The 57,671-nt window shown below is 50.6% G+C and carries 55 protein-coding genes, 1 tRNA gene and 1 pseudogene (2 of these 57 cut by a window edge); 32 read left to right on the top strand and 25 right to left on the bottom strand.

The window, feature by feature from the left end; all coding sequences use genetic code 11:
• The 3 genes in view from panB to pcnB are tightly spaced (at most 37 nt apart) and all read right to left on the bottom strand, a layout consistent with a single transcriptional unit that may run on beyond the window.
• Positions 1–781 carry the 5' portion of a 3-methyl-2-oxobutanoate hydroxymethyltransferase gene (gene panB, locus V3O24_RS18785; RefSeq protein WP_331308346.1) on the bottom strand. Its footprint begins 35 nt before the window's first position, so 781 of the gene's 816 nt are visible here — the first part of the coding sequence; its start codon is at positions 779–781; its stop codon lies beyond the left edge, outside the window.
• Positions 782–818: 37 nt separating this feature from the next.
• On the bottom strand, positions 819–1,322 hold the full coding sequence (gene folK / locus V3O24_RS18780; RefSeq protein ID WP_331308345.1) for a 2-amino-4-hydroxy-6-hydroxymethyldihydropteridine diphosphokinase: 504 nt from the start codon (positions 1,320–1,322) through the stop codon (positions 819–821).
• 14 nt (positions 1,323–1,336) lie between these two features.
• Positions 1,337–2,686, bottom strand: coding sequence for a polynucleotide adenylyltransferase PcnB (gene pcnB / locus V3O24_RS18775; RefSeq protein WP_331308370.1), 1,350 nt, complete (start codon positions 2,684–2,686; stop codon positions 1,337–1,339).
• 252 nt (positions 2,687–2,938) lie between these two features.
• Between pcnB and V3O24_RS18770 the strand changes: the two genes are divergently transcribed.
• From V3O24_RS18770 to V3O24_RS18745, 6 genes are all read left to right on the top strand, one after another.
• Positions 2,939–3,118 (top strand): hypothetical protein, encoded by a 180-nt coding sequence (locus V3O24_RS18770; RefSeq protein ID WP_104422008.1) that lies wholly within the window; start codon positions 2,939–2,941, stop codon positions 3,116–3,118.
• Positions 3,119–3,589: an RDD family protein gene (locus V3O24_RS18765; protein WP_104422009.1), complete on the top strand. Its 471-nt coding sequence runs from the start codon at positions 3,119–3,121 to the stop codon at positions 3,587–3,589.
• Positions 3,590–3,630: 41 nt separating this feature from the next.
• On the top strand, positions 3,631–4,992 hold the full coding sequence (locus V3O24_RS18760; protein ID WP_104422010.1) for an HDOD domain-containing protein: 1,362 nt from the start codon (positions 3,631–3,633) through the stop codon (positions 4,990–4,992).
• Positions 4,993–4,999: 7 nt separating this feature from the next.
• The gene (gene prlC, locus V3O24_RS18755; protein ID WP_331308344.1) at positions 5,000–7,039 is read left to right on the top strand and encodes an oligopeptidase A; all 2,040 of its coding nucleotides are present in this window, start codon (positions 5,000–5,002) and stop codon (positions 7,037–7,039) included.
• The gene (gene ubiD / locus V3O24_RS18750; RefSeq protein WP_331308343.1) at positions 7,036–8,496 is read left to right on the top strand and encodes a 4-hydroxy-3-polyprenylbenzoate decarboxylase; all 1,461 of its coding nucleotides are present in this window, start codon (positions 7,036–7,038) and stop codon (positions 8,494–8,496) included. Before prlC ends, ubiD begins: the two co-directional genes overlap by 4 nt.
• Before the next feature lie 156 nt (positions 8,497–8,652).
• Positions 8,653–9,135, top strand: a complete 483-nt coding sequence (locus V3O24_RS18745) for a YajQ family cyclic di-GMP-binding protein (RefSeq protein ID WP_104422013.1) — start codon at positions 8,653–8,655, stop codon at positions 9,133–9,135.
• Positions 9,136–9,179: 44 nt separating this feature from the next.
• Here the strand turns inward: V3O24_RS18745 and argB are convergent, their stop codons facing one another.
• The 8 genes and pseudogenes from argB to gshB form a co-directional block, all read right to left on the bottom strand.
• Positions 9,180–10,064 (bottom strand): acetylglutamate kinase, encoded by an 885-nt coding sequence (gene argB / locus V3O24_RS18740; RefSeq protein WP_258076515.1) that lies wholly within the window; start codon positions 10,062–10,064, stop codon positions 9,180–9,182.
• Positions 10,065–10,180: 116 nt separating this feature from the next.
• Positions 10,181–11,458 carry a dihydroorotase gene (locus V3O24_RS18735; protein WP_104422014.1) on the bottom strand — a complete coding sequence of 426 codons (1,278 nt, stop codon included), beginning with the start codon at positions 11,456–11,458 and terminating at the stop codon, positions 10,181–10,183.
• Positions 11,459–11,577: 119 nt separating this feature from the next.
• Positions 11,578–12,519: pseudogene (locus tag V3O24_RS18730) on the bottom strand (aspartate carbamoyltransferase catalytic subunit); the annotation flags it as partial.
• 3 nt (positions 12,520–12,522) lie between these two features.
• A complete protein-coding gene (gene pyrR / locus V3O24_RS18725; protein WP_331308342.1) occupies positions 12,523–13,029 on the bottom strand; it encodes a bifunctional pyr operon transcriptional regulator/uracil phosphoribosyltransferase PyrR in 507 nt (168 codons plus the stop codon).
• Positions 13,030–13,488 carry a Holliday junction resolvase RuvX gene (gene ruvX / locus V3O24_RS18720; RefSeq protein WP_331308341.1) on the bottom strand — a complete coding sequence of 153 codons (459 nt, stop codon included), beginning with the start codon at positions 13,486–13,488 and terminating at the stop codon, positions 13,030–13,032.
• Between the two features lie 83 nt (positions 13,489–13,571).
• On the bottom strand, positions 13,572–14,135 hold the full coding sequence (locus V3O24_RS18715) for a YqgE/AlgH family protein (RefSeq protein ID WP_104422017.1): 564 nt from the start codon (positions 14,133–14,135) through the stop codon (positions 13,572–13,574).
• A 40-nt stretch (positions 14,136–14,175) separates the two neighbouring features.
• Entirely contained in the window at positions 14,176–15,054 is an 879-nt protein-coding gene (locus V3O24_RS18710) for a TonB family protein (protein WP_331308340.1), read from the bottom strand.
• The gene (gene gshB, locus V3O24_RS18705; protein WP_331308339.1) at positions 15,029–16,048 is read right to left on the bottom strand and encodes a glutathione synthase; all 1,020 of its coding nucleotides are present in this window, start codon (positions 16,046–16,048) and stop codon (positions 15,029–15,031) included. Before gshB ends, V3O24_RS18710 begins: the two co-directional genes overlap by 26 nt.
• Positions 16,049–16,231: 183 nt before the next feature.
• Between gshB and rpmB the strand changes: the two genes are divergently transcribed.
• Both rpmB and rpmG read left to right on the top strand, forming a co-directional pair.
• Positions 16,232–16,468, top strand: coding sequence for a 50S ribosomal protein L28 (gene rpmB, locus V3O24_RS18700; RefSeq protein WP_104422019.1), 237 nt, complete (start codon positions 16,232–16,234; stop codon positions 16,466–16,468).
• A gap of 12 nt (positions 16,469–16,480) precedes the next feature.
• Entirely contained in the window at positions 16,481–16,636 is a 156-nt protein-coding gene (gene rpmG / locus V3O24_RS18695; RefSeq protein ID WP_006890747.1) for a 50S ribosomal protein L33, read from the top strand.
• A gap of 103 nt (positions 16,637–16,739) precedes the next feature.
• On the opposite strand, the gene V3O24_RS18690 is transcribed toward rpmG, so the two are convergent.
• Positions 16,740–18,122, bottom strand: coding sequence for a cyclic nucleotide-binding domain-containing protein (locus tag V3O24_RS18690; RefSeq protein WP_104422020.1), 1,383 nt, complete (start codon positions 18,120–18,122; stop codon positions 16,740–16,742).
• 136 nt (positions 18,123–18,258) lie between these two features.
• On the opposite strand from V3O24_RS18690, the gene V3O24_RS18685 reads away from it, so the two are divergent.
• From V3O24_RS18685 to V3O24_RS18665, 5 genes are all read left to right on the top strand, one after another.
• The gene (locus V3O24_RS18685; protein ID WP_104422021.1) at positions 18,259–19,623 is read left to right on the top strand and encodes a DegQ family serine endoprotease; all 1,365 of its coding nucleotides are present in this window, start codon (positions 18,259–18,261) and stop codon (positions 19,621–19,623) included.
• Positions 19,624–19,719: 96 nt separating this feature from the next.
• Entirely contained in the window at positions 19,720–20,241 is a 522-nt protein-coding gene (gene moaB, locus V3O24_RS18680; RefSeq protein WP_331308338.1) for a molybdenum cofactor biosynthesis protein B, read from the top strand.
• Positions 20,242–20,646, top strand: a complete 405-nt coding sequence (locus tag V3O24_RS18675; protein WP_331308337.1) for a DUF423 domain-containing protein — start codon at positions 20,242–20,244, stop codon at positions 20,644–20,646. It begins immediately after the preceding gene.
• Positions 20,646–23,303, top strand: coding sequence for an aminopeptidase N (gene pepN, locus V3O24_RS18670; RefSeq protein ID WP_331308336.1), 2,658 nt, complete (start codon positions 20,646–20,648; stop codon positions 23,301–23,303). The genes V3O24_RS18675 and pepN overlap by 1 nt, the downstream gene beginning before the upstream one ends.
• Complete coding sequence (locus V3O24_RS18665) at positions 23,303–24,043, top strand: pteridine reductase (protein WP_331308335.1); 741 nt, start codon at positions 23,303–23,305, stop codon at positions 24,041–24,043. Before pepN ends, V3O24_RS18665 begins: the two co-directional genes overlap by 1 nt.
• Here the strand turns inward: V3O24_RS18665 and folK (V3O24_RS18660) are convergent.
• Together folK (V3O24_RS18660) and folB are read right to left on the bottom strand one after the other, a co-directional pair.
• Entirely contained in the window at positions 24,032–24,532 is a 501-nt protein-coding gene (folK, locus tag V3O24_RS18660; RefSeq protein WP_104422026.1) for a 2-amino-4-hydroxy-6-hydroxymethyldihydropteridine diphosphokinase, read from the bottom strand. The genes V3O24_RS18665 and folK (V3O24_RS18660) overlap by 12 nt on opposite strands.
• The gene (gene folB / locus V3O24_RS18655) at positions 24,529–24,888 is read right to left on the bottom strand and encodes a dihydroneopterin aldolase (RefSeq protein ID WP_331308334.1); all 360 of its coding nucleotides are present in this window, start codon (positions 24,886–24,888) and stop codon (positions 24,529–24,531) included. Before folB ends, folK (V3O24_RS18660) begins: the two co-directional genes overlap by 4 nt.
• Before the next feature lie 92 nt (positions 24,889–24,980).
• Here folB and plsY point away from each other — a divergent pair, with 92 nt between their 5' ends.
• A complete protein-coding gene (gene plsY, locus V3O24_RS18650) occupies positions 24,981–25,556 on the top strand; it encodes a glycerol-3-phosphate 1-O-acyltransferase PlsY (protein ID WP_219820735.1) in 576 nt (191 codons plus the stop codon).
• Here the strand turns inward: plsY and tsaD are convergent, their stop codons facing one another.
• Positions 25,557–26,567, bottom strand: a complete 1,011-nt coding sequence (gene tsaD, locus V3O24_RS18645; protein ID WP_331308333.1) for a tRNA (adenosine(37)-N6)-threonylcarbamoyltransferase complex transferase subunit TsaD — start codon at positions 26,565–26,567, stop codon at positions 25,557–25,559.
• Positions 26,568–26,672: 105 nt separating this feature from the next.
• Between tsaD and rpsU the strand changes: the two genes are divergently transcribed.
• From rpsU to V3O24_RS18590, 11 genes are all read left to right on the top strand, one after another.
• A complete protein-coding gene (gene rpsU, locus V3O24_RS18640; protein WP_104422029.1) occupies positions 26,673–26,906 on the top strand; it encodes a 30S ribosomal protein S21 in 234 nt (77 codons plus the stop codon).
• 18 nt (positions 26,907–26,924) lie between these two features.
• The gene (locus V3O24_RS18635; protein WP_104422030.1) at positions 26,925–27,374 is read left to right on the top strand and encodes a GatB/YqeY domain-containing protein; all 450 of its coding nucleotides are present in this window, start codon (positions 26,925–26,927) and stop codon (positions 27,372–27,374) included.
• Positions 27,375–27,472: 98 nt separating this feature from the next.
• Complete coding sequence (dnaG, locus tag V3O24_RS18630; RefSeq protein ID WP_331308332.1) at positions 27,473–29,224, top strand: DNA primase; 1,752 nt, start codon at positions 27,473–27,475, stop codon at positions 29,222–29,224.
• Between the two features lie 83 nt (positions 29,225–29,307).
• Positions 29,308–31,122, top strand: a complete 1,815-nt coding sequence (gene rpoD / locus V3O24_RS18625) for an RNA polymerase sigma factor RpoD (protein ID WP_104422032.1) — start codon at positions 29,308–29,310, stop codon at positions 31,120–31,122.
• An 11-nt stretch (positions 31,123–31,133) separates the two neighbouring features.
• Positions 31,134–31,210: transfer RNA gene (locus V3O24_RS18620), tRNA-Ile, on the top strand.
• 66 nt (positions 31,211–31,276) lie between these two features.
• Positions 31,277–32,437, top strand: coding sequence for a methionine adenosyltransferase (gene metK, locus V3O24_RS18615; protein WP_331308331.1), 1,161 nt, complete (start codon positions 31,277–31,279; stop codon positions 32,435–32,437).
• A gap of 25 nt (positions 32,438–32,462) precedes the next feature.
• Positions 32,463–33,755 (top strand): adenosylhomocysteinase, encoded by a 1,293-nt coding sequence (ahcY, locus tag V3O24_RS18610; RefSeq protein WP_104422034.1) that lies wholly within the window; start codon positions 32,463–32,465, stop codon positions 33,753–33,755.
• 139 nt (positions 33,756–33,894) lie between these two features.
• Positions 33,895–34,752 (top strand): methylenetetrahydrofolate reductase [NAD(P)H], encoded by an 858-nt coding sequence (metF, locus tag V3O24_RS18605; RefSeq protein WP_104422035.1) that lies wholly within the window; start codon positions 33,895–33,897, stop codon positions 34,750–34,752.
• Between the two features lie 105 nt (positions 34,753–34,857).
• Positions 34,858–36,210 carry an adenosylmethionine--8-amino-7-oxononanoate transaminase gene (locus tag V3O24_RS18600; RefSeq protein WP_331308330.1) on the top strand — a complete coding sequence of 451 codons (1,353 nt, stop codon included), beginning with the start codon at positions 34,858–34,860 and terminating at the stop codon, positions 36,208–36,210.
• Positions 36,211–36,212: 2 nt separating this feature from the next.
• The gene (locus V3O24_RS18595) at positions 36,213–36,977 is read left to right on the top strand and encodes a 16S rRNA (uracil(1498)-N(3))-methyltransferase (RefSeq protein ID WP_331308329.1); all 765 of its coding nucleotides are present in this window, start codon (positions 36,213–36,215) and stop codon (positions 36,975–36,977) included.
• Entirely contained in the window at positions 36,974–37,867 is an 894-nt protein-coding gene (locus tag V3O24_RS18590) for a type II CAAX endopeptidase family protein (protein WP_331308328.1), read from the top strand. The genes V3O24_RS18595 and V3O24_RS18590 overlap by 4 nt, the downstream gene beginning before the upstream one ends.
• On the opposite strand, the gene V3O24_RS18585 is transcribed toward V3O24_RS18590, so the two are convergent.
• The 4 genes from V3O24_RS18585 to proC all read right to left on the bottom strand — a co-directional run bounded on the left by V3O24_RS18585 (position 37,850) and on the right by proC (position 40,646).
• Positions 37,850–38,842: a DUF4124 domain-containing protein gene (locus V3O24_RS18585; protein WP_331308327.1), complete on the bottom strand. Its 993-nt coding sequence runs from the start codon at positions 38,840–38,842 to the stop codon at positions 37,850–37,852. The genes V3O24_RS18590 and V3O24_RS18585 overlap by 18 nt on opposite strands.
• Positions 38,843–38,944: 102 nt before the next feature.
• Positions 38,945–39,217 (bottom strand): DUF167 family protein, encoded by a 273-nt coding sequence (locus V3O24_RS18580; protein WP_331308326.1) that lies wholly within the window; start codon positions 39,215–39,217, stop codon positions 38,945–38,947.
• Positions 39,218–39,243: 26 nt separating this feature from the next.
• Entirely contained in the window at positions 39,244–39,819 is a 576-nt protein-coding gene (locus V3O24_RS18575; protein ID WP_104422041.1) for a YggT family protein, read from the bottom strand.
• Positions 39,819–40,646 (bottom strand): pyrroline-5-carboxylate reductase, encoded by an 828-nt coding sequence (gene proC, locus V3O24_RS18570; protein WP_104422042.1) that lies wholly within the window; start codon positions 40,644–40,646, stop codon positions 39,819–39,821. Before proC ends, V3O24_RS18575 begins: the two co-directional genes overlap by 1 nt.
• Positions 40,647–40,770: 124 nt before the next feature.
• Here proC and V3O24_RS18565 point away from each other — a divergent pair, with 124 nt between their 5' ends.
• Together V3O24_RS18565 and V3O24_RS18560 are read left to right on the top strand one after the other, a co-directional pair.
• Positions 40,771–41,760, top strand: coding sequence for a spore photoproduct lyase family protein (locus V3O24_RS18565; protein ID WP_331308325.1), 990 nt, complete (start codon positions 40,771–40,773; stop codon positions 41,758–41,760).
• 115 nt (positions 41,761–41,875) lie between these two features.
• Entirely contained in the window at positions 41,876–42,592 is a 717-nt protein-coding gene (locus V3O24_RS18560; RefSeq protein WP_331308324.1) for an SDR family oxidoreductase, read from the top strand.
• 152 nt (positions 42,593–42,744) lie between these two features.
• Here V3O24_RS18560 and pyk read toward each other — a convergent pair whose 3' ends face one another.
• The 4 genes from pyk to argH all read right to left on the bottom strand — a co-directional run bounded on the left by pyk (position 42,745) and on the right by argH (position 49,599).
• Complete coding sequence (gene pyk, locus V3O24_RS18555) at positions 42,745–44,184, bottom strand: pyruvate kinase (RefSeq protein WP_104422045.1); 1,440 nt, start codon at positions 44,182–44,184, stop codon at positions 42,745–42,747.
• A 15-nt stretch (positions 44,185–44,199) separates the two neighbouring features.
• Complete coding sequence (gene gap / locus V3O24_RS18550) at positions 44,200–45,213, bottom strand: type I glyceraldehyde-3-phosphate dehydrogenase (RefSeq protein WP_104422046.1); 1,014 nt, start codon at positions 45,211–45,213, stop codon at positions 44,200–44,202.
• A gap of 168 nt (positions 45,214–45,381) precedes the next feature.
• Positions 45,382–48,189 (bottom strand): class I adenylate cyclase, encoded by a 2,808-nt coding sequence (locus V3O24_RS18545; protein ID WP_331308323.1) that lies wholly within the window; start codon positions 48,187–48,189, stop codon positions 45,382–45,384.
• Between the two features lie 15 nt (positions 48,190–48,204).
• On the bottom strand, positions 48,205–49,599 hold the full coding sequence (gene argH / locus V3O24_RS18540) for an argininosuccinate lyase (protein WP_331308322.1): 1,395 nt from the start codon (positions 49,597–49,599) through the stop codon (positions 48,205–48,207).
• A gap of 204 nt (positions 49,600–49,803) precedes the next feature.
• Here argH and hemC point away from each other — a divergent pair, with 204 nt between their 5' ends.
• The 4 genes from hemC to V3O24_RS18520 are packed head-to-tail and all read left to right on the top strand — an operon-like array spanning position 49,804 to position 54,184.
• On the top strand, positions 49,804–50,814 hold the full coding sequence (gene hemC, locus V3O24_RS18535) for a hydroxymethylbilane synthase (RefSeq protein ID WP_348529997.1): 1,011 nt from the start codon (positions 49,804–49,806) through the stop codon (positions 50,812–50,814).
• 2 nt (positions 50,815–50,816) lie between these two features.
• A complete protein-coding gene (locus V3O24_RS18530) occupies positions 50,817–51,593 on the top strand; it encodes a uroporphyrinogen-III synthase (protein ID WP_331308320.1) in 777 nt (258 codons plus the stop codon).
• Entirely contained in the window at positions 51,581–52,939 is a 1,359-nt protein-coding gene (locus tag V3O24_RS18525) for a uroporphyrinogen-III C-methyltransferase (protein ID WP_104422050.1), read from the top strand. The genes V3O24_RS18530 and V3O24_RS18525 overlap by 13 nt, the downstream gene beginning before the upstream one ends.
• A 15-nt stretch (positions 52,940–52,954) precedes the next feature.
• On the top strand, positions 52,955–54,184 hold the full coding sequence (locus tag V3O24_RS18520) for a heme biosynthesis HemY N-terminal domain-containing protein (protein ID WP_181049801.1): 1,230 nt from the start codon (positions 52,955–52,957) through the stop codon (positions 54,182–54,184).
• 277 nt (positions 54,185–54,461) lie between these two features.
• Here the strand turns inward: V3O24_RS18520 and V3O24_RS18515 are convergent, their stop codons facing one another.
• Positions 54,462–55,685, bottom strand: coding sequence for a multifunctional CCA addition/repair protein (locus V3O24_RS18515; RefSeq protein WP_331308319.1), 1,224 nt, complete (start codon positions 55,683–55,685; stop codon positions 54,462–54,464).
• Positions 55,686–55,899: 214 nt separating this feature from the next.
• On the opposite strand from V3O24_RS18515, the gene V3O24_RS18510 reads away from it, so the two are divergent.
• The gene (locus V3O24_RS18510) at positions 55,900–56,793 is read left to right on the top strand and encodes a phosphoribosylaminoimidazolesuccinocarboxamide synthase (RefSeq protein ID WP_104422053.1); all 894 of its coding nucleotides are present in this window, start codon (positions 55,900–55,902) and stop codon (positions 56,791–56,793) included.
• 138 nt (positions 56,794–56,931) lie between these two features.
• Here V3O24_RS18510 and V3O24_RS18505 read toward each other — a convergent pair whose 3' ends face one another.
• On the bottom strand, positions 56,932–57,671 hold the 3' end of the coding sequence (locus V3O24_RS18505) for an EAL domain-containing protein (protein WP_331308318.1). The gene runs 3,169 nt beyond the window's last position; 740 of the gene's 3,909 nt are visible here — the last part of the coding sequence; its start codon lies off the right edge, out of view — the gene reads right to left on this strand; the stop codon is at positions 56,932–56,934.

Below are 57,671 nucleotides of genomic sequence, written 5' to 3'. Positions count from 1 at the left end.
GCTTGACCGCCTGATGATAGGCATTAATCGCTTCCTCGATATTCGCTGCGCCGCTCATGAAATTCCTGGAAAATCGCGGACGCTTGACGGTACCGATATTGAGCATGTCATAAAGCACCAACACCTGTGCGTCGCAGTCGACACCGGCACCGATACCTATCACAGGAATCGTTAACTGCGAGCTGATTTCTTTAGCCAAGACCGCTGGGACACACTCCAGCAGCAGCAGTCCCGCACCCGCTTGCTGCAATTGATGGGCATCAACCAGCATTTTTTCGGCAGCTGCGCGATCCTTGCCCTGAACCTTATAACGGCCCAATTGGTTAATCGATTGCGGCAGCAAACCCAAATGCCCGCAGACCGGAATGCCCTGATCGACCAGAAAACTGACGCAGTCGATTCTAGGCCCTTCCAGCTTAACCATTTGAGCGCCGCCAAGCTGCATTAATTTGGCCGCATTTTTGGCTGCAATAACCGGTGTGGTATAACTCATGAAGGGCAGATCGGCGATAATAAATGCTCGCTGCCTGGCATTGCTGACGCACCGGGTATGATAAACCATGTCCCTGATGGTGACAGGGAGCGTGGTCGCATGGCCCTGTATAACCATGCCCAACGAATCCCCGACCAACATCATATCGACGCCGACCTTGTCGATTAATGCGCTAAAACCTGCATCGTAAGCCGTTAAGCACGAGATTTTCTCGCCGCGTTGTTTCATCGCGGCCAGATCGATAATTGACAGCGGCTTTAGCGTAGCAGGGGAAGAATATGAGTTCATTTTTTTCAGAGGGATGCAGACTTTACTACGGTAGGAATTAATCCAACCGCTTCAGTCCGTTCAAGGGACACTTGGCAAGCAAATCGGCAATATCGCCTTTCCCCGGCACTCGTAATTGCGGAGCAATTTCATACAAGGGGTACAAAACAAAAGCCCTTTCGGCAATACCGACATGAGGTACTGTCAAATCAGGCAACTCAATAGTCTGATCGCCGTAGATCAACATATCCAGATCCAGCGTTCTTGCCCCCCAACGCTCAGCTTTTCTTACCCGGCCCTGATCGTTTTCTATATGTTGCAGACAACGCAACAACTCGATGGGAGGCAAGCGCGTTTCGATGCACATCACCGCATTAACGTAATCGGGCTGATCTTGTGGTCCCATAGGAGCGCTATGATACAAACTGGAAAATGCCAGCTCCTTAACCCCGTCTATTTGCGTGATTGCCGTGCGCGCTGATTTTATTTGCTCGGCAGGGTTGGCAAGGTTACTGCCCAAACCTATATAAACGGCGACCGAGTCAGTTTCTGGATTTTTCATAGGTATCAAATACGTTAAGACTCTGTTTTTGGCGCACTATCTTTAGCTTTCTTATGATAGCTACGTTTACGTCCTGCCTTGCTGTTTTGGCCACGGCGCGGCGGCTGAGTCATTTTTCTTTGCTCATTTTCATCGGCATTCTGATACCGGGTCCACCACTCGGCCAGCTCAGGATCGACGCCCCCTGTCTCGGCGCGCAGCAACAAAAAGTCATAACCGGCTCTAAAGCGCGGATGCCCGATCAAGCGGCTGGGTTTGGAGCCGATACGCGCGTTAAATTTGGGCTGTAAGCTCCAAACCTCGCGCATAGCCATGCTGATATGGCGCGGAAGCGCCGTACTCCTGATCTGTCTGGCAATAACTTCGCTGGCCGCATCCTGGTAGGCAATAACTTCAATCTCGCCTTGCGCCATTTTTGCTTTGGCCAGTATCCGCACAGGCTCCCACAAAAAGGCCGCCAATAAGAAGTAAGCCGTAACCGTTTTTCCCTCGGCTATCCTGTTATCCGAATTTTCCAGCGCCTTAATCAACAACAAGCGGGGAAAGCCGTCTTCTTCAACCGCCAAACTGTTTTCCGTGGCGGGAAACAGCACTTGAAAAAGACCGTAGTGCCTGAGCACTTCAAAAGTTTGCAACGCATAGCCGGATAAAAACAACTTGATTGCCTCATCGTATAGACGGGCGGATGGTATGTCGGCCAGTAGCTGGACGTCGTTGTGTATCGCTTTTTCGCATTCAGTATCCAGTTTAAAGCCGAGTTTAACGGCAAAACGCACCGCCCTCAACATACGCACCGGATCCTCACGAAAGCGCATTTCGGGATCGCCGATAAGTCTGAGCATCCCGGCTTTATGATCAGCCATGCCGCCGACATAATCCACCACCGAAAAATCTTTGATGTTGTAATAGAGTGCATTAACGGTAAAATCCCTGCGCCAAACATCTTCTTCAATCGTACCGTAGACATTATCCCTCAATAAGCGTCCTTCCTTGTTGAGTACCTGCCTGTCGTTTTGCTCTTCTCCCGCGCCCCGAAAAGTCGCAACTTCAATAATTTCCCGGCCAAAATGCACATGCGCCAGACGAAACCTGCGCCCGATTAACCGGCAATTGCGGAATACTTTTCTAACTTGATCAGGGTCGGCATTGGTGACGACATCAAAATCCTTGGGCTCCCGCCCCAACAGCAAATCGCGCACACAACCGCCGACCAGATAAGCATCGAAGCCCTCTTTTTGCAGCCGATACAGAACCTTCAGTGCGTTCTCACTAATCTGGGATCGTGAAATATTATGTTCCGCACGCGAATACACTTTGACTTGTCCGGCAACCGGTACAGTCTCGTTTCTGGCTACGCCAATAATTTTTTTAAAGAAGTTTAAAATAGTCTTTACACCCTGTTTATTTTTCTAATTATTTTTGATTATATCATTGCTAATGAATTCTAACCCAATCCGCAAGTTTCTTTTACATTCCCCTTTTGAATGGAGTAGAATCAGCACTCTGATTTTTACGAGTAACCAATTAAAACATATTGCACACGCCAGATAAAAAAAATCAGACCACCATTTTTTAAACACTCGCACAAACATTAGCGTGCTTGACTGGAATTTGTTATGTTCAAAAAGATTCTTAATAGCTTAATTGACCAACCTTTGTTAACCAGCCTTTTTGCAACAGATTTTTTCATTCTTCTGTTTCATAGACCGCCGTTTTTATTTTCCCTGTTAATGCTGGGAGCGCTAATGGCGATGTGCATGTATTTTGGTCAAAAATTAGCCTTATTTAAAGTTTAATTGGTCGAGCCAGCAAAGAATACGCCGCAAAAACCAGGCAATGTCCACATTTCCAGACCTGGTTTTTTACGTCGTCTCGCAGCAACATTTTACGACCTGCTGCTGCTGATTGCCGTTTTATTTGTCGCGACCGCGCTATTGCTTCCTTTCAATGGTGGCAGGGCGTTTACTGCCCAACAGTTCTTTTTCCCCCTGTACCTACTGCTAGTCAGCTTCCTGTTTTACGCTTGGTTTTGGACTCATGGCGGGCAGACATTGGGCTTACGCGCGTGGAAAATAAAAGTGCTTACCCTGGATAGGGAACCCATCAGCTGGAAACAAGCGCTGCTCCGTTTCGTAGCCGCCATCGTATCATGGGGATTCTTTGGACTGGGTATTTTGTGGATTCTTATTGATAAAAACCAGCTCAGTTGGCACGATCACCTCTCCAAAACAGCCCTGTTTCTTGACGCTCACGACGCCCAGCATTAAGCCATTACAATTCATTTCAAACAATAACACGTGATGTCATCATGAATTGGTTTTCCAAGTTATTTCTCTCCCCGCGCTCCCAAACGCCTCTCCCGAAAACAAAACCAGACATAACTCTCCCCACCGGCCCAAATAATCCGCTTACCTGTTCGGAACCCGTCTCCACCGAATATAAGAAAGTGCCGCTGGCAACGTTAAAAAAACTGGCCCCGCTTCGAGACATGGACGACGCCTATGTTGAGCAACTGGTTCACACGACACTCACTTATACTCAGGGCTCTGTGATTTTTAGACTGGGCCAAAAAACCAATTCGGTTTTTTATCTGCTTAAAGGAATCGTTGAGCTTCAACCGAATAGCGACAACCGCTACACCCTGTCCGCCGCGTCATCGCTTGCCAATCTGCCGCTCAATAGCGGCAAGGTTTGCGGTGCAACGGCCTTCGCCAAAACGAACATCACTATTCTGGCGATTTCAGGCGAATTCATCTGCCGCTGGTCGGGTAAAGGCCTCCAACAACCTGCCGCCTTGGAACTCATTGAGATCGACCTGCCTGAGCAAATCGCCGGAAACCGTTTTTTCAGCAGCTTTTCGGCGGCCTACCGGGAAAACAAGTTAAGCCTGCCCTCATTGCCCAATGTCGCCTTAAGATTGAAAGAAGCGATGGAGCAGGATTTAGGCATCAATGAGGTGGTTAAAATCATCGGTGTAGATGCATCGATCGTCGCCAAACTGATCCAGCTTGCCAACAGTCCGCTATACTCGCCCGTGTCACCGGTCACTAACTGTCATGCCGCTGTCACCCGATTAGGGCTGGATCAAACACGCAAACTGGTTATGGGCATCAGCCTGAAACAATTATTCCGGTGCCAAAACCTGCAACTGATGGAAAAAATGCAAGCCTTGTGGAAAAACAGCCTCTATATATCCAGCTTGAGCTTTGTTCTTGCCCAAGAAAACGGCTCGCCGAACCCGGAAGACGCCTTATTGGCCGGCTTGATCAGCGACATAGGCACGATACCGGTGTTGCATTTTGCCGAGCAGTATCCAAATGAATACCCGAATTTAGATGTGTTGGACTCCGCCATCCCGTTTTTGAACCCGCCGGTCGGCTCGCTGGTGCTGCACACCTTGGGTTTTGCCCAGGAATTAGCCGACATCCCCAAATACGCCGAAGACTGGTTCTACGAAAGCGGAGACGATCAATTAAATCTGGTCGACATAGTCATCCTGGCCAAATTGCACAGCTATTTCGGCACCAGCCGGGCAAAGGAAATACCCTACCTGAACTCGATACCTGCCTACACCAAACTTAAAAACAGCAAACTAACCCCAGACTTTTCTTTGGACGTACTGCACAAAGCAAAGCACCGGATCAACGCAGCCATGAACTTTCTTTCCTGACACCACTATGAACAATCCTTTATTAGCCAACACCCCTCTGCCGTTGTTTTCCCAAATAAAACCGGAACACGTCGCACCCGCCATCGACCAGCTGTTGGCCGAAGCCCGTTCGTCGGTAGAACAACATCTCCAGGCCACGCAACATTACACCTGGAAAAACTTGGTCGAGCCATTGGAAAATGTGGACGATAGGCTGAATAAAGCCTGGTCCCCGGTCAGCCACATGAACTCGGTCGTCAACAGCGACGAGCTGCGCGACGCCTACAACGCCTGCCTGCCCAAGCTCAGCGCCTACTCGACTGAAATGGGCCAAAACGAAGCCTTGTTTAAGGCTTACCGTTTTATTGCCGACAGCGAAGAATTTGCAACATTGGACACCGCCCAGCAAAAAATCATCCGCAACGCCTTGAGAGATTTCAAACTGTCCGGCATCGACCTGGATGGCGAGAAAAAACAGCGCTACAAAGACATCAGCCAGGAATTATCGGCGCTTGCCAGCAACTATGAAGAAAACCTGCTCGATGCAACCAATGCCTGGAGCAAGCTGATCAGGGATGCGGACGATCTGGCCGGACTGCCCGAATCCGCTTTGGCCCAAGCCCAACAAACGGCGGAGAGCCATAACGAAGACGGCTGGATGATCACGCTGCAATTCCCGTCTTATATTTCGGTGATGACATACGCCGACAACCGCGAATTACGCCGCGAACACTACGAAGCCTTCGCCACCCGCGCTTCCGACCAAGGCCCGCATGCCGGACAGTGGGACAACAGCGAAAACATGGAAAAAATCCTGGCCCTGCGCCATGAAAAAGCCCGTTTGCTGGGATTCAACAATTACGCGGAACTGTCGCTGGCGGCAAAAATGGCCGAAAAGCCGGATGACGTGACCCATTTCCTGGAAGACTTGGCCGACCGATCCTGGCGGCATGCGCGCAAGGACCTGGCGGAACTGCGCGAATTCGCCCAACAGCATTACGGCATTAACGACCTGCAATCCTGGGATATGGCCTATTTTTCGGAAAAAATGCGCCAGCATTTTTACCAGCTGTCGCAGGAAGAAGTTAAAGCCTATTTCCCGATCACCCGCGTCCTGCCCGGCCTGTTTGCGATCGTGGAAAAACTGTACGGCCTGCAAATCACCGAGATCGGCGATTTCGACAGCTGGCATCCCGATGTGCGTTTTTTCCAGATCCACGACCAAACCGACTCACTGCGCGGCCGGTTTTATCTCGACCTTTACGCCCGCGCCAAAAAACGCGGAGGCGCCTGGATGGACGATTGCGTCAGCCGCAAAAAGTCTGACGACACCATTCAAACCCCGGTCGCCTACCTGACCTGCAACTTTACCCCGCCGGCCGGCGACACGCCGGCATTGCTGACCCATGACGAAGTGACCACGCTATTCCATGAATTCGGCCACGGTTTGCACCATATGCTGACCCAGGTCGATCACCTCGGCGTCTCCGGCATCAACGGCGTGGAATGGGACGCGGTCGAGCTGCCCAGTCAGTTCATGGAAAACTGGTGCTGGGAACAGGAAGCGCTGGCACTGATGTCGGGCCATTATCAAACCGACGAGAAATTGCCGGATGCGTTGTTCGATAAAATGATCGCGGCAAAAAACTTCCAGACCGGCATGATCATGGTCAGGCAACTGGAATTCAGCCTGTTCGATTTCAGGATTCACCGGGACTACGACCCTGAAAAAGGCGGCCGCATCTATGAAACCCTGGAACAGATCCGGGAACAGGTCGCCGTTGTCCGGCCGCCCAAATTCAACCGCTTTGCGCACAGCTTCTCGCATATCTTTGCCGGCGGTTACGCGGCGGGTTATTACAGCTACAAATGGGCCGAAGTGTTGTCCAGCGACGCTTTTTCGCTGTTCGAGGAAAAAGGCATTTTCGACCAGGACACCGGCCGCGCCTTTTTGACCAATATCCTTGAAAAAGGCGGCAGCCAGGACGCAATGGAGTTATTTATCAACTTCCGCGGCCGCAAACCCACCATCGACGCATTACTCAGACATAACGGTATCGCGGCATGATCTACAAAGACCTGCGCGACTTTATCAAACAGCTGGAAAAACAGGGCGAACTCAAGCGCATCACCGTCGAAGTCGATCCCTACCTGGAAATGACCGAAATTTGCGACCGCACCTTAAAACAGGGCGGCCCCGCATTGCTGTTTGAAAACCCCAAAGGCGCGAACATTCCGGTGCTGGCAAACCTGTTCGGCACGCCGCGCCGCGTCGCAATGGGCATGGGCGCGGAATCCGTCACCGAATTGCGCGGCATCGGCGAACTGCTGGCTTACCTGAAAGAACCCGAGCCGCCCAAAGGCATGAAAGACGCGTGGGAGAAATTCCCTGTGTTCAAGCAAGTGCTGAATATGGCGCCCAAAATAATCAGCTCCCCGCCGTGCCAGGAGCTGGTTCGGGAAGGCGACGAGATTGATCTTGCCGACTACCCTATCCAGACCTGCTGGCCGGAAGACGCCGCACCGTTGATTACCTGGCCGCTGGTCATCACCAAAGGCCCGAACAAGGAACGGCAAAACCTCGGCATTTACCGCATGCAAGTCATCGGTAAAAACAAGGTCATCATGCGCTGGCTGGCGCACCGGGGCGGGGCGCTGGATTTCAAGGAATTCCAGGCCGCCCATCCCGGCCAGCCTTTCCCGGTTTCCGTGGCTTTGGGCGCTGATCCCGCAACGATACTGGCCGCCGTCACGCCGGTGCCGGATTCCCTGTCCGAATACGCGTTCGCCGGTTTATTACGCGGCAGCAAAACCGAAGTCGCCAAATCGCTGCTTAACGATTTGCAGGTTCCGGCCAGCGCCGAAATCGTGCTGGAAGGCTTTATCTATCCCGGCGAATTCGCGGCAGAAGGACCTTTCGGCGACCACACCGGCTATTACAACGAAGTCGCCGATTTTCCGGTATTCACCATCGAACGGATCACCCAGCGCCAAGCACCGATCTATCACAGCACCTATACCGGCAGACCGCCAGACGAACCGGCGATCCTCGGCGTTGCATTAAATGAAGTCTTCGTGCCCATATTGCAAAAACAATTCCCGGAAATCGTCGACTTCTACCTGCCCCCGGAAGGCTGCTCCTACCGCATGGCCGTGATCAGCATGAAAAAACAGTACGCCGGTCACGCCAAACGCGTGATGCTGGGCACCTGGTCGTTCCTGCGCCAGTTCATGTACACCAAGTTCGTGATCGTCGTCGATGACGATGTCGATGTCCGCAACTGGCAGGATGTGATCTGGGCGATGACTACCCGCATGGATCCCGCCAGGGATTTGACCATACTGGAAAACACGCCGATCGATTATCTCGATTTCGCCTCGCCGGTTTCAGGCTTGGGCTCCAAAGTGGGATTCGACGCGACCAATAAGTGGCCAGGCGAAACCAACCGGGAATGGGGCAGGACTATCGTGATGTCGCCGGAGGTGGTCAAGAAAGTGGATCGGATGTGGGATAGCTTGTTTTAGCCTTGGGGATAATGGGCAACACGTTTTCGCCCGCCGCTTTGACCGATCAGGCTGTCGATCACCGTTCACCATGCACGCAAGGGTGAACGGTGTTGAATAATGCGGCAAAGATCATTATAGTTGAATGCCTTTTGTTACCTTGTTTTGTAATCGACCATGCCTTCTTTCGACATTATTTCTGAATTTGACAAGCACGAAATTAAAAACGCCGTTGATCAAGCCAATAAAGAAGTCACCACGCGCTTCGATTTTAAGGGTACCGACTCAAGCTTTGAATTGACCGATGACAAACTGATTATGACGTCTCAATCGACGTTTCAGTTACAGCAAATGTTCAGTATTGTCTGTTCTAAACTCAGCCGGCGCGGCGTGGATATAGCCTGCATGGATGTGGGCGACCCGAAGCCCGGCGGTAAAACGGTGCGCCAGGAAATTATCATGAAACAGGGCCTGGATTCGGCGCTGGCCAAAAAAATCGTTAAACTGATTAAGGACAAAAAACTGAAGGTCCAGGCCGCCATTCAGGGCGATCAGGTCCGGGTGACCGGCAAAAACCGGGATGATCTGCAAGAAGTGATTAAAATGCTGAGAGCGGAAAACCTGGAAATGCCGTTGCAGTTTGAAAACTTCAGGGATTAAGCCATATAGGGCGCGATGCGTACCCTATATGTGTGAGCAACCGTTCAATTCAGCAGCAAAGTACCGACGCCCTGGTCGGTAAACAATTCCAGCAGCACCGCATGGTCAACCCGACCGTCAATAATATGTACGCTGGTGACCCCGCCTTTTATCGCATCGGTCGCGCAACGGGTTTTCGGTATCATGCCGCCGGAAATAGTGCCGTCGGCGATAAGTTCCTCGGTTTTTTTGATCGTCAAGCCGGTCAGCAGCGCGCCTTGCTTGTCCAGGATGCCCGGTATATTGGTCAGTAAAATCAGTTTCTCGGCCTTTAACTGTTCGGCGATTTTTCCGGCCACCAGATCGGCATTGATGTTATAGGAATGCCCGTCTTCGCCGACCCCGATCGGCGCAATAACCGGGATAAAATTGCTGCCGCCGAGCATATCGAGAACCGCCGGGTCTATGCCGCTCACTTCGCCGACATGGCCCAGATCGATAATCTCCGGGGCAAGTTTGTCGCGCGGGGTAAGATGCAGTTTTTTTGCGCGGATAAAATTGCCGTCTTTGCCGGTCAAGCCGACCGCTTTGCCGCCGTGCATGTTGATCAGGTTAACAATCTCCTTGTTCACCAGTCCACCCAATACCATCTCAACCACGTCCATGGTTTCGCTGTCGGTGATGCGCATGCCGTCGATAAAGCCGGTGGTTTTGCCGAGTTTTTCCAGCAGCTGGCCGATTTGCGGCCCGCCGCCGTGAACCACTATCGGGTTCAATCCGACCAGCTTCATCAACACGATGTCCCGTGCGAAGCTGTTTTTGAGCTCTTCATCAACCATGGCGTTGCCGCCGAATTTTACCACGATGGTTTTGCCTTTAAAGCGCTGGATATAGGGCAGTGCCTCAATCAGCACATCGGCGATTTGGTGGGCTGTTCTTTTTTGCATCATGTTGTGATCTTTCCGTTACTTTAAAAAAGATTATCACCATGAAGGACACGAAGTTTTATTTCTTCGTGCTCTTCGTGTCTTCGTGGTGAATAAAAAATTAGGTGTGGCGCTGAATTTTACAATCGGTGAATAATTTTGCCGGCCTGCAAGGTATGGGTTACCCGCCCTTTGAAGGTTTGCCCCCAGAACGGCGTGTTGGCGCCCTGGCTTTTCCAGTTTTCAGAATTAACCTGCCACTCGAGTTCCGGGTCAAAAATACACACATCGGCAGCAAAACCCGGCGTCAACGCACCGCTGTTTAACTGTAGCACCCGCGCCGGATTTGCGCTCAAGCAGGCGATGCCCTGTTCCAGCGTTATCGCGTGTTGGGCTACCAGCATCAGCATTAACGGCAACAGGGTTTCCAGCGACGACATCCCCGGCTCCGTCTCCGGGAACGCGCCCAGCTTGGCATCCAAATCATGCGGCTGATGGTCTGAACAGATGCTGTTAATCGTGCTGCCGGCCAGTCCTTGTCTCAGATACTGCTTGTCCTCTTCGGTGCGTAACGGCGGCAACACATGATAGGCGCTGTCAAACGGCGTCATATCGTTTTCGGTCAGGTGCAATTGATGGACGGCGACATCGGCGCTGACCTTCAAGCCGTATTTTTTCGCCTGGTGGATTTTAATCACCGAACGCTTGCAGCTTAACTGGCCGAAATGCACCCGGCAGCCGGTCAACTCGGCCAGTTCCAGGCATTGCGCCAAGGCTATGGTTTCGGCGGCTTCGGGAATGCTCGGCAAGCCATAGCGAGTGGCGACTGCGCCTTCATGGGCGCAACCGTTATTGCCGAGCCAAAAATCATTGGACCGGAACATCAACAATAAGTCATGGCTGGCCGCATATTCCATGGCCCGCCTTAAGACCAACAGGTTTTTCACCGGCTGGTTGGCATTGCCGACCGCAATACAGCCTGCCTGTTTCAGCGACAGCATGGAGCTTAATTCCGTGCCTTCCAGTTTCTGGGTCAGCGCGCCGATCGCATAGATTTGCGGGTAGCCGGATTTTTCCGCCAGTTCCTTGATCAGTTCGACAACGGCAGGCGTATCGATGACCGGCGCGGTATCCGGTTGCAGGCACAGCGTGGTGACGCCGGCGCTTGCTGCGGCAAGTACTTCGCTTTTAAATGTCGCTTTGCGGCTGTGTCCCATGTCCCGCAAGCGGGTGCTTAAATCGATAAAGCCGGGACAGACGATTTGATTTTCGGCATCGATAACGGTATCCGGCTTGAAACCGGCCGGTTCGTCAGTCGCCGAAACGATCTTGCCGTCTTCGATATAAACGGAACCGGCGCGGTTTATGCCGTTGGCCGGATCGATGATTCTTCCGTGGTCTATGCGGATTTTCATCATGCGGCTCCTTTATCGCCAGGGATGGCGTGTATGCCAGAAGCCGGTAGGGAACCGGCGTGGCGTTCGCCAGGGATGGTGTGTATGCCGCCAGACCTGCCTGGAGCAGGTGCGGCCGTTTGCATCGCCATCGCCATGACCGCCATGCGCACCGCAATGCCGTTGCTGACTTGTTTGAGTATCACCGACTGCGGGCCGTCCGCAACTTTGGAATCGATTTCCACGCCGCGGTTGATAGGTCCGGGGTGCATAACGATCGCATCGGGCTTGGCGATTTTAAGTTTTTCTTCGGTCAGGCCGAAGCATTTGAAATATTCGCTCTCGCTGGGCAGCAATGCCGAACTCATGCGTTCTTTCTGCAAGCGCAACATCATAACGACATCAATATCTTTAAGCCCTTCGGTCAAATTATGCGAAACGCTCACGCCCAAGCTTTCGACATGCGCGGGCAACAAGGTTTTGGGCGCAATCACCCTGACTTCTGCCGCGCCCAGGGTATTTAAGGCCTGAATCTCCGAACGCGCCACCCTTGAATGCAATATATCACCAATGATAGCCACTCTGAGGCTGGAAAAATCCGGCTTGAGCTGGCGGATCGTGAACATGTCCAGCATGGCCTGGGTCGGATGCGCGTGCTGGCCGTCTCCTGCATTGATGACGCTGATATGCGGCGCGGTCTGTTGGGCGATAAAGTGCGCCGCGCCGCTGAGCGCATGCCGCACCACAAACATATCGACAAACATGGACTCCAGGTTGCGGATGGTGTCGAGCAGGCTTTCGCCTTTTGATGTGGCCGAGGTCGCGATATTCATGTTGATCACGTCGGCGGACAGGCGCGTGGCGGCCAGCTCGAAAGTCGTGCGGGTGCGGGTGCTGTTTTCAAAAAACAGGTTGACGATGGTCTTGCCGCGCAACAGCGGTACTTTTTTGACCTGGTGCTCGGACACACCGGCGAAAGACTCGGCGGTATCGAGAATTTCCGTCAACAGGCTCTTGCTTAGACCCTCGATGGTCAGAAAGTGTTTAAGCTTGCCTTCCGCATTTAATTGCAGGTTATCAGTCATTGCTTATGCCACCGCGTCAATGGTTTCCAGGTGAACGTCCAAGGGTTCGGGGCCGGTCAGCTTGATCCGTTGGCCTGAGGTTAATTTAACGCCGGCGCCGACGCAATCGGGGCACAGCGGGATTTGCCTGCCGTCACGCTCTATCAGTACCGCCAGCACAATCTGGTTCGGTCTGCCGTAATCGAAAATTTCATTCATTGCGGCGCGTATCGTCCTGCCGGTATAAAAAACATCGTCGATCAGGATAATGTCGCGGCCTTCAATGTTGGTCGGCAATTGGCTGGGCTTTACGTTGGGATTGACGCCGATTTGCGAAAAATCGTCCCGGTAAAATGAAATATCCAGCAGCCCCAACGGTTCGCTGATGTTTAACCGCCGGTGCATTTGCTCGGCAATCCATACGCCGCCGGTACGAATGCCTATTATCAATGGGTTAACCAGCTTTCTCTGGTCGATAATGCGTTTTAGCTCGGTTTCCAGGTTATCTAATAATTCGGGAATCTTTAACACTTAATAGTCCTTTCTTGTACGGTCGTTTAGCCAGGTTTGCAGGATAAGCTGGGCGGCGAGTTGATCCTGCACTTCCCAGAGTTTGCTTGCGCTGACGCTGACTTCATCAAACAGCATTTGTTTGGCTTCGAATGTCGACAGGGTTTCGTCCTGTTGAAAAACAGGCAGTTGATAACGCCCTTCCAGCTGCCGGCAAAATTTTAACATGCGCGGCGTCACCGGGTTGTCGGCGCCGTCGTGCTGTTTCGATATGCCGACCACCAAACCGGCAGGGCGCCATTCCTGTATCAGTTTGCCGATGATGTCCCAGTTGGGATTTTGATTGATCGAGCGTATGGTTTGCAGCGGGCTTGCGGTCGCCGTGGTGGTTTGGCCGACGGCCGTGCCTATTTTTTTAGTGCCGAAATCAAAGCCCAGATAGGTATCGGCGTTGGCTTTGGCTAGTAACGGGTCTTGCATAGTTTATATCGCCAGGAATGGTGTGTAGCCCGCAAACCTGCCGGGAGCAGATGCGGCGTCTGGTTGAAGTTCAAACCAAGCAATCAGCCGTGCCCTGCCGGAGCGGTCAGCTGATTAATATCGATACCGATCTGGTCGGCTGCCGCAGTCCAGCGCAAGTTTACCGGCGTATCAAACAAAACTTGCTTGCCGGAAGGCGTATTAAGCCAAGCGTTGTCCATGATTTCTTTTTCCAATTGACCCGCGCCCCAACCGGCGTAACCTAAAGCCACCAGATATTGCTCGGGGCCTTCGCCCGCCGCAATGGCTTCAAGTACGTCGCGGGAAGTCGTCAGGGAAATGGTTTCTGAAACGGGCAAGGTCGCGTGCCAGTCTCCGCCTGACGTATGCACCACAAAACCTCGCTCCTGCTGCACCGGGCCGCCTGCGAAAACGGGCGTTTCAGCGGAAGCGGGTGAAGTGACTTTTATATCCATCTGTTTGAAAATTTCACCCAGCTTCATGTCTGTCGACCTGTTGATAACGATGCCTAAGGCGCCGTCAGCATTGTGTTGACACAAATAGGCGACCGTATGGAAAAAATTGGGGTCCGCCAGGTTGGGCATGGCGATAATAAACTGATCGGTTAAGTAAGTGGTTTGGTTCATGGCGCTTAGTATCAAAGGTTATGGTGACTTAATCAACTGTTTATCGTGCGGTCATGCCGGACTCATCGGAAAATTTCCAGACACGGGTAATCACCAGAACATCCAATTCTTTCTGCAATTCCGGGGGTATCGGTGCAAACGGCGCACTCATACGGACAATTCTTTTTGCCGCCTCATCCAGGGCCGGATTTCCCGAAGACTGGTTGATGCGTATGCTGTAGATGCTGCCATCCGCTTTAATGCCGACATCCATGGTCAAGGTGCCGAAAAAGTTTTTCTTGGCCGCCACTTCCGGGTAATTCAGATTGCCGGTACGCTCTACTTTGTTTTCCCAGTCCTTGATGTATTGAGCGGCAACGTATTTATGGGTGCTGACCGAGTCAACGAATTTTATCTTGGGCTGATCGGCGCTTTGCTGGCTGAGCCTGATTTCAGTGCCCAATTGCGCAATTTGTTGCTGTAGCATCTCCGCCGATAATTGCGGGTGTATTTCGGTATGGCGCCTAACGTCGGGTTTACTTGCGGTAACGATTTTTTTATCCGCTTTTTTCTGGGTAATCAGTTTTTTTTCTGCCTTGGGTTCGCTCTGTTCCGGTGCGCTCTTTTTTATCTGCTTGCTTTGGCTATCGGCCTGTTGGGCCAACTGTTGCGGCGGAGGTTCCGGCTTCCTATCTTGTTCGCCAGCGGCCAGCTGATTTTCCTGGGCCAAAAACTGCGCCTTTTCGGGCGCTTTTCGACTCGGCATATCGACCAGAGTAATATCAATGGACCGGCTGACTTGCTCCGGCTGCGGCGCGGTGAAATTAATCCCCAAACCGATCACAACATGAATGACGGCCGCTATAAATAAAGCGATTAATAATGAATCATTATTAGACAACGGCGCAGGTGGATCAAATATTACCTGATGTGTTCTCATTTATCGCCATAGATGGTGTGTACGCCGTAGACCTGCCGGGAGCAGGTGCGGCAAGGGTGGTTTCGATATGATCCATAAGTTTGCCGCAAATATTCAATCCAAACTGGCGATCCAATTCCTGAACGCAAGTAGGGCTGGTGACATTGATTTCGGTCAGCGTATCGCCAATCACGTCGATCCCGACAAAAACCAGGCCTTTTTCCCGCAATGTAGGCCCTACCTGTTCGGCGATCCACCGATCCCGATCGGTTAATGGCCGGCCTTCGGCCCGTCCGCCGGCCGCCAGATTGCCGCGGGTCTCGCCTTGAGCGGGGATACGCGCCAACGCATAGGGTATGACCTCGCCGTTAACCAGCAATATGCGCTTATCGCCGTCTACAATTTGCGGCAGGTACTTTTGCGCCATCACATAGCGGCTGTTGTACTGGGTCATGGTTTCCAGGATCACGCTGAGATTGGGATCGCCCTGGCGCAAATGGAAAATGGAGGTGCCGCCCATGCCGTCCAAGGGCTTTAGGATTATTTCGCCTTGCTCCAGCAAAAAGTCCCGGATTCTGGCAGGCTCCCTTGCCACCAAGGTTTCCGCGCAACATTGTGGAAACCATGCGGTAAAAAGCTTTTCATTGGCGTCCCGTAACGACTGCGGTTTGTTGATCACATAAGCACCCATGCTTTCCGCGCGTTCCAGCAGGTAAGTTGCGTAAATATATTCCTGGTCGAAAGGCGGATCCTTGCGCATCATGATTACATCGAGCCCGTCCAGAGCAATATCCTGCTCTGCGGTAAACTCGTACCAGTTTTTTTCATCCCGCTGAACTTTAATCGTCCGCGTTCTGGCGTAAGCTCTGCCGTTTCTCAGAAACAGGTCGTTGAGTTCCATGTAATGCAACTCCCAGCCTCTGACCTGGGCTTCGAGTAACATCGCAAAACTAGTATCTTTTTTTATGTTGATATGATCGATGGAGTCCATGACCATGCCGAGCTTAATAAGCATTATTTTTTCCTGATGATTACGGTAGACGAAAGACAAAGGACGAAAGGTTAAAAAACCATTGCGCCTTTTGCCTTTTGCCCTTAATCTTTCGCCTTATTTTATAGATTGTTATTTACCTTGAAAAGATTTTTTGGTATAAAGCTCGGCTAACTTTTGAATTTAGGCACGCATTAGGGGTTAATCATGTCCAGAGTATGTCAAGTAACAGGCAAACGCCCGGTTACAGGTAACAACGTTTCACACGCTAACAACAAAACTAAAAGACGCTTTTGTCCGAATCTGCAACATCACAGATTCTGGGTAGAGAGCGAAAACCGCTGGGTTCGCCTCAGAATTTCCACCAAAGGCATGCGTATCATTGACAAGAGAGGCATCGATGCTGTTCTTGCCGATTTGCGTAAAGCCGGCGACATCTCTTAAGAGGATAAAAAAATGCGCGATAAAATTAAATTGATTTCGACCGAAGGCACCGGACACTTCTATACAACAACAAAAAACAAGCGGACTATGCCCGAAAAAATGGAGATCAAAAAATTTGATCCCGTTGTCCGCAAACACGTTATATATAAAGAAGCCAAAATCAAATAACCATCCGATTTTAAAAGTTTCTTTCCGGCAATCGCTCCACGAGCGAACCGAGCTATCATAACCCGACATCTGCTGTTTTGACTGTCGGGTTACGCTGCCGCTCTTATCCCCCTTTTAGCCTATCCAGCACCTGGGTTAACTTCTCCATCTGCTTGTGCAATATTCGACATTGCTTCTCGGCATGTTGCTTGTCAAATTCCAGTTTCATGCACTTATCGTTGAGCTGTTGATTGGTGTTTCTGAGCGTTTCATTTTCCAATTTAAGAGCTCTTATTTGATCTTCCAGGATGCCTGCCGGGACGTCTGTCACCAAATTATCGATGAGGCGTTTTTGCTCAATCTCCCGAGGAAGACTCTCAATCCGTACCCCAGCGGCAAAAGAGGCTTTATCTTCCGGCTCCGGCTTCATCGCCAAGGATGATGCGCCTGCCGCAAGCCCGCCGCCAGGCGCAAGACCTTCCATCCCCCCCGCCAAAATCATCGCGTTAATCTTATGCCTGAGCAATAAAAATGCCGCAGCTTCGCTGATCCTGCCGTCCCGGCAAACCACAACAACAGGCTTGTCATGATTGAACGTCTTAAGTTGCATTCTTAACGAGAAAAAAGGCGCATTGATGCTGTCGTCAAGATGCTGGTCTTCATAATCATCTTGAGAACGGACATCGAGCAAAATAGCTCCGTGTTTTACCGCCTCCTGCATTCCGGCATAATCGACAAACTTTAAAGAGGGCTCCTTTATCAAGGATATAAATCGATTTTTATCCAAACGCAATAACACGATGTCCGTCAGCGCCGTAATGGTTACGTTTCTAGGCGCGCCGGAAAGCAACGCATCTTCACCGAAAGTGTCGCCATTACCCAGTTGAGCTAATTTGATCTCTTTGGCATTAGGTGACGGCTTGCGCGTTAACAGGCATTGACCATTCTTAATCAAATAATAGTAATCGCCGGTGCCGCCTTGCTCGAGTATGGTTTCGCCCTTTTTAAAATGGACGGCCTCCAGCCCCATTAATATCTTTTGCAAATTGGCCGGGGGAAGGCGCTGAAAAATGGGTGATCTCAATAACACCGTCATCCAGTCATCTGGATCGCCTTCAGTCTCGTCAATGACCATGTAGCTATTGTCCTCATAAGCAAGGGGTGGGGGATTATTAACAATATCAGCGTTCAGCCGCAAAAAACGCACTCTTCCGTTCGCGACTGCATCGATCTTTCTTGGTATCTGGTGCGCTAACGCAAATCTGGCCGAGTCGCTGCCCGCTGCAATGACTTCAACAACCAACCCGGCCGCCTGAAGAGCAACCTCGCCGCTTATCAGGTAAACAAGCTGGGAAACCGAATCGCCTTTTTTAAACAAGCATCCGTCTTGTATCTCTTCGATCGTCATTTCGGCGCATAACGCATTAAACTGAGCGCCCGGCAATGTTGCGAGCGGGATTAGCTTACGAATAATCAGTCCATCTTCAGAATTGACGTCTACGGTCATTTCAACATTCTAAGCAAGATAACCGTTAAATGACAGTGTTGATTGTTTAAAAAATCAACTTTGGCACACCTTGTATTAAACATTTTTACATATATATTAGGGATCATGCATGTTTAACAAACCCCGGAAAATCATGATGAATGCTAAATCAGTAAAACAACTGTTATTTATAATAGCGCTTTTACCCGCTTATTTTTGTATAACGTCGAGCGTACAGGCGGCTTTGCCGACCTACGCAGAGGGCCAGGCATTACCATCTCTTGCTCCGATGCTTGAGCGCAGCATGCCGGCAGTGGTCAATATTTCAACCTCAACCAATATCCTGGTCAGTGAAAACCCACTGATGCAGGATCCGTATTTTCGCCAGTTTTTTAATGTGCCCAATCAGCTGCGGCAACAGCAAAAAAACAGCTTAGGCTCGGGCGTCATTATCGACAACCTCCAAGGCCTGGTTTTAACCAATAACCATGTTATCGATAAAGCCGACAAGATCATGGTGACCCTGAATGACGGCCGCCAGCTTTCCGCTAAACTGATCGGCACCGATCCTGAAGCGGATGTCGCCATCATCCAGATTCCCGCCGAAAACTTAACGATGTTGCCGATTGCAGATTCCAGCCAACTGAGAGTCGGCGACTTTGTTGTCGCTATCGGCAACCCGTTCGGATTGGGCCAGACCGTCACCTCCGGCATAGTCAGCGCTTTGGGCCGCTCCGGCTTGGGCATTGAAGGCTACGAGGATTTTATCCAAACCGACGCCTCGATCAATCCCGGCAATTCGGGGGGCGCACTGGTTAACCTTCGCGGCGAACTGGTCGGCATGAATACGGCCATCCTCGCCCCCAGCGGCGGCAATGTCGGCATCGGCTTTGCGATCCCGTCCAATATGGTTGTCACCATCAAGGATTCGTTGGTCAAGCACGGCGAGGTTCGGCGCGGCTTACTTGGCGTCACCACGCAGGACCTGACGCCCGAACTGGTCAAGGCGTTTGATTTAAAAAACAAGCACGGCGCCGCGATCAGCCGGATCGAAAACAACTCACCCGCCGCGAAAGCGGGGCTGGAACCCGGCGACATTATTGTTGCCGCCAATGGCCGCCCGATTAAAAACAGCCATGACATACGCAATGTCGTCGGCCTGATGCAAATTGGCGATAAAGTCGAGCTGGAATATTTCCGGGGTAACGAAAAAAAACAAGTCACCGCCACGATCGGCAAGCAGGAATTGCCGCAACTGGCGGGAGACAAGCTGCATCGCACCTTGCAGGGCACACTGTTAAGCACGCCGCTGAAAAACCAGATTGAAGGCGTTTTAATTGAAAAAATAGACACGACATCCAATGCCTGGCGCGTAGGCTTGCGCCCCGGCGACGTTATCGTATCGGCGAATCGCTACCGTGTTCACAACCTGGAGGAACTAAAACAGGTGATTGATCCTAATGGCGCTTTGCTGATTAACATCCAGCGAGGAGAAGAAGGGTTCTTTGTTGTGTTAAAGTAGTCAGATGAAAGGCGCAAGGCAAAGGGCGAAAGATGCATACTTTCGAACCTTGCACCTTCGCCTTTCGCCCTTTGCCTTTCGCCTTTTATTAAAAACATGCCTACAGACAGAAAATTCATCCCCTTAAACATCGCCATATTGGTCGTTTCCGACAGTCGCACCGATGCCGATGACGTTTCCGGCAAAACGCTGGCGGAACGCGCAGCCGATGCCGGGCATCAGGTTATCGAAAAGAAAATAGTGCCTGACGACATTTATCAAATCAGGGCGGCTGTCTCGAACTGGATTGCCGCTGATGAGGTTAATGTCGTGATCAGCACCGGCGGCACCGGCGTAACCGGCAGGGACGGCACGCCTGAGGCGGTTACGCCGTTGCTGGACAAGCTGCTGGACGGTTTTGGCGAGGTCTTCAGAATGCTTTCCTACCAGGACATTAAAACCTCAACCATCCAATCCAGGGCGATTGCCGGCGTCGCCAATGCAACCTACATTTTTTGCCTGCCCGGCTCGTCGGGCGCTTGTCGCACCGCTTGGGACGACTTAATCAAAGATCAACTCGATCACCGCACCCGACCCTGCAATCTGGTGCAGCTGATGCCCAGACTGATGGAAAAATAAATGAAATCGATTTTTTTATTTCTCGGCGCATTAAGCGCATTGATCGGCGTCGGCATGGGCGCATTTGGCGCTCATGGTTTGAAAGCCGTCATCAGCCCGGAGCTGTTGGCCATCTACCAAACCGGTGTGACGTATCAAATGTACCATGCGCTGAGCCTGATCGGCGTTGCGCTGATCAGCCGGCAAGCGTCGGACTCCAGATTATTGCACTGGGCCGGATGGTTGATGTTCGCGGGCATCTTGCTGTTTTCCGGCAGCTTGTATTTACTGGCTATCCTCAATCTTAACTGGCTAGGCATGATCACCCCCATTGGCGGTGTTTGTTTTTTAACAGCTTGGTTACTCATCACTCTTTTCGCAGCCAAAATCATCAGGGCTTCCGATCACCACAGCAGGTATAAATAATGCGCGACCCTAATCCACAAACCATTTATCTAAAAGACTACACCGTACCCGAATATCTGGTTCACAGCGTCGCCTTAAAGTTTACCCTGGACGACGAAAACACCTTGGTCAGTTCGCGGCTCACGCTAAGCCGCAACCCTGCGAGCCAGTCCCGCGACACCTCGCTGACCTTGTCGGGCGAAAACCTGAAACTGATCCGCGTTAACCTGGATGACGGCGACTTAAGCAAGGCTCAATACCTGCAAACCCAGGACTCGTTAATCATTCATGATGTCCCGCAGCAGCAGCGCTTTGTGCTGACCATCGACAACACAATCAACCCGAAAGCCAACACCGCTTTGGAAGGGTTGTACCTGTCCAACGGCATGCTATGCACCCAGTGCGAGGCGGAAGGCTTCAGGAAAATCACCTATTTCCTCGATCGCCCCGATGTGATGACGCTGTTCACCACGACGCTGGTCGGCGACAAAGACCGCTATCCGGTTCTGTTATCCAACGGCAACAAAGTCGCTGAAGGGGAGCTGCCGGATAACCGCCACTGGGTGACCTGGGAAGACCCGTTCAACAAGCCGTGCTATCTGTTCGCACTGGTTGCGGGGCAGCTGGAATGCATCGGCGACCGTTTTACCACGCAGTCCGGCCGAGACATCGACCTGCAAATCTTTGTCGAAAAACACGACATCGACAAATGCGACCATGCGATGCAATCGCTGAAAAACGCGATGAGCTGGGATGAACAAGTGTACGGCCGCGAGTACGACCTCGATTTATATATGATCGTCGCGGTGGGCCACTTCAACATGGGCGCGATGGAAAACAAGGGGCTTAACGTATTCAACACCAAGTTCGTATTGGCGCGCCCCGATACCGCGACCGACTCCGATTATGAACATATTGAAGGCGTGATCGGCCATGAATATTTCCATAACTGGACCGGCAACCGCATCACCTGCCGGGACTGGTTCCAGCTCAGCTTGAAAGAAGGCTTTACGGTATTCCGCGACCAGGAGTTTACCGGCGACCGTACCTCCAAGGCCGTTAAACGCATCGAAGATGTCAACATGCTGCGCACCCGCCAGTTTGCCGAAGACGCAGGCCCTCTGGCGCATCCGATACGCCCCGACGCCTATATAGAAATCAACAATTTTTACACCCTGACCGTGTATGAAAAAGGCGCCGAAGTGGTGCGGATGATCCACACCCTGCTGGGTGCTGAAGGCTTTCGCAAAGGCAGCGATTTGTATTTTGAGCGTCATGACGGGCAGGCAGTGACTTGCGATGATTTTGTCAGCGCAATGGAAGACGCCAACGGCGTTGACCTAAGCCAGTTCCGCCGCTGGTATTCCCAAGCCGGAACGCCGGTATTAAGCGTCCGCCAGCACTACGACTCATCCGCGCAAACCCTGACGCTGACCATCGGCCAAAGCTGCCCGCCGACTCCGGGGCAGCCGGTTAAAGAGCCGCTGCATATTCCGGTGACTGTGGGTTTGCTTAACAAAGACGGCTCCGTAGCGCCTTGCAAGCTGCAAGGCGGCGATCAAGTCTGCGATGAAGTCATACTGCAACTCACGCAATCCGAACAGGCTTTTACCTTTGAAGGTTTAAACGAACAACCGATCGTTTCGATCCTGAGAGGCTTTTCAGCGCCGGTTAAACTGACGATCGAGCGCAGCCTGGATGAGCTGGCGTTCTTACTAAGCTACGACAGCGACACCTTTAACCGCTGGGAAGCCGGACAGCAATTGGCCGGACAGATCATTACAGGGCTGATTGCCGACCTGCAAAACGGCCGGGACATGGCCGTCAATCCGATCATGATCAATGCCTTTAAACAGGTGCTGGAGCAACCGTGGGACGACTTGTCGTATTTTTCTTTGCTGTTAAGTCTGCCCTCGGAAACCTATCTGGCCGAACAAATGCAGATTGTCGATGTGGAAGCCATCCATGCCGCCCGCGAGTTTGTCACGTTGACGTTGGCCGAACAGCTGCAATCGCAGTTCCAGGCGTTATATCAAGGTAATCATCGGGATGAATCGGGAAAATTCGACGCCGGAGCAATAGGCCGCAGGCGCATCAAAAACACCTGCTTGAGTTATTTAAGCAAGCTGGAAAACAGTCACATCCATAAACTGTCGCAGCAGCAATTTAACACCGCCAAAAACATGACCGACCAAATGGCGGCGTTAGCGGTCATCGTCAATAACCCGCATCCGGCCAAGCAGCAGTGCCTGGACAGTTTTTATCACCAATGGCGGGACGAAGCCCTGGTTATCGACAAATGGTTTGCGCTGCAAGCCTCCGGCAGTATGCCCGACACTTTTGCGACCGTTCAGGCGTTAATGCGGCACCCGGCGTTCGACTTGAAAAACCCGAACCGCGTCAGGTCGTTGATAGGCGCATTCAGCCAGTCCAATCCGCTGCATTTTCACGCGGCCGACGGGCAAGGCTATCGCTTCCTCGCCGACCAGATTATCGCGCTGAACACCTTGAACCCGCAGATCGCCTCGCGCATGGTCGGCGCATTAACATCGTGGCGCAGATACGATGAAGGCAGGCAAGCGCTGATGAAGGCGCAGTTGGAACGGATCATGACCACCGAAGCGATTTCCAAGGATGTCTACGAAGTGGCGAGTAAAAGTCTGGCTCAACAAGCCTGATGAAAGCCGCCGCCCAAAATGTGCTGATTACCGGCGCAGCCAAGCGCATAGGCGCGGCTTGTGCCCGGTTGCTGCATAGCGAAGGCTGCAATGTTTTTCTGCATTACCGGTCTTCCGCGGCAGAGGCGCAACAGCTTTGCGATGAACTGAATCATCTGCGGCCCGGTTCGGCAAAAGTCATGCAGGCAGACTTACTGAACATGGCCGAGCTGGAGGCTGTCGCCCACGAAGCCTGCATGGCTTGGGGCGGCATCGATGTATTGGTCAATAATGCATCGTCCTTTTATCCGACGGCGCTGGCTGATGTGACCGAACGGCAGTGGGACGAGCTAGTGGGCAGTAACTTGAAAGCGCCGTTTTTCCTGGCGCAAGCGCTGGCAAAGACCTTGGCCGACAATAACGGCTGCATCGTCAATATTGTCGACATCCATGCCGAACGGGGCTTAAGCGGTTATCCGGTGTACAGTATCGCAAAAGGCGGACTGGCTGCGATGACCAAGGTCTTAGCCAAGGAGTTGGGACCCGCTGTCCGGGTCAACGCGGTGGCTCCGGGAGCGATACTCTGGCCTGACAACGATTTATCCGAATCGGCCAAGCTGGAGATACTGCACCGGGTGGCTTTAAAGCGCAGCGGTGAACCCAATGATATTGCCAAGGCGGTGCTTTTTTTGATTAAGGATGCCGATTACATCACCGGCCAAATATTGACCGTCGATGGCGGCCGCACCCTATTTTGTTGAAGCCCAGGACGGCATGACGCGCTTTTGCCTGAGATCGGTCTTGTCGAATTGCTGCCACAGCTCGGCATAACTGATGTGATTGACAGGATGTTTCAGGGCAGGGGCGATTTCCGCCAAAGGTTCAAGCACAAAAGCGTAATGCTCGATTTCATCACGGGGTATTTGCAGGCGGCCATCGTTGACGATCAGCTCTCCGTATAGAATCAGATCCAGATCGAGGGTTCGCGCCGCAAACTTCCGGCTGTCGGGCGTGCGGCCGTTATCCAGCTCAATTTGCCTGAGCTGTTTTGCAACCGCTTTCACTTCTAAATCGGAGTCGAAACCGACCACGAGATTGTAGAAAACGTCGCCGGTAAAGCCGACGGCTTCGGATTCGTAAATACTTGAAACCGTCAGTTTTCCGAAGGCTTGTTCAAGCGCCCTGAGGCTGGCAGGAATGTGTACATCCTTGTTTATGTTGCTGCCGATGCTGATATAGCCTCTGGTCACGATTTTTTCTCCCCCCGCTCAATGATAATGCCGACATCGCTGGCGCCGCTGATCGCGCCTTTTTTATTCAGGGTTACTTTTACCCAAGACACGTTAAATTCGTTGCGAATAATGTCGGCAATTTCCGAAATTAATCTTTCCACCAGAAAAAACTGGCTGGACTCGACAAAAGAAATAACCCGGTGAGAAACCGTTTTGTAATCAAGCGTATGTTGAATGTCATCGGTTTCTGCGGCTTTTTGAATGTCGAAAGCCATCTCAATATCCAGGATGACTGTTTGCTTGGTCACTCTTTCCCAATCGTAAATGCCGATGATGGTTTTAATTTCCAGGCCGCCTAAAAATATGATGTCCATAGTGATTTCCGGTTATGATGCGTGTTTTTTTAAACCGCCAAGTATCAGGGAAACTCCCTGCGCTTACAAGTTCTGAATGATGAAAAGGTTACATGATGGTTGAATGGTTGTTTATTCCGGCCGCCTATTTGATAGGCTCAATTTCCAGTGCAATTATTATCTGCCGCATGATGGGATTGCCCGATCCCCGCGAGCAGGGCTCGGGCAATCCCGGCGCAACCAATGTGATGCGTATCGGCGGAAAAAAAGCAGCGGCGATTACCCTGCTGGGCGATTCGCTGAAAGGATTGATCCCGGTTTATGCCGCGAATGTGTTGGGACTGCCTCTTGAGTTAGTTGCGGCGACCGGCTTGGCGGCGTTTATAGGCCACCTCTACCCGGTATTTTTCGGTTTTAAAGGCGGCAAAGGCGTTGCGACATCGGTCGGCGTGTTGCTCGGTTTTTTCTGGGCGCTCGGTCTTGCGTTCATGGCGACCTGGTACCTAATTTATAAGCTGGGCAAGATTTCATCCTTGTCCGCGTTAGTCGCCTCGACCCTGTCGCCGGTTTTTGCCTGGTTTATAGTCGGCAACGAGGCCATCGTTGCCGCTTCCGCAGTGATGACGGTGTTCTTGCTATGGCGACACAAGAGCAATATTCAACGCTTGCTGGCCGGCCAAGAAGCCTGATCAACAGCCGGATAACTCACTAATCGGCCAACGAGGGCGGGCATAAATTTCCAGCCCTTGTTGCTGGCCCGCCATTAAACGCTGACAACCCGCATAGGCAATCATTGCGCCGTTATCGGTGCAAAATTGCAGCCGGGGAAAATAAAGCCGGGCATTTTCCTTGGCAACCATTTGGGTTAAGGATGCTCGGATTTGCTTGTTGGCGCTGACGCCTCCGGCAACAACCAGTCGTTTCAGGCTGGTTTGCTGCAAGGCCCGCTTGCATTTGATGCTGAGCGTCTCGGCAACCGCCTGCTGGAATGCGGCTGCGACATCGGCTTTATCTTGATCTGTCTTTCCAGAGGCGTTAACGGCATTCAACGTGAAAGTTTTTAAGCCGCTAAAGCTAAAGTCCAATCCGGGACGGTCTGTCATCGGACGGGGAAATTTAATCTGCGGCTTACCCTGTTCTGCCAATGCGGACAGTTTCGGTCCGCCGGGATAGCCCAAGCCCAGCATTTTTGCGGTCTTATCAAACGCTTCACCGGCAGCATCATCAAGGGATTCGCCTAATAGTTGATAGCGGCCGATTCCCTCAACCCGCACAAGCAAGGTATGCCCCCCGGAAATCAGCAACGCGACAAAAGGAAATTCCGGCGGGTTTTCTTCCAACATGGGCGCCAGCAAATGACCTTCCATGTGATGAACGGCAAGTGCGGGAATTTGCCACGCCCAAGCCAGGCTTCTGGCCGTTGCCGCGCCAACCAGCAACGCCCCCATCAGGCCGGGACCTGCGGTGTAGGCAATGCCGTTAATATCGCTGCCGGTCAATCCGCTTTCTTTTAGGCATTGCTTGATCAGGGGCACCAGTTTCCGAATATGGTCGCGCGATGCCAGTTCGGGGACGACGCCGCCGTATTCGCTATGCATATCGACTTGACTGTATAAAAGATGGCTGCACAGGCCGTGTTCGGAATGATAAATGGCGACGCCGGTTTCGTCACAAGAGGTTTCTATGCCTAAAACGTACATTGAGTTTTTGAAATTTATAAAAGTAAAGGTATAATTAAGGGTTCTGTTTGTTCAGTGGATTAAAAATCCTAACTTTTTAAATATTAACATATTTGGGTCATTATAATGCCGTCAGTAAAAATCAAAGAAAACGAACCATTTGATATTGCGATTCGCCGCTTCAAACGCGCTTGTGAAAAAGCCGGTGTATTGGCAGAAGTGCGTCGCCGCGAGTTTTATGAAAAACCAACCGCAGAACGCAAACGCAAAGGCGCCGCCGCCGTTAAACGTCACTTGAAGAAATTAGCGCGTGAACGTTACGCACTGAAAAATCTACGTCGCGGACGCCCTGTACTGTAAAGGATCAAGGTTAATACGATGGATTTGTTAATAGATCGCATCAAGGACGACATGAAAGCCTCCATGAAAGGCGGCGATAAAGCAAGACTGGGTGTAATCCGCTTGATTTTGGCCGCCATCAAGCAGGTGGAAGTCGACGAGCGCATTGTCTTGGATAATGAACGGATTATCATGGTTCTCGACAAGATGCTCAAACAGCGCCGCGAATCCATCCGCCAATTTTCCGAGGCCGGCCGGGACGACCTGGTAGCCATTGAAGAGGCCGAAATTCCGGTGATTCAGGACTTCTTGCCTCAAGCCCTGACCGAGACCGAAATTGATTTAATGGTTAAGGACGCTGTTGCAGAATCCGGCGCCGAATCAATTAAGGATATGGGCAAGGTCATGGCTTTGCTTAAAGTAAAAATGCAGGGGCGCGCCGACATGTCGGTTGTGAGCAATAAAATCAAAGCCTCACTAGCTGGATAGTTTCTTTGCTGATTTTTGTCTGCAACTGATTCTGCGCCGCCTAAAGCACCTGTTTTTGGCGTTTATCTCCTACATCCCTGCAACCGCCGGAGCATTGCGTGTCAGGTAGAATCCCTCGCGAATTTATTGACGAGCTTTTGGTGCGGGTTGATATTGTCGATTTGATCGACTCGCATGTCCCTCTAAAAAAAACGGGTAACAATTTTGTCGCTCGCTGCCCTTTCCATACCGAAAAAACCCCCAGCTTTTCCGTAAACCGAAAAAAGCAATTCTTTTATTGCTTTGGCTGCGGAGCCAGCGGCAACGCCATTAGCTTTCTAATGGATTTTAGCCATCTTGACTTTGTTGAGGCCGTTGAAGACCTAGCAGGATTTGCAGGGATCGAAGTACCCAGAGAATCAGTCGAATATCAATCAACACAAAAAAAAGGAGACCTAAACGATCTGTATGCGCTAATGGAGAAAGCAGCAGCCTTTTACGCGGATCAGCTGCGAACTAGCGCCGAAGGAAAAAAGGCCGTTGAATACTTAAAAAGCAGAGGCGTCAGCGGCGATTGCGCCAGCGACTTCATGCTGGGCTACGCACCTGACGAATGGCAAGCTTTGGCGAATCAATTTGACCAGAAACTATTGCTTGAGGCCGGCATGCTAGTCAGCAAAGAAGGCGGGCAGATTTATGATCGCTTTCGCGGTCGCATCATGTTTCCGATCAGGGATAAACGCTCCCGCATCATCGGCTTTGGCGGGCGAGTACTCGATAATTCTTTGCCCAAGTACTTGAATTCCCCGGAAACGCCCTTATTTCACAAAGGCAAGGAAGTTTACGGCTTATATGAGCTACTGGAAAAGAATGCCAAACCCCAGAGGATTTTGATTGTTGAGGGCTATATGGATGTTATCGCCTTAGCTCAGTTCGGCATCCATTACGCGGTCGCAGCGCTCGGGACGGCGGCATCGCAAGCCCACCTGGATTTATTATTCCGGTTTACCTCGGAACTGATATTTTGTTTCGATGGAGATAAAGCTGGGCGGGAAGCAGCATGGAGAGCAATGGAACCGGCCTTTTCCAGCTTAAAGGATGGGCGACAGATTCGCATTATGCTGTTACCACAAAATCATGACCCCGATTCACTGATAAGAGAAGAGGGAATTGACGGCTTTACTGCCCGTGTACAGGCAGCCGAAACCTTATCGGAATATTTTTTTGGACGCGTCTCGAACGAACTGAATCTGTCCGAAATGGAGGGCCGAGCACAACTGGTAAACAAAGCTAAGCCGTATCTGGAAAAATTGCCGGAGAGTATTTTTAAAGAAATGATGCTTGCCCGACTAAAAGAATTATCGGGCTGGACCGGCCTGGATGTTTTGGAGAATACAGCTACACTTACTCCCAAGCAAAGCTCAAAACAGCGCCCGGAAATACATAGAAAACCACTACCAAATAGCGGCAGATTATCTTCGGCGCGCGTAGCGATCGCCTTGCTGATCCAGAACCCTCGACTGGCCGAGATAGTTGAGCAACGCGAAATTGACTGGGACGGACTGGAATTCAAAGGCGCCGCCTTATTTATGAATATCCTGCAAACGATTGCAGATAAAAACCCGGCAACCATGCCTGTCTTGGTGGAGTGCTATCGAGACGCCACCGAAGAAAAACCTATAAAAGCCTTGGCTTTTTTAGACTTACAGGTTCCTGACGACAAGATAGAGACGGTATTTTGCGACGCACTGAACAGGCTATTAATCCAAGCCAGAGAAGCCAGTTTGGCTAGACTGCTGGATAAAGACAAGATCAGAGGATTGGATGCACAGGAGAAAGAGCTGCTGCGAAAAATGCTGACAGCTAAATAGTTTGGTGCAAAATAATAGGAATTTGTAGTATAATTTTTGGTTCGGCGAAGCTAGGTCGAACTAAAGTCTTCCGTGAGTAAATGATGAATCAAGAACAGCAGCAGTCCCAACTCAAACAATTGATAGCCAAAGGCAAAATACAGGGTTACCTGACTTATGCCGAGGTCAATGATCACTTGCCCAGCGACATTGTTGATCCTGAACAAATTGAAGATATCATTGGCATGATCAATGATATGGGGATTCAGGTTTATGAGGTCGCACCGGACGAAGATTCCCTGATTACCGACTCAGCAGCCGTTACTACGGACGATGAAGATGCCGAGGAAGTTGCTGCTTTAGCTTCTGTCGATAGCGAGTTCGGCAGAACCACAGACCCGGTGCGCATGTATATGCGGGAAATGGGCTCAGTGGAATTATTGACTCGCGCCGACGAATTAAAAATTGCCAAGCGCATTGAAGAAGGACAGCAGCAACTGGTTAAGGCCATCGCTCGCTCCTGCATCGTTGTTGAAGATTTTTTGCAATCGTTTGATAATATATCCAGCGAAGAAGGCGGTATTCGCCTGACAGATTTAATTTCCGGTTTTGTGGATTTAAGCGAGCCCGATGATTTTGTCACGGCTTTGCCAATCGGTGACGATCTCGAAGAAACAGCCGCCGTTGCAGCCGAAGAAGAGCCGAAAGGGCTAAATTACGAAGAGGTTAAAGACAAGGTTGACACGCTCAGAAAGCAGTTAAAAATAGCCGCTGCAGCCATCAAAAAGCATGGCTATTTGAGCGATAAAACAGAAAAAGAATTTGAAGCGTTGGCTGATTTGTTTATGGAGTTTAAATGGACTCCTCAGTATTTAAAGAAATTGACAGCTATCATTCCTGACGGTGTTGCTGCCGTGCGTGAGCAGGAAAGACTGATCATGGACATTTTCGTTAACCATGCAAAGATGCCGCGCAAGGAATTTATCGCCTCCTTTACTGAGAATGAAGCCAGTTCAGAATGGCTCGATCAGTACTTGAACGCAAGCAAATACTCGCAAGCACTGAAAGAACGCGAAAAAGAAGCAAGAAAAGCCCAAAAAACACTTACCGATATAGAAGTGGAGTATGGCCTAACCATTAGCGGGCTAAAGGACATTAACCGGCGCATGTCTATTGGCGAAGCCAAAGCAAGACGCGCGAAAAAAGAAATGATCGAGGCTAATTTAAGGCTGGTCATTTCAATAGCTAAAAAATATACTAATCGTGGATTACAATTTCTGGATTTGATTCAGGAAGGCAATATCGGCTTAATGAAAGCCGTCGATAAATTCGAATACCGTCGCGGATATAAGTTTTCAACCTATGCAACATGGTGGATCAGGCAAGCCATCACCCGCTCGATTGCGGATCAGGCCCGAACTATTCGTATTCCGGTGCATATGATCGAAACGATCAATAAATTGAATCGAATTTCCAGGCAAATACTTCAGGAATTGGGACGGGAAGCAACGCCGGAAGAGCTGGCGGAACGCATGGAAATGCCTGAAGACAAAGTTCGCAAGGTATTAAAAATCGCCAAAGAACCTATTTCAATGGAAACCCCTATTGGCGACGATGAAGATTCTCATTTGGGAGATTTCATAGAAGATGCTAAAGTATTGTCCCCGGTTGAAGCTGCAACGATTGCCGGTTTGCGTGAATCGACACAAAATGTGTTGGCTGGCTTAACGGCAAGAGAAGCAAAAGTTCTGCGGATGCGTTTTGGCATCAATATGAATACCGACCATACGCTGGAAGAAGTAGGCAAGCAATTCGACGTGACGCGTGAAAGAATCCGTCAAATTGAAGCCAAAGCATTAAGGAAACTTAGACATCCTTCAAGATCAGAGCAATTGCGCTGCTTTCTGGATGGCGAGTAATTAATACATAAGGGCCCTTAGCTCAGTTGGTTAGAGCGTCCGACTCATAATCGGCAGGTCGTAGGTTCAAGTCCTACAGGGCCCACCATACACAAGAAGGCTGCATCAGCAGCCTTTTGTACATCTGGGTTTTACATTTTAGCAAGGTGGTATCGTGAGCAATAATTATTCTTTTACATCAGAATCAGTTTCAGAAGGGCATCCTGACAAGGTTGCGGATCAAATTTCAGATGCGGTGCTTGATGCCTTGTTGGCTCAAGATCCTCGTTCACGAGTTGCTTGCGAAACGCTGGTAAAAACCGGCATGGTTGTTTTGGCGGGCGAAGTAACCACCAACGCCTGGGTTGATCTTGAAGCCCTGGTTCGAAAAGTTGTCTGTGACATCGGCTATGACCATGGCGATATAGGTTTCGACGGTCAAAGTTGTGCAGTTTTAAATGCAATAGGCAAGCAATCGGCTGATATTGCAATGGGTGTCGATGAAGCAGAAAACCATGAACAAGGTGCGGGCGATCAAGGCTTAATGTTCGGTTATGCCAGCAATGAAACCGATGTATTGATGCCGGCGCCGATCACCTATTCTCACCTGCTGGTCAAGCGCCAAGCTGAAGTACGCAAAAATAAAACCTTGCCTTGGCTCCGCCCTGATGCGAAAAGCCAGATTACTTTTCGCTACGAAAACAACAAACCCGTAGCCATCGATGCGGTTGTTTTATCTACCCAACATTCACCTGATATTGCTACCAAAGCATTGCATGAAGCGGTGATGGATGAAATTATCCTGCCGATTTTGCCTAAAGAATGGCTGCATAAAGATACCAAATATTTCATTAACCCTACCGGTCAGTTCGTTATCGGCGGCCCTGTCGGCGACTGTGGCTTAACCGGACGTAAAATTATCGTTGACACCTACGGCGGCATGGCAAGACACGGCGGCGGTGCGTTTTCAGGCAAAGATCCATCAAAAGTTGACCGTTCAGCGGCATACATGGCGCGCTATGTAGCAAAAAACATTGTTGCGGCCGGATTAGCCGAACGCTGTGAAATTCAGGTTTCTTACGCGATCGGTGTTGCAGAACCTACATCTATTACGGTTGAAACGTTTGGCACGGGCAAAATCAGCGAAGACAGACTGGTGCAAATTGTCAGAGACAATTTTGATTTAAGACCTAAAGGCTTGATTGCAATGTTAGGCCTGTTAAAGCCTATCTACCAAACAACTGCGGCGTATGGTCATTTCGGACGTACCGAAGATTCCTTTAGCTGGGAAAAGACCGATAAAGTTGACGCATTAAAAGATGCTGCCGGCCTTTAATTAAACACTAAATACGGGAAACATAATGAGCCAACCAGATTATAAAGTCGCCGACATTGCTCTGGCAGAATGGGGCCGCAAAGAAATCAATATCGCCGAAACTGAAATGCCGGGCTTAATGGCGCTACGTGGAGAATATGGCAGCGAACAACCATTAAAAGGCGCTCGTATTGCAGGGTGTCTGCATATGACCATTCAGACAGCAGTATTGATTGAAACCCTGACTGCATTAGGCGCAGAAGTGCGTTGGTCTTCCTGCAATATTTTTTCTACACAAGATCATGCCGCTGCCGCAATGGCGGCGGCTGGCATTCCTGTTTTTGCATGGAAAGGCGAAACAGAAGAAGAAGCCGAATGGTGTATCGCTCAAACCATTGACGGTCTTGACGGCTGGCGCCCGAACATGATTCTGGATGATGGCGGCGATTTAACCGTCATGATGCATGAAAAATATCCTGAATTAATGGCCGATATTAAAGGCTTGTCCGAAGAAACCACTACCGGCGTATTGCGTCTGTATGAAATGGTCGCCAAAGGCACGTTAAAAGTTCCCGCATTCAATGTTAACGATTCGGTAACAAAATCAAAATTCGACAACCTGTACGGTTGCCGCGAATCCTTGGTTGACGGCATCAAGCGCGCTACCGACGTGATGATCGCCGGAAAAATCGCCGTAGTCTGCGGTTACGGCGATGTCGGCAAAGGTTGTGCGCAATCCTTGCGCGGCCTAGGGGCTACGGTATGGATCACCGAAATCGACCCAATCTGCGCATTGCAGGCGGCGATGGAAGGTTATCGCGTGGTAACGATGGAAGAGGCCGCACCTCTTGCCAATATTTTTGTTACCGCAACCGGCAACTTCAATATCATTACCCATCAGCACATGCTTGCAATGAGAGACCAGGCGATTGTCTGCAACATCGGTCACTTCGATGCGGAAATTGAAATTTCTTCATTGCGTCAATACACTTGGGAAAACATCAAACCTCAAGTTGATCATGTGATTTTTCCTGACGGCAAACGTCTGATCATCCTGGCTGAAGGCCGTTTGGTTAATCTGGGCTGCGCTACAGGACATCCAAGTTTTGTAATGTCTAACTCGTTCTGTAACCAGGTTCTGGCGCAAATTGAACTTTGGAAAAATTCCGCCCAGTATGAAAACAAGGTTTACATACTGCCTAAAAAACTGGACGAAAAAGTTGCCCGATCACACCTGAAGCAATTGGGCGTTAATTTGACCGTGTTGACTGAAGCGCAAGCCAAATACATCAATGTTCCGGTTGATGGGCCGTTTAAAGCCGATCATTACCGTTATTGATTAATCATCGTTCCCACGGTCCCCGTGGGAATGCAATCCGTGCCGTTTTTGCGGCACGGAACGCAATGGCTCCACAGCGGTATCCCGGCAGAAACCGTGGGAACGATACATTTTAGATTCCCGTCAGTGAGACCATAAAATGCAATCGCAAAAACAGCATCCCCAACTGTTCAGTTTCGAATTTTACCCGCCAAAAACCGAAGAAGGCGCGGCAAGTTTGCAAATTGTTCAGAGCAAACTGGCAAAACTCAATCCCGACTTTTTTTCCGTTACTTTTGGCGCCGGTGGCTCAACCCGCGATAAAACCTTCGTTACGGTCATCGAAATTCAAGCCAAAGGCGTCGCCGCCGCACCGCATTTATCTTGCGTGGCCTCAACCAAAGATAATATTCGCGCCATTCTGAAGGATTATCAGGATCATGGCATTACCAAGATTGTTGCCTTAAGAGGTGATTTACCCTCAGGCATGATGTCAGCGGGAGAATTCCGCTATGCCAATGAGCTGGTCGAGTTTATCCGCCAGGAAACCGGTGATCATTTTCAGATCCACGTAGCGGCCTACCCCGAAGTCCATCCGCAAGCCGCCAACGGCGTGGAAGATTTCAAGAACTTCAAGCGTAAAGTGGCGGCGGGCGCCAATGCCGCCATTACACAGTATTTTTACAATGCCGAAGCATATTTTTATTTTGTTGACGCCTGTGAGAAAAACGGCATAACAATCCCCATCGTACCCGGCATTATGCCGATTACCCAATACACACAATTGTTCCGCTTTTCGGAAATGTGCGGCGCGGATATTCCCCGTTGGCTCAGAAAACGTCTGGAGAGTTTTGGCGATGACAAGGAATCCGTGCAGGCATTCGGCCTGGATGTAGTCAGCAACCTTTGCCAACGTCTTCTTGACGGCGGCGCACCCGGACTGCATTTTTACACGATGAATCAGGCCGCACCTACCCTGGCGATTTTGGACAATTTGCACATCAAGCCTCAAAAATAAAAACACCACTCAAATCGTGGCCGCGTTCAAAATCCGTATAGCAGCAAAAATCACACTCGTTCCCAAGCGCCATTGGGAACGGCTACCAATCTGAACCTTTAGCTTATGCCGTCCAACCAATCCCTTTCCGATCGAGACCTTTCCATATTGTGGCATCCCTGCACGCAAATGAAAGATCACGAAACCTTCCCGATTATTCCGATCAAAAAAGGGCAAGGCGTTTGGCTGGAAGACTTTGACGGCAACCGCTATCTCGATGCGATCAGCTCATGGTGGGTCAATTTATTCGGCCATGCCAATCCTATAATCAATGCGGCGCTAAAAGACCAGCTCGATACGCTGGAACATGTGATTTTTGCCGGATTCACTCATCAGTCAGCGGTCAAACTGGCGGAAAAACTGGTTGAAATAACGCCGGAAGGACTGAACCGTTGTTTTTATGCCGACAACGGTTCTTCTGCGGTGGAAGTCGCGCTGAAGATGAGCTTCCACTATTGGCGCAACCTCGGGCAAACCCAAAAAACCAGATTCATCACGCTGGAAAACAGTTATCACGGCGAGACCTTAGGCGCACTGGCCGTCGGCAATGTGTCGCTCTATAAAGAAACCTACGCACCGTTATTAATGGATGTCATCACCGTCCCCGGCCCGGACTGTTACCTCCGCGAACCCGGCGAGTCATGGGCCGATTATTCGACCCGCCGCTTTGCCCTGATGGAACAGACACTGCAACAACACAATGACGCGGTTTGCGCGGTCATCATTGAGCCTTTGGTGCAATGCGCAGGCAATATGCGCATGTATGATCCGGTCTATTTGAAATTGCTGCGCGCCGCCTGCGATAAATACAACGTGCATTTAATCGCCGATGAAATCGCGGTCGGTTTCGGACGCACTGGTACATTGTTTGCTTGTGAGCAAGCGGTAATCAGCCCCGATTTCATGTGCTTGTCCAAAGGCTTGACCGGCGGCTATTTGCCGTTGTCGGCGGTGCTGACCACCGATCAGGTGTACCAGGCGTTCTATGCCGATTATCAGGCGATGAGCGCATTCCTGCATTCGCACAGCTATACCGGCAATGCGCTGGCATGCAGGGCCGCACTTGCCACCATCGATATTTTCCAGCAGCACAACATCATCGAAAAAAACAAATCCTTGGCCGATAGCATGGCGAAAGCGGCGGCGCGTTTTCATGATCATCCGAATGTCGCAGAAGTCAGGCAAACCGGCATGATCCTGGCGATTGAGCTGGTCAAAAACAAACGCACCCGCGAACCTTATCCCTGGCAGGAGCGCCGCGGGCTTAAAGTCTATCAATACGCGCTGTCTCAAGGTGTATTATTGCGGCCCTTGGGCAACGTTATTTATTTCATGCCACCCTACATTGTTACCGAAAATGAACTCTTGTTGATTGCCGATGTGGCTTGGCAAGGCATACAACAGGCGGTTAAGGACTGATTATGCGAGTTTCCAGATTATATACACCGGCATCGCTGGCTACAGGCAAACTCATCGAACTGGATGATGACAACGGCCATTATGTCAGGACGGTGTTGCGGTTAAAAAAAGATGACCCAGTCATTTTATTTAACGGCCAGGGTGGGGAATATTTATGCACTGTTGCAGAAGCCGGCCGGAAGGCCGTGCTGATTACGGTCGAGCAATGGAGCGACCGCAGTGTGGAGTCTCCGTTGCAGGTCATCTTGGGACTAGCCGTCTCGCGGGGCGACAGGATGGATTTGACCGTGCAAAAAGCCGTGGAGCTGGGCGTCAACCACATCACCCCGCTATTGACCGAGCGTTGCGTGGTGCAATTCAAAGGCGAAAAAAAGCCGCAGCGCTTATTGCACTGGCAAAAAATAGTTCAACATGCCGCCGAGCAAAGCGGCAGGACCACCCTGCCCGCACTGCCGGAAGTTGAACAGTTGCAAGACTGGGTTGGCAACCAACAGGGCCTGAAAGTATTTCTCGACCCTTATGCGGAAACGACATTAACGGAATTAAAACCCGAAGCCATGGAAGCCTGTCCTGAGCCTAGTCGAAGGGTAACCTTACTGACCGGCCCCGAAGGCGGATTTTCCGATCGGGAACGGGACATAGCGAAAGCCTCCGGCTTCATACCCGTCCGTTTAGGCAGCCGCATATTAAGAACAGAAACCGCATCAATCGCCGCCTTAACCGCTGTGCAGTTGTTATGGGGCGATTTTGGCAGGAGCGACAAATGAGCAGATATATCATCAATTCAATAATGCCTCTTTTGGTATTGCTCGCAGCCGCATCGTTAGCTTGTATCGTAGGTTACTTTATTTTTCAGGGTATAGATGGCCAGCTTCCTTTATCCAAAATAATCACCAAATCGACCCAGTTATTCTTAGTGCTGAGTATTTTTCCGGCCGTGGCCTATCTGAAATTTAACAAGAGCGATTTAGGCTTTGCTGCGAGAGCCATTTTTTTGAAGCAGGTATTACAAGGGTTCGGTCTGGGATTTATCACCCTGATGCCGATATTTATCACCCTGTATATTCTCGGCATCGACACCGTTGATCAATCGGAGCCCTGGACAGCCGGTTTCATAGTTAAAAAAATAATGCTGTCTTTATTGCTGGCGCTATTGATTGCGGCCTTTGAGGAATCGGTTTTTCGAGGGGTGTTATTGGCGGGTTTAAAAAAGAACTTGCCGGTCATAGCGGCCATTTTAATCAGCTCAATTTATTATGCGGCTTTGCATTTCCTGGACAGCAAAACCGAGATACCTTTTCAACAGGCCCAGCTGTTAAGCGGTTTTACCTTGCTGGGCGAAGCATTGGCTAATGTACTGAACCCGGAAAATGCATCGGCATTCCTTTCATTGCTGGTCGTCGGCGCTTTTCTCGCCGTCATCAGAACGCAGGCCAAAGAAAGTTTAGGTCTATGCATCGGTTGTCATGCCGGGTGGGTGTGGCAAATAAAAATGAACGGCACCTTGTTCAATCCGAATTTAAATTCGGAATATCTTTATCTGGTCAGCAGCTATAACTATGTCGTCGGACCTTTAGTGACCGGATGGCTCAGCACAGCCATCATCGGCTATTATGTTTATAAAAAATATTCAAAATCCTCATTTGTCCAACATTGATTCGATATAGGGCTTGAACGCCGAGCGTAACTCCCGGACTTTCTGGCTGGCGCAGAGTTCCGTTCCTAGCGATGATTCCCGGCAGCGTATATCGAGAAAAAGCTGCTGTTTTTTATTCTCATCTTCTATTTTTGACACCGACAAACTTAGATCGCTGTCGCTTGCAGGCGCACGGCCCATAATCAATTTGTCGGTATCGGTATCGATCGGAGTCGTGGCATGGGCCTTGATAAACTCATGAGCGCTAGCCCAGGCCTTTGCGCATAGTTCATCAGTCTCGCAGGCATACAGGCCGATCTCGGCGGCGGCTTTGGCTTGTACAGATAGGTCTGGCGCGTTTGATGGATCGGTATTCCCCTGGGTTAAAAATTTATAGCGTTCAATATCCGCTTCAAATTCGGCCTTGGCGCGGTTCTTTTTTTCGATCTGTTTATTTATTTCAGCGTAAGCGGCTTGAATCTGGGCTTCTGTTTGTTTGATTTCGTCCAGCAACGTTGCCGGGATTTTTTTGCCGTTGCGTTCGAGTTCCGCGGCTTTCTTTTGCTGCGTCTCCAGTTGATTTTCAACGCGCTTTAAATTGGCTTGAGCCACATTCCGCTGCGCATCCAGAGATTGCATTTTTGCGTAAAGGCTCGATTCCATGTCTTTCAGGTTACGGAAGGTGCTGAGCAGCACTTTGTCGTTAGCCGCCTGCTGGGCGATAATTTTTTCCTGGGCTTTTTTTAACGCGTTCAGCCTGTCATCGATAGCCTGCTGTTCTTTCGTTTTTGCCTGTTCAGTGACTTCAACAACCCGGCCTTTTTCGTTCAGCGATTCCCTCCGCAACTGGGCATGCTCCGGCGGCACTTGGTCGGAGAAAACGGTTTCGCCATTCTCATTGACCCAGCGGTACATTTTCTTGGCAAACGCAGACTGGCTACTTAAACAAAGGAAACAAACTAGAAAAAAACTGACTGAAAAAGCACGTGTTTGCATGGCGGATGTGTGATTTTGCCTGAAAAATTAAATTATATTGCAAAGATAACAGATGCTGAAGGAACGGGTGAAAAACAGGGAAAACCTGGGCTTCAACGGAGGTCACAAGGAAATATCAAATTGCAGAGAGTCCGGCAGGGATGGAAACTTCTTCGGCGAACTGATCGCGATACGTTTTTCCCGGCCGGACTCCCCCGTTATCAGCTTGCAGGCCGATTTACTGACTCCAAACTCATCGGCTATAAAGGCGATCAAATGCTGATTGGCCTTGCCGTCGATCGGCGCAGCCTTGACTCGGAGCTTCAGCCTTTCTCCATGCAGCCCCGCCCATTCGTCCTTGCTGGCTTTAGGTTGAACATGGAGGTTCAAGGTCAAAACCCCATGTTCCCAGTAGTACCAGCTCAACCGATCAAGCTGGCTAGTTGATGCAGCGGCGGCAGTATGACCATTTTTGCCAGTTGCAACAGCATTAGCGCAGCCAACGGCGACAAGTCGATGCCGCCCAGATCGGGAATAAATTTACGGCAGAGGTTAAGCACAGGCTCGGTCAGGCTGTACAAGACAGACGATGCAGCACTAAACGTACCGGGATTCATCCAGCTGAGTATGGCTCTGGCAAATACCGCATAGATGAAGATATTGATCAACAGCGAAACCAGTTGGGTCAGCGATAAAATGGTCAATGCGCCGATGCTGATCGCGACGCCTTTCAACAACAGTATCGAAAAATCGGCCAGCATTTGCAGCCCCATCACCAGCACCAGCGAGGAGGTGTCAATCTTGCCGATGGACGGCACAAAGCGGCGCAGCAGTTTTAACGGCGGGTGGGTCGCCTTGACCAGAAACTGGGAGATCGGGTTGTAAAAATCGGCGCCGCACCATTGCAATAAAAAGCGCAGCAGCACCGCCAGGATGTACAGCGAAAGCAGCGAGTCGATGATAAAAATAGCCGGGTCGGTCATGTAGCTTGAATCCATTACGAATTCTCCATTTGTTTAGACATTTCAATTGAGCGGTCTCGTGCCGCATGTAACGCTTTTGAAACCAGCTCGGTAAAGCCGCCTTGCTCAAAAGTTTCTATGGCTTGCTGCGTGGTGCCGCCGGGCGAGGTGACGCGCTTGCGCAGCTGTTCCGGCGATTCGGTCGACTCCAGCGCTATTTTAGCCGCGCCTAATGCGGTTTGCTGCACCAGCAAACGCGCGGTCTCTTGGCTCAGGCCCAGTTCCAGAGCGGCTTTTTCCATGGCTTCCATCAGCAGGAAATAATAAGCGGGTCCGCTGCCGGAAACGGCGGTCACCGCATCCAGTTCGGCCTCATCGTCAACCCACAGCGCGATACCGACCGCACGTAAAATATTTTCCGCCAGGTCGCGTTGCTCGGCCGTGACCTTGTCGTTGGCATGTAATGCCGTAGCGCCGGTCAACACCAGCGCCGGGGTGTTGGGCATGCAGCGCACGATCGCGGTATCGGCGCCCAGCCAATGGCTTAAGCTGTTCTGGTTAATGCCGGCGGCGATCGAGACCACCAGCGATTTTTTCTGCTGAACCAGCGCAGCGATACTTTGCGCGACAGCGCTCAGCGTCTGCGGCTTGACCGCCAGCACCACGACATCGGCCGCATTGATGACGTCATCGTTGTTTGCCGACGTGTTGACGGTCAGATCCTGTTTCAGGGCTGTCAGCGTATCCGGGTTAATATCCGACACCCAAATCTGTTCAGGGGCATGGCCGCTGGCAATCAATCCGCTGATCAGGCTGGACGCCATGTTGCCGCCGCCGATAAAACCTATCTTGTTTGTTTTCATGGTTGATAATGTGATTGTTGAGTTGAAAGTATTTTACCCTATATGAGGGCTGTGTGATAAATCACAAGCCTTTTGAGCAGGCAAGCTGTGCTACATTACACGCACTAAACGATAAACAGAGCTTATGATCGAAACCATTTACATCGAAGAAGCCATCCTGCAACACCCGCGTGTTTTGGATATTGTTGCGAGATTCCCGCAAGCCAGGAAAATAACCTGCCGCCGTTACGGCGAAGTATTTAACCCCAAGGCGCAAAACTTCCGCCTGCAAAAGCAGCAACCCGCGTTGATACTGGCGGAAAAATATAAAAACTTTGCGCTGCCTGCGCCCTTGGGTTACGGCATCGGGGCGGAAAGAAATTACTACTTCTCGCACATGCTCAACTGCCTGTACGATTGCCGGTATTGTTTTTTGCAGGGCATGTACCAGTCGGCCAACTACGTGCTGTTTGTCAATTACGAGGATTTCCAGCAGGACATCCGCCAACTGTGCATCGAATCGCCAAGCGAAAACCTGCATTTTTTTTCCGGCTACGATTGCGACAGCCTGGCCTTGGAGCCGGTCACCGGCTTTGCCGAGCAGTTTTTGCCGTTTTTTACAACACTGCCCAACGCCTGGCTGGAATTAAGAACCAAAAGCACCCAGGTCAGGAGCCTGTTAAACCGGGAACCACTACCCCGTTGCATCGTGGCGTTCAGCCTGTCGCCGGATCAGGTCGCCGGAAAAGTCGAAGCCAAAGCACCATCGGTAGCCCGCCGTCTGGATGCGCTGTGCAAAGTGCAGGAACAGGGCTGGCAAATCGGGTTGCGCTTTGATCCGCTGATTTATCAATCCGGCTACCAACAGCAGTATCGGGAGTTGTTCGAGCAGGTTTTTTCCCGTATCGATTTAAACCGGCTGCATTCGGTCAGTCTCGGCGTATTCAGGCTGCCGGAGAACTTTTTTAAAAAAGTGCACAAACTGTATCCTGAAGAAAAGCTCTTTGCGAGTCCCTTGGTCAGCCAGCAAGGCATGGTTTCCTACAAGCAGGAACTGGAGCAGGAGATGATGCACTACTGCGCCGAACAACTCTTAAACTATATTCCAGCCGACAAGTTTTTTCCATGCACGTAATTTTGTTCGGCATGATGGTAAATAGACGACTAAAAAAGCTTTTATTCACCACGAAGAACACGAAGCTTTATTTCTTCGTGTCTTCGTGGTGATAATTATTAATGAGAAATTAGTTATGAATCTTATTAAACGCACAGTTCTGGTGACCGGAGCCAGTTCCGGCATAGGCCGCGCGATCGCCAGGAATTTATTGCAACAGGGGCATCATGTGATCGGCGTGTCCCGCGATAGCGGCAAGTTTATCCGGCAGCTGGATAATTTCACTCCCATGCAACTGGATTTAAGCCGGTTAGACGACATACCGCGCAAAGTCCGTGAACTGGAGCAAACCTTCCCCGGCATCGATGCGGTGGTTTTTTGTGCCGGGAAAGGCCAGTTCGGCTCGGTGGAGGAGTTTTCCTATGCGCAGATTGAAGACCTGATGAGGATAAACTTTACCAGCCAGGCCTTTTTGGTGAAGGCGCTGTTGCCCGCTTTAAAACGCAAGGGTCACAGTGACTTGATTTTTATCGGCTCGGAAGCGGCATTAAAAGGCAACCGCAAGGGCGCGCTGTACTGCGCTGCCAAATTTGCAGTGCGCGGCTTTACTCAGGCCCTGCGCGAGGAATGCGGCAAAAGCCATGTACGGGTCTGCCTGATTAATCCCGGCATGGTCAAAACTCCATTTTTTGAGCAATTGTCTTTCGAGCCGGGCGATGATGCCAGTCACTTTATTGAACCGGAAGATGTCGCCGAGGCGGTGTCCTATGTGCTTAATTCGCGGTCGCAAATAGTGATCGATGAAATCAATCTGAGTCCTTTAAATAAAGTCGTGAAATTTAAAAAGCCATAATGACGGGATCGTTCGCGCTTTAAAGTTGTTTTATCGAAGTGGATCTGCAAAAAAAATGGCCTGAAAAACTGAATTTTTCAGGCCATTAATATGAACCCTTTGCCGCGCCGTATAATTATCGGGCAAAGGGTTAACAAACAGTCAACAACGTTTTAATGAGTTGAATCCTGCCCGACAGTGATGACCTTTAACGCATTGGTGCCGCCCGCTATGCCTTCCAGATCACCTTGAGTGATGATGAAGGTATCGCCATCAGCCGCAACGTTGCGTCTTTTCAGTTCAGCAATGATCGCCCTGTTGACTTCGGCATGATCGCTAAGGTCATGAATGAAAAGTACCGGGAAAACGCCACGGTATAAAGTGACTCTGCCTAATGTCTCTTGATGCGGGCTAAGCGCAAAAATCGGAATGCCCGAGCTGATTCTGGACATCCATAACGGCGTAGAGCCTGATTCGGTCAACGCGGCAATGCCGTGGATTTTAGTGTGGTTAGCCATGTACATCGCAGACATCGCAATCGCTTCATCGACGCGCTCGAACTGGAGATCAACACGATGCCTTGATACGCGAACAATCGGTTGTTTTTCCGCTTCAACGCAAATGCGGTTCATCGCTTCAATGGCTTTAACCGGGTATTTGCCCGATGCCGTTTCCGCAGACAGCATGATCACGTCGGTGCCGTCGTAAACCGCATTGGCAACGTCAAACACTTCGGCGCGAGTAGGAATCGGGTTATCTATCATCGATTCCATCATTTGTGTGGCGGTAATCGCAACACGATTCAGGTCGCGGGAGCGGCGAATCAACGTTTTTTGCACGGCAGGCAGGTTGGCATCGCCGATTTCGACGCCGAGGTCGCCACGGGCGACCATGACCGCATCCGAGGCCAGGATGATTTCATCCATGACCTCTATGGCTTCAGCCCGCTCGACCTTTGCCACGATCCCTGCATGACAGCCTTCGGCAACCAACAGGCGGCGCGCTTCATGAAGATCTTCAGCGGTGCGGGGGAAAGAAATGGCGACATAATCGCATTTCATTATCGCAATCGTTTTAATATCTTCCTTATCCTTGTCGGTCAAAGCCGCCGCAGAAAGGCCGCCGCCCAGCAGATTGATGCCTTTGTTGTTCGACAGGTCGCCGCCAACGACAACCGTACAGTTGACGCGCATGTCTACAACGTTGACCACGTCAAGAACGATACGACCGTCATCCAGTAACAATCTGCTGCCCGGTTTGACTTCCAAAGCCAAAGGTTCGTAAGTAATGCCGACTTGAGTATTATCGCCGGCCGTTGGATCAAGATTTATATCCAGAGCGAAATCTTGGCCTTCTTTTAAAAACACTTTGGTGTCTTTAAAACGGGCAATGCGGATTTTAGGGCCTTGCAAATCAGCTAAAATACCAACCAGTCTGCCGGTTTTCAGGCTCAGCTCACGGACAGCATTCGCCCGGTTAATGTGGTCTTGTGCGGAACCATGCGAAAAGTTCATACGAACAAAGTCAAGGCCCGCCGCAAACATACCTTCAAGTACTCCGGGCTTATCCGTAGCGGGACCCAGAGTTGCTAAAATTTTGGTTCTTCTTAACATTATGTAGGAAATCCGTTATTTTGCGTTAACTAAAGCAATTGTCGTATCCAACATACGGTTTGAGAAGCCCCATTCGTTGTCATACCAGGACAGCACTTTTACAAGGTTGCCATCCATGACTTTGGTCAACGATGCTTCGTATATTGACGATGCAGGGTTGTGGTTAAAGTCGATTGAAACCAGTGGCAAGGTGTTAATATCCAGAATGCCTTTTAACGAGCCTTCGGATGCTGTTTTCAAGATTTGGTCGATTTCTTCTTTGGTGGTTTTTCTGGCCGCTTCAAAAGTGAAATCAACAACAGAAACGTTGATAGTGGGTACGCGCATTGCGAAACCATCCAGCTTGCCGTTCAATTCAGGCAATACCAAGCCTACAGCCGCAGCGGCGCCTGTTTTGGTAGGAATCATCGATTGTGTGGCCGAGCGGGCGCGACGTAAATCGCTGTGATAGACGTCAGTCAGTACTTGGTCGTTGGTGTAAGAATGAATGGTAGTCATCGAACCTTTCACAATACCGATCGCATCGTGTAAAGGTTTAACCAATGGCGCCAAGCAGTTGGTTGTGCATGAAGCATTGGAAATAACAGTGTCCGATGCTTTCAGAACATCGTGGTTTACGCCGTAAACGATAGTTGCATCGACATCGTTGCCGCCGGGCGCTGAAATAATAACTTTTTTTGCACCGGCGGTAATATGCGCGGATGCTTTAGCTTTGCTGGTAAACAAACCGGTGCATTCGTGTACGGCATCGATACCCAGTTCGCCCCAAGGCAGTTTTGATGGATCTCTTTCTGAGAAAACTTTAATCTTATCGCCGTTGATGACGAGATAATCGCCGTCAACGCTCACGTCGAAAGGAAATTTTCCATGCACTGAATCATATTTAGTCAGATGAGCATTCGTTGCAGCGTCGCCTAAATCATTGATTGCAACAATTTGAATTTCATTGGTACGGCCTGCTTCGTATAATGCGCGAACGATATTACGTCCAATACGACCATAACCATTGATTGCAACTTTAATTGGCATAGATATTCTCCAGATTGGTGAAATGAAAACTTACAAAAACGGACAGCACTAAAGCTTCCGAGAATCTCGGCAATTGTACCAATTGTTAGATCCTTAGTCTATTGACCTGGAAAACGATCGCTGTTATTAAACAAGCCGTCCGCTTTAATAATTCCCGGCCACGGAATTCTAAACATTAAATTTGTCTTCTATTTTTTGTTTGTAATTTAAATAATGGATGGTTTGCAACTGCTCAGGGTTATCGACGCGGAATGCAGAAAAAGGCAGATCTATATCGGTGATATAAATCGGATAACTAACCTTACCGTTCCTGAATTGAAGTATATGCTGATACGCGGCGTAAAAAACTTGATTGCCGTGATCCAGCGATGAAAACTCTTTTTCATTGCAGTAGATCGTATAGACGATGCCTTTATTGGTGGCTTCACCGGTGATACGCAGGTTTAATTCACTGTTTGGCGGCGTTGCTTTGAACTGCACCGGGTTACTGGAAAAGTCTCCGGCAACACTCTTCCTGATTTCACAATATTCAATGGTCAGTAGTGTTTCAAAAAGGTTGCGGTTAAGGATTGATTCTAAAAAAACAGCGTATTGTTTTAATAGGTAACCGGGGTTTGCTTTGTTATGCCGCTGGATATGTAAGGCCCCTCTTTCATCAACGATATATATGGTCGTATCCGTCTTGCTTTCATAGTAGAAAAGCTGGATTACTTGCGGCCTATTCAGCGAATAAATGAGCTGGATAGGCGTATTTTCCAGGACAGCCTGGTCAAAATAAATCGTGCTGAACTGCTCTTGGGGACGGGCTAATTCATTGAGCAGCTGTTTTTTTGTTGCCAGCTTTTTGTAACCTAGGGTTTGATTTACGGACTGAAAAACATAGAACGAAGTCCCGCCCGGCAAAATATAACGCGGCGCGCGATTATGATATTGCTTCGCGAAAAGTTTAACCAAAGTATTAAATACCGCCTCAACGCGAAAGATAATACCTTTGGCGCGAGCCGGGGTATGACAAACAAACTTCAGGCCACCCGGGGATAACGGCTTTTTATTGTTGTTAATGATGTCCGTTAAGCTGTCAAACAGCCCTTCTATGCCTTCGCCCTGGCTGGAGGTGATTTCACCCCAGCTGGACAGCGAAATCCTGTTTATAGTCTGAATAAAACACTCGCGGCTCATGCCGTAGCTTAGCGCATCGGAACGCTCGCTCATAACGCACAAGGCTTCATCATCCGAGATTCCCATATTGATAAGAATCAATGAACTCAGCTGCGCCTTCGGGGTTTGGTAGGTTTCCAAAGGCGGGTCGTCGTTAAAGTTCTGGGTTAAAAAGTGGTTGATTTGCGTCAGAGTTGAATGCATCTCGTCATTCGGCATTTTAAGCGACTGCGAACTGAATTGAAGCTGCAGTTGTTTGGAATAGAGCCCATTGATGACCAGCCAGCAAAGAATTTCAACTAGCGTCCTGCATTTTTGTATCGGCTCAAAATCTCCGGCAGTAGCCATCTGTACATTTTTCAAGTACAGAGCCCAACCATCGTCGCCGTCGGGCAGACGATTTTCTACGATAGATAATGCGCTTTCTTTTGAATAAACTTCCGAGCGCGTGGTAATGATTTCAATCTTGCCCGGCCTTTTTTCCAAAAAGGCATGGAGCTTCCTACCGATTAATTTCAGATCGTTACTGTTTTCCTGGTTTTGGGCCACGTAGTCCCTGGCGAAGCCCATGATCATACGGTAGCACTGAGTCAATTGCTGTACGATAACGGCATGTTCCGACGTTGCTTTTTTTATATTCCATAGCCGCTGATACTTAAGATTCTCAATAGTGGATACCGGCCAATTCCAGAGCTTGGCAATATGCTGCATATATTTTTCCCTGGCGGCCCTGGTCTGGGAGTCCATCGTATTGTCGGATGACCCCATCACTTTTAAATAAAAGCATTGCCGGGCCAAGGCCAGTCTTCCGTGACTATGCGCTTTTTGCAGGTATCTTTCGACTTTTTGGTAAATCAGCAAATACGGATCGAGATCGGCGGACATGAAATCGCCCTGATAAACGGCCTTTTTTATGTCCTGGCAAAGCCATCCTGTTTGGGGATATTCGCTGGCATAGCACTCCATGAGTAACAGTTTCAATAATGACTTGTGCGGTGAATGCAGCGCTTTATAAAGATGCCAAAGGGTTGCGCTGGTAAACTCTTCCGCCGGGACGGCGTCGAAGCCGCCGAAGTCGATCAACTCATGCTCGGGAATGAACAGATTATCAATTAAATGCTTGATATAGCGCGTGTAATTGCTTTCTTCATGGGGAGGGACCAGCCACCATGCAGGACTTTTTCCCGCAATGTAAATCGCTGTCCGGTAAAACTCTTCAAGCAACAGGTAATGCTGGGTTTGACCGCTGCTTTCGGTGGAAATGGGGGTATTTTCACCGAGCCGAAACTGCTTGCTGTCCATCAGGAAGAAATGCACTTCCAGTCCTAACGATGCAGCCCAGACCTCTATTGCGGTAGCTTTTTTTTGCAGCTCATCAATCGCGCCCGGTAATAAGTCGGATTGGTGGCATAACCAAATGTCCATGTCGCTGGTTTTGGAAAATGCGATACTGCCGACACTGCCCATTAAGAACAGCCCTTCAATAGGATAAACGAGTGATACCGGGCGGGTGTAGTTGAAATTTTTTGCCAGTTGTTTGGCCGCGTTGATAGTCCTGATGCCGGGGTTATACTCTGGTATTCCGGCCGGTGTCGTCGAGGAAATAAATCCCGGCAGCATCGGAAAGTTGCAGTGAAAAAGCAGAGCCAATACGTCTAAAAACGCTTGTTGCCGGGGCAGCAGGAAGTCCTGAACACGCTGCTCGCGAAGCTGGTTCAAGCGTTTGAATCGGTGTTTGATCGTTTGCAGGTCTTGTATGCTGATTTCTTCGCCGGGCGAACCTAAATGAATGGGGCGCTCTTGGTGTGGCCTGATCATGACTCAAACGTTATTCTATATTGAAGCCAGGTCTTGTCGCGCTGTCCGTATGGCGAGCCTGACCGTATCGGGAGCTGTACCGCCAATGTGTTTGCGCGCAGCAACCGAACCTTCCAAGGTTAAATAATCGAACACATCATCCGTGATCAAACTTGAAAAATGCTGCAACTCCGGCAGCGACAGCTCCGATAAATCGCGCTGACTGTCCAGCCCTAAACGCACCGCCAGCCCCACGACTTCATGCGCATCGCGAAACGCCATGCCTTTACGCACCAGGTAATCGGCAAGGTCGGTAGCCGTGGCAAAGCCGCGTCTGGCAGAGTTGTACATATTGGCTTTTTTGGCTTCGATATAAGGGACCATGTCGGCATAAGCCCGCAAGCAATTAATCAATGTGTCGGCGGTATCGAATAGCGGTTCCTTGTCTTCCTGGTTGTCTTTGTTGTAAGCCAAGGGCTGGCTTTTCATCAGCATCAGCAGAGAAACCAAGTGCCCGGTTACCCGGCCTGATTTGCCGCGCACCAGTTCGGGTACGTCGGGGTTTTTCTTTTGCGGCATAATCGAGGAACCGGTGCAAAAGGCGTCTGGCATCTCGATAAAGTCAAACTGGGCGCTGGACCACAAGATTAGTTCTTCGGAAAAGCGCGATAAATGCATCATGATCAAGCTGGCGGCCGCCGTAAACTCAATCGCAAAATCGCGGTCGCTGACCGAATCCAGCGAATTCGCTGAAGGACGGCTGAAGCCAAGCAAGTCGGAAGTCATCTGGCGGTCTATCGGGTAACTGGTTCCGGCCAATGCCGCAGCGCCCAGCGGCATGATGTTGACGCGTTTGCTGCAATCCTGGAGTCTTTCGCGATCACGGCTGAGCATTTCAAACCAGGCCATCAGATGATGGCCGAAAGTGATCGGCTGGGCGACCTGCAAATGGGTGAAGCCGGGCATGATGGTGTCGGCATGAAGCTCGGCCAAATCGAGAACGGCTGTTTGCAGGCGAGTGAGCTGGCTTAAAATCTGGTTGATCTCACTGCGCAGGTAAAGACGGATATCGGTCGCGACCTGATCGTTGCGGGAACGCCCGGTATGCAGTTTTTTGCCGGCAATACCGATTAAATCGGTCAGCCGCGCTTCGATGTTCATATGAACATCTTCCTGCTTGATCGACCAGACAAATTCACCACTGACTATTTCCTGACCGATTTGGTTAAGGCCGCCAATAATCGCGTCGCGTTCCTGATCGGTCAGAATGCCGCACGCGCAAAGCATTTTGGCGTGGGCGATAGATCCTTCAATATCCTGCTGCGCCATGCGTTGGTCAAAATCGACAGACGCGGTGAATACCTCGACAAAGGCATCGGTTGCTTGGGCAAAACGGGCGCTGGAAAGTTTGTCGGAATTAACGTTGGTCATGATGTGTTTGTGGTGAGTTGCAATTGAATATAAATTATACAACTAAAGCCATTGTCCCTGCTAACGCTCCTTACCATATCCCTGCGGACAAAGCTCCCGTCCCAAACTCACGCCTCTTATCGACATTCTCGCAGACAAGAAATTCAAGTTCGATTAGCCGTCATTAACCGACAAGGGGTACAATGAAACGATTTATTGTTAGAAATGAATGGTGTTCTTTTGACTGAAAAAATTATTCGTATCGCAACGCGCAGGAGCCCATTGGCGTTATGGCAGGCGGAGCACGTCGCTGAACGTTTGCAGCAAACATTTCCGGGGTGCAGGACTGAACTGGTCACAATGACCACACAGGGCGATAAAATTCTCGATGCCCCTTTAGCCAAGATCGGCGGCAAAGGCCTGTTTGTCAAAGAATTGGAGCAGGGCATGCTGGACGGTTTTGCCGATATTGCCGTGCATTCGATGAAAGATGTGCCGGTAGAGTTTCCTGGCGGCTTGCACCTGGCGGCTATTTTGACCCGTGAAGATCCTACCGACGCTTTTGTCTCCAACCGTTATTCGGCCTTACATGATTTGCCTGCAAATGCCAGAATCGGCACATCCAGCTTGCGCAGGCAATGCCAGATTAAAGAACTTTACCCCGATGCTGAAATATTATCGTTAAGGGGTAATGTCAATACCCGTTTGTCCAAATTGGATAGCGGAGAATACGACGCCATTATCCTGGCTTCAGCCGGTTTAAAGAGATTGGGCATGGCCGATCGTATTAGCCAATGCCTGGATGCAGGCGTCAGTTTGCCTGCGATCGGCCAGGGCGCTATCGGCATAGAATGCCGGAGCGATGATCTGGAAATCAATCAGATGTTGACTGCATTGCATGATAGCGAAACCGGGCTGTGCGTGATGGCCGAACGCGCCATGAACGCGCGTTTGAATGGCGGCTGCCAGGTCCCGATCGCCGGTTTTGCCCAAATGCAGGGCGATCAGCTGTTCATGCGCGGATTGGTCGGCAATCCTGACGGCAGCGTGATCTACCGCGCTGAGCGGACAGGTAGCGTGGACAGCCCCTTCGACTCCGCTCAGGACAGGGCTGAAGCTATCGGCAAAATGATTGCCGAGGATTTATTGGCTCAAGGCGCGGATAAAATTCTGCAAGCGCTGTTTGATTGCCTACAGGATGTAGGTAAGGGGCGTGAGCAGGAGCGGAAGCTTTAACGATGGTTTTGAACGGCGCGCATGTTTTAGTGACGCGGCCTGAGCATCAGGCGGAAAACCTGAGCCGTCTAATTGAGCAGCAGGCCGGAACAGCCGTGCGGTTTCCCACCCTGGAAATCGTTGCACGGAATGACGACCGGATAAAATCCACGCTGGCGAATCTGGACAGGTTCCACTGGGTTATTTTTATCAGCGCCAATGCAGTAAATTTTGCTCTAAAGGCGAATGGTGGCAAAATACCCCGCACAAAATCCGTGCGTTTTGCCGCAGTGGGTCAGGCTACGGCGCAAGCCATTAAAATGGCCGGTTTGCCCGTCGATCTGCTGCCTGAAAATGGACATAACAGTGAAGCCTTGCTGGCGACGCCGGAGTTGCAGCGGGTCGACGGGCAACATTGCCTAATCGTTCGCGGCGAAGGCGGACGCGAACAGTTGGCAACCGCGTTGCGCAGTAGAGGCGCAGAAGTTGACTATCTGGAAGTCTATAAAAGAATAACTCCCTGTATTGATAGCTCTCCGGTTGTCGAGTTGCTGGTTCAACGCCGCCTGGACGTCATTACCGTGACCAGTGCCGAAGCGTTGCAAAACTTGAGCTTAATGCTGGGTGAAAATAATAAGCTATTGTTATCAATACCCCTGGTGGTGGTTAGCGATAGAATCAGGCAACAAGCCTTCGATATGGGGTTTAATCGAATTACTGTGACGGATAGTCCTATCGACACGGCAATTCTTGAGACAGTAATAAACGTGTGTGACAGGGGAATAGAGTGGCCGAATTGAGCGAACAACAAGAACAGACTGTGAGCGAAAACAGCAAGGCTCGCAAGTCTCGTAGCGGACTCTGGCTTGGGATCATTGTGCTGTTCATCATCATAAGCATAGCCGGCGCCGGATTTTATCTTTTTCAGCAATTGCGTGCCGAACAGGACGATTTAGGCGGCGAAGTCAACAAAGGCGATATGCAGCTGATTGAGCTGTCAAAACAGATTAGCGGTTATCAGGCGCAACTGGCCGCCATTCAATCCCAACTCGCGACCGTAGAAGCCGATGCTGCCGGAAAAGACGCCCATTTCACCCAAACCCTGGCGGATTTCTCCCGCTTGCATACCGAAAAGCTGGACGGCGCCCGCAATGAATTAAACAGTGCAATTTCCCAGGTGCAGCGTCAATTAGGCAAGACACGCGGCGACTGGTTAATTGCCGATTCGGAATATTTGCTAAGCATAGCCAATCAGCGCCTGTATTTAATGGGCGATGTCAATACCACCCGTGAAGCGCTGGAAGCGGCGGATCAACGTCTCAGAGAAAGCGGGGATGCGGGAACATTTAAAATCCGCGAACAAATCGCCAAGGATATTAGCGCTATCCGTAATGTTGCCGTTGCCGATGTTGTCGGGATGTATGCCTCGATTCAAGCACTGCAAACTCAGGTCGATAAATTAACCTTATTTTTGCCTTATACCGGGAAAACATTGACCCCGTCTAAGCCGGCACAAGAGCCGGCCGATAAAGAAGGGCGGAACCTGATTGATTCTGCATTGGACCAATTGGAAGAGGTGGTGACTATCCGGCACATCGAACATCCAATCAAGGAAATATTAACGCCGGAACAAGCCCAGTTTATCCGCGAGCAGTTAAGGGTAAAACTGGAAATGGTCAAAATCGCTCTGGTTCAGCAAAACGAGCAACTTTATCAATCCAGCCTAGCCGATGCAAAAAAGTGGACCGAACAAAATTTTGCCAAAAACACAGAAACCGGCAATTTCATTGCCGAACTGGACAAATTTAGCGCCATTAAAATCCGCAGCCACTTTCCCGACATCAGTCTGTCGTTGAAAATGCTCAGGGACATTACTAAACTGAGACTGGAAGCCGACAAGGCCATGCCGGCTGTTGAAAAAACCAAACCGGTTCAAGTCGAAAAACCTGTTGAAACAACAAAGTCAGGGGAAGCCGTGACTCCAGTTGAAGCCGAAAAGCCTACCGAGACACCGGCGACTACCAAGGATGCTGGAGGTGTGGAGGCCGGTACGACTGCACGGACGCAGGAGGTAGAGCAACGCAAGGAGCAGTTACCGAAGGACCCGGCTCGACAACCGATTGAAGCGGCGCCTGCCGCACATTAATCCAGAGAGTACATAATGAAAAATATAATGTATTTTCTGGGCTCCCTACTCATTGCCGTTGCCGCCGCTTTTGTTGCTTATAAATGGCTCGGCGGATTTGAAAATCCCGGCTATGTGCTGATCGGCATCGGCTATTGGTCCCTTGAAACATCGTTAATCGTTTTCTCGGTTAGCCTGATCATGGGATTTTTCGTGCTTTATATCTTCTTCAGGTTTCTAGGCTGGCTGCTCAGGCTGCCGGGGCAAATCAAAAACCGCGGCAAAAGCATCAAGTTCAACCGCTCCCAAGAAGCCCTGATTGCAGGCTTGGTCGATTCCGCCGAAGGCAACTGGGAAAAAGCTGAAAAGGTATTGATCAAGCATGCCTCGCACAGCGGCGCGCCGTTGATCCATTATCTGACCGCGGCAAGAGCTGCACAGTCTCGCGGCGCCTACGACAAAAGAGATGAATACCTGAAAAAGGCGGCCGACCAGGCGCCGGGCTCGGACGTAGCGATAGGCCTGACCCAGGCCGAGTTGCATTTGTCGGACAAACAATTCGAGCAAGCCCTGGAAACACTGACGCGGCTGCATTCCATCGACCCGACTCACGCCAGCGTTTTGAAACTCTTACACCAAGCCTATCAACAAGCCGGCGATTGGGAAGGCGTCCGCAGGCTGATTCCATCGCTGAACACTAATAAGGTGCTGATGGAAGCAGAGATAAAACTGCTGGAAACCGAAGCATTCAGCAAACTGTTAAAGCAGGCGGCCGAGACCGGCAATGTTGATCAAATTGAATCGCTGTGGTCGGAAATTCCCGATTACATCAGAAACATGAAAGGCGTTTCGGCCATTTACTTTGCCGCGATGATTGACGCAGGGGCGGGCGCAAAAGTCGAAGGCGGCTTGTCCAGAGCCTTGTCGACAACCTGGGATCAAACGCTGGTCGTACTGTATGGCAATGTTCAGTCGATTGACGTCGCAAGACAGCTCGAAACAGCCGAGCAGTGGCTGCCTATGCACCCACGGGACGCCGTGTTCCTGACCGTACTCGGCAAGTTGAGCATGAAATGCGGCGACAACCAAAAAGCGACAACCTACCTGACCAAGAGTCTTTCAATAGAGCCTACCGTTCCGGCTTATCAACTATTCGGCGACTTGATGTTTGCCCAAGGCGACAAGGACAGGGCCAGCGAATGTTACAAGCAGGGCTTGGAGTTGGCGTCCAGCGAGATTGTCAGCCGGATTGATTCAATCTCCTGAAGACAGCCGGGCAACCGCGAAACCATTCCCTTAGCCGATGGATCTTGACTAAAACAATGGTTTCTGTGGACTCTGAATCATCAATGCTCTGCGGATATGGCGAAAGCCCAAGCATCAGCCTCAAAACGCTTTCCCATCCGAAGCCCGCTGTCCGCTTGTTTCACCTGTTAATCAGCAACTTTACTGCCGCCCGGATTCCATAAATATTTCTTTTCTCATTTAAACCGGCTTCAAAACATCCGCCCTCCTACAGGGATACAGGCGGAAATGAAGACTTTTATTCCGATTTAATAAACTCCGCAACAGCCTTAATTCGGAGGCGGCGTATCGCCTCGCCAATATCCGCGCCTTTAAATTCACTGTTCAGAATAGCCGACGTATCGACCGATGCCGCCTCCTTGGCGGCGGCGCTCAGCAGTCCGGCCTGAGGATAGGGTGAATGTTCAAATCCGGTTCTGCCTTTGGCGTCCGCCTCGCAAGCCAGCAAAAATTCAGGCAACTTATTGTTTGGCTTGTATGCGCCCAGAGCGGCCAGCATATCGGTTATTGTTGAAGCGCGTAACTCAAAAGCCCGATGACAGTGGGTATGGTATTGCATGACCTGCATAGCCAGCGATTTAAACGAGTTCGGTACGCGCAGGCGGGCGCACATCCGCTCCAATACCGGCAAACCTTGGGTTTCATGTGCGTAATGATGCGGCCAGTTTGCTTCCGGCGACAGGCCTTTGCCCAAGTCGTGAACCAACGCCGCAAACCTGACTTCGGGACTCGGCGACAAAAGCGCCGCCTGCTCCAAGCAGAGCATGGCATGAATGCCGGTATCAATTTCCGGGTGGTGTTTTTCCGGCTGCGGTACGCCAAATAAACAACTTATTTCCGGGAAGATTTTATCCAGCGCCGCGCAGTCTTTTAAAGTATAGAAAAAAGCGCTGGGCGATTTCTCGTTCAGCGCCTTAAACAGTTCGGCCCATACCCGTTCGGGAACCAAATGATCCACCTCCCCTGCCGTCACCATAGACTGCATCAAAACGCGGGTTTCCTCAGCCAGCGTGAAACCGAGATCAGCGTATCGGGCCGCAAAACGGGCGATACGCAATATCCGCACGGGGTCTTCGGCAAATGCCGGTGAAATATGCCGGAAAATGCGTCGCTCAAGATCGCTCCGCCCGCCGTAAGGATCGACAAGCAGGCCTTCCGGCGTCATCGCCATCGCATTGATGGTCAGGTCGCGGCGTATCAAATCCTGTTCCAGGCTGACATCGGGAGATGCATGCACGGTAAAACCTTTGTAACCGGGCGCGGTCTTTCTTTCAGTTCTGGCCAGCGCATATTCTTCACGGCTTTGCGGATGCAAGAATACCGGAAAATCCTTGCCCACCGGCCTGAACCCTTGTTTCACCATGGATTCCGGGGTCTCGCCGATCACCACCCAGTCCCGCTCCTTGACCGGAAGCCCAAGTAATTGATCGCGCACCGCACCGCCAACAAGATATATTTCCACTATGCAACTCTAACCGTTTAATAAGATGCCTAGAATAGCACAGCCGTATTTGAGGCCGCACAACCCTAGGCCGCAATCAGCTAAAATATCACCGTCAGTTTGATGTCGAAAAGAACCGATGCATTCGCCCATCAGTCCCGACATTTTGCGAGATTATTTTTGGGTTGCGCCAACAACTGATAAAATCACCCTATTTGACACTCGGCGAGAAATTATGACCGCTCCAGAAGCTTTATACCAATCAACACTGTCGTCCTTAAAGCTCCGCGCCCGCGGCAAAGTGCGCGATATTTACGACATTGACGACCAGCACATGCTGATTGTGACCACCGACCGGCTGTCTGCATTTGACGTCATTTTGCCTGACCCGATTCCCGGCAAGGGCCGTGTTTTGACCAACGTATCCAATTTCTGGTTTGAAAAAATGAAGCAGGTGATTCCCAATCATTTGTCAGATATTCCGCTGGAACAGGTCGTTCCCGATGCCGCCGAGCGCGCGCAAATTGAAGGCCGCGCTATCGTCGTCAAGTTATTGAAGCCGCTGCCGGTCGAAGCCATCGTGCGCGGCTACCTGATCGGCTCCGGCTGGAAAGATTACCAAAAATCCGGTGCCGTCTGCGGCATTAAACTGCCCGAAGGTTTGCAGCAAGCGCAGCAACTGCCGGAACCTATCTATACGCCGTCCACCAAAGCCGAAGTCGGCGACCATGATGAGAACGTCTCTTTTGAAAGGACCGTTGAATTGATGGGCCGGGATTTGGCGGAAAAAGTGCGCGACGCCAGCTTGAAACTGTACAAGGAAGCCGCCGCCTACGCCAAGGAGCGGGGCATTATTATTGCCGATACCAAATTCGAATTCGGCGTCGACGATAACGGCGTTTTATACCTGATTGATGAGGCGTTAACGCCCGATTCATCGCGCTTCTGGCCCGTCGATCAATATCAGGTCGGCATCAGCCCGCCCAGTTTCGACAAACAATATGTCCGAGATTACCTGGAAACGCTGGATTGGGATAAAACTGCGCCAGGGCCGCATTTACCGGCAGAAGTGGCCGGGTACTGCGCGGCGAAATACCGCGAAGCGGAAGTTAGGCTAACGCAGGATTGATGCTTAAATCAATAACCGAACGCCCCATCGTTGCGGGGCGTTTATCAGCAGAATGTAATCCGGCTGCTTCAAAAGATCATTCCAACTGGATCTGCCATCCTATTTCGTCCACAAACAACATCCCCTCGGATTGGTCGTCTAGCCGTTGCGCCAGAGTGCGTATAAACATTTAAGCAAGGCGTCTTTCAGCCGGTGAAACTCACCCAGTCCCATCTTTGCTTCGTGGCCTTGACCTTGGGTCTTGAGATTGCCAAGCTCTGCCGCCAATTCATGCACCTGCCGGTGCAATGACTCGATTGTCTGCCGGGCTGACGGCGAACCTCGGCCAGCCAAGTCACCGGAATCCAGCCATTTGCCAAAGCGGCATTGGTGATGGTCCAACGTCGGCGGCGCGTTCCGCTCTCCGGCAAGAGAAACCTCAAAAGCATCCGCCCAAGCACGAAGCTCGGCCCCCGCATAAAGCAGCGGTAAATCGGCACGGTTTATAGCCTTCAAACCAAACCAGCAAGGATCAGGTTTCCAGACGGCCGTCCACTCCGGCAATTCATCGGCCGGCATCGGACGGGCGATACCGTAGCCTTGTGCAAGTTCACAACCGAGTTGCAACAGCATTTCTCCATGCTCCACAGTTTCCACGCCCTCGGCTATTGCCTGCCGGCGGAAGGCGGCCGCCAGTCCCAGCACACCTTCCAAAATAGCCAAATCTTCAGGATCTTCCAGCATGTCGCGCACGAAACTCTGATCTATCTTCAGCATGTCGGCTGACAGGCGTTTCAGGTAAGTTAGCGAAGAATAACCGGTACCGAAATCATCCAACGCAAAACTGACGCCGATGTCGCGACAGTCTTCCATCAGCTGGGAAATCTGGACCAAATCGG

The sequence above is a fragment of the Methylobacter sp. Wu8 genome (assembly GCF_036440755.1).
In the GTDB taxonomy this organism is placed as follows: Bacteria; Pseudomonadota; Gammaproteobacteria; order Methylococcales; family Methylomonadaceae; genus Methylobacter_A; species Methylobacter_A tundripaludum_A.
Note: the sequence above shows the minus strand (reverse complement) of the source record. Positions and strands in the feature narration are given on the sequence as shown.

Bases quoted from the DNA above. Each gene is read 5' to 3' on its own strand.
- folK (WP_331308345.1), bottom strand. From the start codon at position 1,322: ATGAAAAATCCAGAAACTGACTCGGTCGCCGTTTATATAGGTTTGGGC.
- V3O24_RS18770 (WP_104422008.1), top strand. From the start codon at position 2,939: ATGTTCAAAAAGATTCTTAATAGCTTAATTGACCAACCTTTGTTAACC.
- V3O24_RS18760 (WP_104422010.1), top strand. From the start codon at position 3,631: ATGAATTGGTTTTCCAAGTTATTTCTCTCCCCGCGCTCCCAAACGCCT.
- prlC (WP_331308344.1), top strand. From the start codon at position 5,000: ATGAACAATCCTTTATTAGCCAACACCCCTCTGCCGTTGTTTTCCCAA.
- ubiD (WP_331308343.1), top strand. From the start codon at position 7,036: ATGATCTACAAAGACCTGCGCGACTTTATCAAACAGCTGGAAAAACAG.
- V3O24_RS18745 (WP_104422013.1), top strand. From the start codon at position 8,653: ATGCCTTCTTTCGACATTATTTCTGAATTTGACAAGCACGAAATTAAA.
- argB (WP_258076515.1), bottom strand. From the start codon at position 10,064: ATGATGCAAAAAAGAACAGCCCACCAAATCGCCGATGTGCTGATTGAG.
- V3O24_RS18735 (WP_104422014.1), bottom strand. From the start codon at position 11,458: ATGATGAAAATCCGCATAGACCACGGAAGAATCATCGATCCGGCCAAC.
- ruvX (WP_331308341.1), bottom strand. From the start codon at position 13,488: ATGCAAGACCCGTTACTAGCCAAAGCCAACGCCGATACCTATCTGGGC.
- V3O24_RS18715 (WP_104422017.1), bottom strand. From the start codon at position 14,135: ATGAACCAAACCACTTACTTAACCGATCAGTTTATTATCGCCATGCCC.
- V3O24_RS18710 (WP_331308340.1), bottom strand. From the start codon at position 15,054: ATGAGAACACATCAGGTAATATTTGATCCACCTGCGCCGTTGTCTAAT.
- gshB (WP_331308339.1), bottom strand. From the start codon at position 16,048: ATGCTTATTAAGCTCGGCATGGTCATGGACTCCATCGATCATATCAAC.
- rpmB (WP_104422019.1), top strand. From the start codon at position 16,232: ATGTCCAGAGTATGTCAAGTAACAGGCAAACGCCCGGTTACAGGTAAC.
- rpmG (WP_006890747.1), top strand. From the start codon at position 16,481: ATGCGCGATAAAATTAAATTGATTTCGACCGAAGGCACCGGACACTTC.
- V3O24_RS18690 (WP_104422020.1), bottom strand. From the start codon at position 18,122: ATGACCGTAGACGTCAATTCTGAAGATGGACTGATTATTCGTAAGCTA.
- V3O24_RS18685 (WP_104422021.1), top strand. From the start codon at position 18,259: ATGAATGCTAAATCAGTAAAACAACTGTTATTTATAATAGCGCTTTTA.
- moaB (WP_331308338.1), top strand. From the start codon at position 19,720: ATGCCTACAGACAGAAAATTCATCCCCTTAAACATCGCCATATTGGTC.
- V3O24_RS18675 (WP_331308337.1), top strand. From the start codon at position 20,242: ATGAAATCGATTTTTTTATTTCTCGGCGCATTAAGCGCATTGATCGGC.
- pepN (WP_331308336.1), top strand. From the start codon at position 20,646: ATGCGCGACCCTAATCCACAAACCATTTATCTAAAAGACTACACCGTA.
- V3O24_RS18665 (WP_331308335.1), top strand. From the start codon at position 23,303: ATGAAAGCCGCCGCCCAAAATGTGCTGATTACCGGCGCAGCCAAGCGC.
- folB (WP_331308334.1), bottom strand. From the start codon at position 24,888: ATGGACATCATATTTTTAGGCGGCCTGGAAATTAAAACCATCATCGGC.
- plsY (WP_219820735.1), top strand. From the start codon at position 24,981: ATGATGGTTGAATGGTTGTTTATTCCGGCCGCCTATTTGATAGGCTCA.
- tsaD (WP_331308333.1), bottom strand. From the start codon at position 26,567: ATGTACGTTTTAGGCATAGAAACCTCTTGTGACGAAACCGGCGTCGCC.
- rpsU (WP_104422029.1), top strand. From the start codon at position 26,673: ATGCCGTCAGTAAAAATCAAAGAAAACGAACCATTTGATATTGCGATT.
- V3O24_RS18635 (WP_104422030.1), top strand. From the start codon at position 26,925: ATGGATTTGTTAATAGATCGCATCAAGGACGACATGAAAGCCTCCATG.
- rpoD (WP_104422032.1), top strand. From the start codon at position 29,308: ATGAATCAAGAACAGCAGCAGTCCCAACTCAAACAATTGATAGCCAAA.
- ahcY (WP_104422034.1), top strand. From the start codon at position 32,463: ATGAGCCAACCAGATTATAAAGTCGCCGACATTGCTCTGGCAGAATGG.
- metF (WP_104422035.1), top strand. From the start codon at position 33,895: ATGCAATCGCAAAAACAGCATCCCCAACTGTTCAGTTTCGAATTTTAC.
- V3O24_RS18600 (WP_331308330.1), top strand. From the start codon at position 34,858: ATGCCGTCCAACCAATCCCTTTCCGATCGAGACCTTTCCATATTGTGG.
- V3O24_RS18595 (WP_331308329.1), top strand. From the start codon at position 36,213: ATGCGAGTTTCCAGATTATATACACCGGCATCGCTGGCTACAGGCAAA.
- V3O24_RS18590 (WP_331308328.1), top strand. From the start codon at position 36,974: ATGAGCAGATATATCATCAATTCAATAATGCCTCTTTTGGTATTGCTC.
- V3O24_RS18585 (WP_331308327.1), bottom strand. From the start codon at position 38,842: ATGCAAACACGTGCTTTTTCAGTCAGTTTTTTTCTAGTTTGTTTCCTT.
- V3O24_RS18575 (WP_104422041.1), bottom strand. From the start codon at position 39,819: ATGGATTCAAGCTACATGACCGACCCGGCTATTTTTATCATCGACTCG.
- proC (WP_104422042.1), bottom strand. From the start codon at position 40,646: ATGAAAACAAACAAGATAGGTTTTATCGGCGGCGGCAACATGGCGTCC.
- V3O24_RS18565 (WP_331308325.1), top strand. From the start codon at position 40,771: ATGATCGAAACCATTTACATCGAAGAAGCCATCCTGCAACACCCGCGT.
- V3O24_RS18560 (WP_331308324.1), top strand. From the start codon at position 41,876: ATGAATCTTATTAAACGCACAGTTCTGGTGACCGGAGCCAGTTCCGGC.
- pyk (WP_104422045.1), bottom strand. From the start codon at position 44,184: ATGTTAAGAAGAACCAAAATTTTAGCAACTCTGGGTCCCGCTACGGAT.
- gap (WP_104422046.1), bottom strand. From the start codon at position 45,213: ATGCCAATTAAAGTTGCAATCAATGGTTATGGTCGTATTGGACGTAAT.
- V3O24_RS18545 (WP_331308323.1), bottom strand. From the start codon at position 48,189: ATGATCAGGCCACACCAAGAGCGCCCCATTCATTTAGGTTCGCCCGGC.
- argH (WP_331308322.1), bottom strand. From the start codon at position 49,599: ATGACCAACGTTAATTCCGACAAACTTTCCAGCGCCCGTTTTGCCCAA.
- hemC (WP_348529997.1), top strand. From the start codon at position 49,804: ATGAATGGTGTTCTTTTGACTGAAAAAATTATTCGTATCGCAACGCGC.
- V3O24_RS18530 (WP_331308320.1), top strand. From the start codon at position 50,817: ATGGTTTTGAACGGCGCGCATGTTTTAGTGACGCGGCCTGAGCATCAG.
- V3O24_RS18520 (WP_181049801.1), top strand. From the start codon at position 52,955: ATGAAAAATATAATGTATTTTCTGGGCTCCCTACTCATTGCCGTTGCC.
- V3O24_RS18510 (WP_104422053.1), top strand. From the start codon at position 55,900: ATGACCGCTCCAGAAGCTTTATACCAATCAACACTGTCGTCCTTAAAG.